Consider the following 57671-nt stretch of genomic DNA (forward strand, 5'->3'; position numbering starts at 1 on the left):
AGCTAAAAATCTTCAATTAATGTCATCAATTAAATGGTTATCAAGAGTTCCCTTATCTCTGGGCAAAGCTAAAGAATTAGTCAAAAATATCTTAGATAATCAACTAACTTCTAGTTCAATAGAAGGATATTCCTGGAAAGAAGAGGTAATAACTTATGGAGAAATTAAGCAAAGATGGTTGTTAGTTGAAAGTCAAAAAAGAAAGGAATCAGATTTGACAAAACTGTCTGAGAGGAGCGACAAGGAAAAACAAAAAGCGCATCAGGCTCTCAAGTCATTAATGAAAAAGAAATTCACTTCCTTTGAAGGAGCGACTGAGGCGGCTAATAATTTTTCTAAGAGGTTAAAATACCATCAACTTGCCGATATACAGATTCAAGAAATTCCAGAAAAGAATCAGAAAAAGAACCAAGAAATCGGGAAGAATTTATTCCAAATCACAGCAACTCTTGGAATTAATACCGATCAAGTTAATGAATTAGAAAAAAGAGCAGGACGATTTATCTTAGCCACAAATGAACTCGACGACAATAGATTAAGTTCTGACGATATCTTGATTAAATATAAAGAGCAACAAGCCCCAGAGAGAGGGTTTGGTTTTCTGAAAGATCCTTTATTTTTTGCCGATAGTGTTTTTCTTAAATCTCCTCAAAGAGTTGAAACAATGGCGATGTTAATGGGTTTATGCCTTCTGGTTTATTCTTTAGGACAAAGAGAATTACGTCGTCAACTAAAAGAAGCAAAAACAGGATTAAAAAATCAATTAGGTAAGTTAACTAAAACCCCAACCTTAAGATGGCTATTCCAGTGTTTTCAAGGAATTCACCTCCTCTTGCTATCAGGAGTTAAACAAATTGTTAATCTCACGGAAGAACGCCAGTTAATCTTAAGTTTTTTTCCGACCTCTTCCCAAAAGTATTATATCTTATCTGGGTAAAAAATAACCGTTTTTATCTCTCTTAATTCAGGTTAAAAAATGACCGACAAATTATGATAGATCATCAATAGTGGTGGGCTTTTATTCTCAATAAAATTCCCTTAATGCTAATAGGGAGCTTCAGCAAAAAGTTCTCTTATTTTAATAGAGAATATAACTGAAAAATAAGTATCTTTTTCGAGATTTCTTTGATGCTACATTTTGAAGTGCGAAATGTGGGATTTATAGTGACCATCTCCAACGGCAATTATACAACCTACAAAGACAAGATTCTGAGTTACTAGAAACCTTAGAAAAAGTGGTCTTTGCTCCAGAAGCAATTGAGCTAGATTTATTAACTGCTATCAAGTTACAGAGTTTTGGATTAGTCAATCTTAAGGGTAATGAAGTTATGCCCAGTTGTCGTTTATACCAGCAATATTTTCAGCAATATTTTCAGGGTGATAATGTGATTAATTCTTGATGGATATTGCCTAATGGCTGACTTTCTGTTGAGCAATCCACTGGCCATAACGGTTAGCCAGGGGGTTAGCGGTTAAACCATGAGCCAAAATACTCAAAATAATGGTCGTAGCGACGATTATGGCGATTTCTTGACTGTGGGGTAACTTTTCATCCAGGACAATGACCGCAAAAACAATGCTCGCTAAACCTCTAGGGCCAAACCACCCAATAAAGAGTTTAGTCCATAGGTCTAATTTCATACCGAATAGGGCAATAAATACAGGAAGCATACGAATCAGCGTCAGACTCAAAACCCCATAGAGAAAGGCTTGCCAGCTAGGGTGATTGAATACTAACACAACGACGGAAGACCCAAAGGCGACCCAAGTAATCAAAGAGAGGGTATCGCCAGTCGCTTCGGCGGCGATTAACAGTTCTTTCTTGCCTCTTTTGACGATTCCCCCAAAAACAAGTCCCCCCACAAAGCAAGAGATAAATCCACTGCCTCCCAAGTGTTGTGCAGTGGCAAAACACCCAACTGCTAAGGCGATCGCCTGCACTGGTTGCCAATCATGGGCAATCCAGTTCTGGTTAATACAGAATTGTCGTAATTGGGTACCGATGACGGAAAAACTAGCCCCGACTAAGACTCCAATCCCAATTTGTTCCAGAAATAAAGTTGTTAGTAAATTAACCGTGTTATTGTCTGAATTATTTCCCGTCGTGATTGCAAGTAAGGCCAACAAAAGGGGGACACAAATCCCATCATTCAGGCCACTCTCAACATTGAGGTCTTCTCTGATATTGTCAGGAACTTGGGGATTTGTCACCACAGCCTTTCCTAAGGCCGCATCTGTAGGGGCTAACATAACTGCTAATAAAGCCGCTTCTACTGTACTAAATTCGGGAAACAGAAGGGTACTCAAGCCAAACCCTAGCAAAATCGTCAGTGGTAGTCCTATGGCCAACAGTCGCCAAGGCAAACGCAAACTATTTTTTAATACCCCTAAATTGGCATTAGCAGCATCAGTAAAAAGAATGAGGGCAAGGGTTAACTCAACAATTGTTTTAAGATTTTCAGAGGTAACATTGAAGTGAAGAATTCCCAATCCAAAGGGGCCGAGTAATAATCCAGTAAACGAAAAAACGATAGCATCAGAAACCCAGGTACGTCCTAAAAGTCCAGCAATTAGGCTGTAAATAAAAATAAAAATTGCGATAATCGACCAATCTGTATAGGGTTCAAACATAATCTAAAAACTTTTGTACCATCATTTTTTCACAATCCAGTTAACTTAGCAATTAATTCCTAGACTAATTTAAGGTTTGAGGCTTCCCCCTCGAATTATCCAACCAATAGCACCACTAATAGTGGCTGTTATTGTAATGATTACGATCTGTCTCCAGTTCTTAAGTTCTCCCACTTTCTCCGCTAAATCACTAATTTTATGAATTGATGGTTTCCATTCATCTAGACGAGCATCAACAATTCCTATTTGCTTATCTATTCCATTAATATCTTCTTTAAGTTCAGTAATATCTTGTTTGACGTTACTAATATCTTGTCTTGTTTCAACAATGTCTTGTTTGACGTTACTAATATCTTGTCTTGTTTCAACAATGTCTTGTTTGACATTACTAATATCTTGTTTAACGTTACCAATATCTTGTCTGACCTCAACAATATCTTGCTTGATTTCTGTAAATCCGCTATTGATCAAGTCTTTGAGTTCTTGAAGGTCATTTGCTGTCACCTTGCTCATGGTTTTATTCCCCTAATTATTTTACAAATTTAGCCTTTGACTAACTACCAATTCCCAGGCTAATTTAGCTGCACCAATCATCCCTGCTTGATTACCTAATTTTGCCGTCAATAACTGTAAATCTTGTCGAGAACTGAGTAAAACTCTTCTTTCTATTTCCTCTAGGGTAGCAGGAAAAAAATAGGGTGTACTGCCACTGACTCCACCTCCAATAATAACGGCTTCTGGGGTTAAAACATAGATTAAACTCGCTAAACCTGCCCCTAATAAGCGACCATACCCTTGCCAAAATTCTAAGGCTTCTCGGTTGCCTTTTTGCGCTAATTGACCTAATTCTGCTGGTTCTTTGCCTGTCATGCGACGAATTGCTTGAATAGAGGCATACTGTTCTAATGACCCTTGGTTGCCACTATTACAGGGGGGGCCATCAAAATTTAAGGTAATTAACCCTAATTCCCCGGCTGCCCCCAAATGTCCGGTAAACAAATGACCATTGAGAATAATTGCCCCACCGACTCCCGTACCAAGAGTTAATAAAATGAGGTTTTTAAAGGATTTTCCCGCCCCTAACCAAGCTTCTCCTAACCCCGCACAGTTGGCATCATTAGCGATAGTGGTGGGCAGTCCGCTTGCTTCTTCTAACCAGTCAGCAAGGGGGACATCTTGCCATCCTGAGAGGTTAATGGCTACTTTCGCAATTCTTCCGGTTCCATCGGCTGGCCCTGGGGTTCCTACTCCTAAGGCGAGACAGTCTTGATCGTGATTAAGTTCCCGAATTGCCGTTATCATTGCCCCTAAAACGGCTTTTGGGGTGGCAGGTTGAGGAGTGGCAACTGTTAGGGAGTTTAAACAAGTACCATCTTCCAGAAAAAGTCCTAATTTAATCGCAGTTCCACCGAGATCCAAACCAATGACGGATGATTTTTTTTTCATATACTAAACGTACAATCTACTTAACCAGTAAAATAAGTCCGAAGAATAGGGGGATTTTAACACTAAAACCTATTCCCTATTCCCTATTACTAATTAATTGTTTTTGAGATAATAGTTCTGGGGAATAATTTGAATTTTTTCCCAAGCAGTAATGGCATGATAAAGGTTTTCAGCTAACCGAGTATTGGCCTTATCTGTAAGATGAACTGTATCAGCAAACATCGGAGTCGGAAAATTAGAATTACCGTTATAGAAATTCACAACTTTCACATTTTTAGGATAAGCTTTCGCTAACTGTTGTGTTGTCTTAACAAACTCTCCATAAGCTTTGGGGAATTTTTCAACATATTCGTTACCAATGCGATCGCGGATAGCTTTTTCATCAGCAGAAAGTTTCTCAACAGGGCGGCCAGTAATTTCAGGTTGAATTGCCAGAACCACCGGAATACCTAGGCGAGAAGACATCTGAATTAATCGTTGATGATTTACTCGATAACGTTCGACTCGTTGTTTTAATTCTTCTTGATTATTCGGTAAAAAATGTTTTAAAGCTTTGCCATCATTATTCACCACTAGACTTGTTTGGGCGACAGGTAAGGTAGTTTTAGCAGAACCTGTCCAGGAATTAATCAGTTTAACTAATCCAGTATTTTGTAACCATTGATCAAAGGAAAAGTTTAAAGAATTCTGAAAATGTCCCTTAGCATCAGCTAAAAATTCATCAATATGGGGAATATCAGTTTGAGGGGAATTACTGGATAACATTACATCCCCATAACCATCTAAAACCACAATTAAATCGGGTTGATAAGGTAGAATTTTTAGAGCTAATTGTGCTAATTCATTGCCAGAAGTATAACCAGGAACTGCCGCATTAATCACCCGATAATTCCCTTCTCGAATTTTCGGGGGCAATTTCATTAATTGTTGTCTAGTTGGTACAAAAAAGGGAAAAACATCAGGACGATATTTCGCCGGAGAACTTTTTTGTTGACTTACTCGCTGTTTAAGACGGGTTTCTAATCGATGACTAATGGTAGCATCATTATTGGGGTTTAATTGCCCAAAAGCAGTGGAACCCCCTAAGACAAAAATACGAATTTCATTCTTGGGTTTAGCTAAAGGGAGAGGATCATTATCCCGTAACCCTTGCTCATTAATTTTCAAGAATTCACTCTTTTGTTTACTGACTAATTCATAACCCGTCGTGGGGCTACGTTTGACCACTAATTTACCTTGATCGATCAAACCTTCGATGGGTTTTTCCGTTGCCGTTAAAAATTTTAGTTTATAGGCTTGTACTAAAGGCGATTTGCCATTAATATTGTTGCCTGTACCCGTAATCCCTAGATAAGCTTGTGCTAAGAGTTCTGATAGGATAATTAATACCGGAATAGAGATAATTAGCCATAATAAGGAAATTTTAGGCCGATTTTTCCCTTTATTATAGTAAGAGCTATTGTAATAAGAGCCGTAAGATCGGGTTTTTTTGGGTAATTTCAGCATTAAGTGGTTGCCTCTGTAAAAATAGGTTTACAAAATTAATGATTGAACCTTAGCATTGAATTGGGTTAGGAATCTAGGTATTTGCTTGGAGAGCTAACCCCAGAATTTTCCTATCATCTCTGATGTAAGCGTCATTTGTGAAGATTTATGGCTTATAAATTGTTGTTTGTCTGTCTCGGTAATATTTGTCGTTCTCCCTCAGCCGAGAATATTATGAACTATTTGCTCAAACAGCAAGGGTTAGAACATTTGATCGTTTGCGATTCGGCAGGGACATCAAGTTATCATGTTGGGGCTTCTCCTGATCGGCGAATGCGGGCAACAGCGGCCCGTCGAGGAATTGAACTTTTGGGCAGTGCCAGACAATTTGACGTATCTGACTTTGAAAAGTTTGACTTGATTTTAGCAATGGATCGACAAAATTATCAGGATATCTTAACCCTTGATGGACAAAATTGCTATCGGGACAAGGTGCGTTTGATGTGTGATTTTGCGACTCAATCTCCCGAAAAAGAAGTCCCTGATCCTTATTATGGAGGGCAAGAAGGGTTTGATCGGGTGATCGATTTATTGTTAGATGCTTGTGCCGGATTATTAGAGGAAATAAGGGGACGTGAGGATGTGAGGGGGTGATGGGTTGATGGGGTGAGAAGACAACTTGTTAAAACTTAAGAAAAAAATTGACGCACCAGGGAAAGTGATTGCAAAATGAAGTTGGTTGTGAGGAACATCTGCGCGCTGGTCTAAGTCCCTACCACATTTATTTTTGTGGGAAGTTTTGGAACCCTGTGTTAAACACCCATACCTGTACTGGGTATGTTATTCACGTTGTTCCTGTCTAAGTTTTAAACCAGGACAAAAGTGGTCAATTAACTAACCACTGACATAATTCCGGAATGTCTGGAAATCGAATCATTCTCTTGTATGAAAAAGAGTCACCTTTTCGGGTGAGTTTACCTCTTTTTGGTCTGGGTATGGTGGAGACATATCAACTGGCTGTCAAAATTTTTTAAGAGAAACACACACAATGTTATTTTGCAAATCGTTTTTACCCTCACTCACACATCTTTCTTTCTTATCCATTAGTTTTTTTCTCGGTTTAGGAACCCTTAACGGTTTGCCTGCTGTGGCCGCACAGAAAGGGGCCCCTAACCCACAAAACAGGGTAGCTCAATCACCCCTATTAGCACAAACATCTTCCTCTCATTTGCTCGCCAATGGGGTCTATCTTTATGGCCGCTCTCCCCATGCGGAAGAAATTGGACAAGAATACATGGTCTTTCGTATAGAAAAAGGGGAAATTAAAGGGGCGGTTTATCTGCCACAATCTGAGTTTAGCTGTTTTTCGGGGACACTTAACGGGGGTCAGATGAATTTGTCAATTGTTGACCCTTATGACGGCAGTAAGTATGCCTATTCTATTTCATTGCAAAGCTCTTCCCCTATGGCAAGCAATGCTCAAGTATCAGAAATGAATTTACAAGGCTATCATCGTCTTAACAAGATTAGTGACAATGATCATCGTATTCTCAGCACTTGTTTAAAAGAATAAGGGTTAGAATTCGATCCCTGCTTGAGCTTTCACTCCTTGCTCTTTAAAAGGATGTTTGATTAATTTCATTTCAGTCACTAAGTCAGCGACTTCAATTAATTCTGAGGGCGCACCACGTCCGGTTAAAATAACATGGGTATTTTCGGGTTTTTCTGACAGTCCAGTTAATAGGGTTTGGACATCGAGATAACCTAATTTGAGAGCGACATTAATTTCATCGAGTAGGACTAATTGATAGTCTGGGTTACGAATAAAGGATAATCCTTTTTCCCAAGCTTCACGAGCTTTTTGAATATCCCGTTCTCTATCTTGAGTTTCCCAGGTAAATCCTTCTCCCATGGCATAAAATTCTAGTTGTTTGTCCCAATGACTGAAAACAGCTTTTTCGGCCGGTTCCCAAGCTCCTTTGATAAACTGAATAATAGCGACTCGGAAACCGTGACCAAGTGATCGCATCACCATTCCTAATGCTGCGGTGGTTTTGCCTTTGCCGTTTCCTGTATTAACAATAATTAACCCTTTTTCAGTTGATGCTTCGGCGACTCGTTTTTCTTGAATTTCTTTGCGTCGCTGCATTTTTTTTTGATAGTCTTCGGTTGATAAACTTGTGTTATTATTCATGGTAATTAATTAAATTTTGCCTAAATTAACCTTTAAAAAAACGACGTTTTAGGAAGGGATGGAGTCAATAATTTGTGGGATTAAAATGATTATAACTCATTGACTCCACTTCCTACTATTTTTTTAATTAAGCTGTTTCTCCTTGCGGGACTGTTTCTGATGTTTGTTGGGCTGTTTGAACTTGACTTTTTGCTTAATTTAGATGAATATCATTTTGCCAAAAATCTTGGACATCATAACCCAATTTTTGTAACATTTTTCTTAACAAAGGCAGACTCAAACCGATAATATTACTATGACAGCCTTCGATTTTTTCAACAAATAAGCCTCCCTTTCCTTCTAAGGCAAAACATCCCGCACATTTGAGGGGTTCTCCAGTGTTAACATAGGCTTTAATCGTTCTATTATCGATGTCAGCAAAGTGGACTTTTGTTGTACCACAATCACTTAAATTTTTGTGTTGTTTGCCATCAAAAATGGCATGACCCGTGTACAATACTCCTTGATTATTTCGCATTTTTTGCCAACGAGCGATCGCTTCATCGGGAGAGTCTGGTTTACCATAAATTTCTCCTTCTACAACTAACAAAGAATCACACCCTAAAACGAGAGAGTCTGGATATTGTTGAGCGACAATTTTTGCTTTACAATTTGCTAAGATTTGGACTAATTCTTGAGGGTTATTTTCTTGAATTTGGGATTCATCAAAGTTACTATGACAGACAATAGGATTAATGCCAACTGTTTGTAGTAGTTTGAGACGGGCCGGGGAAGCAGAAGCAAGAACAAATGAGGGAAATAGTTGCATTTTTTTTAATAACAATAGCAAAATCTATTTTATCTATTTTGTGTTACTTAGGGGCATGGCATAGATAAAAGTTGGGGACTATAGACCAAGCGTATTAGTGCCATGGCCCTATAAAAAAAATTTTCCATACAGTCCCCAAGACGAATCTATCTTAACTTTAACCTAGATATAGTTATATTTTTAATGATTTTTGACTTCATTGCTCAGGGGTTTTCCTTCCTCAAATTCTGTTAGGCTGTTAATAGTAGTCGTGGTAATATCATTAAGGGCATTTTCGGTAAAATAACCTTGATGGGAGGTAATTACTACATTGGGGAAAGATTGGAGTAATTGAAATGTATCATCTTGAATAATTGTACCAGATAAATCTTTAAAAAAGATGTCATCTTCTTGCTCATAAACGTCAATTCCTAAGTAACCAATTTTTCCTGATTTAATGCCAGTTATCACAGCTTTTGTGTCAATTAATTGACCGCGACTGGTATTAATTAACATCATGCCATTTTTCATCTGCTCTATAGTTGTTTCATTAATCAAATGATAGTTTTCAGGGGTCAAAGGACAGTGTAAGGAAATAATATCTGAATTGGCTAATAATTCAGGTAAATCGACATAGTGAGTATTTTCAAAAGCTTTAAATTGAGGATTAGGATAGGGATCATATCCTAGTAAATGACAACCAAATCCTTGCATAATTTTGGCAAAAATTACGCCAATTTTACCCGTTCCAATAATACCCACTGTTCGACCATGAAGATCAAATCCTAATAATCCAGTTAAAGAAAAATTATCATCCCGAACACGATTATAAGCTTTATAAAGTTTACGATTTAACATTAAAATTAATCCTATAGCCAATTCTGCCACAGAATAAGGAGAATAAGCCGTAACCCGAACTACTTTTATTCCCAGTTCAGCAGCCGTTTTTAAGTCTACATTATTATATCCCGTACACCGTAAGGCAATTAATTTTATCCCATGAGATGCCAAATTTTTTAAAGTTTCCTGACCAAGATCATCATTAACAAAGGCACAAATAGCAGGAAAACCCTCAGCTAAAGAGGCCGTCTTGGGTTCTAAGCGAGTATCAAAATAAACTAATTCATGATTGGTATTCATAGACTGATTCGCTAGGTCAAGAAAATGACGATCATGGGGTTCGGTACTAAATACGGCGACTTTCATCGAGAGTTCCTGAATAATGTTAAATCCAACCCTTCTAGAGTAACTCAAATATTATATAATTGAATCATTGATGTATTGGAGATTACTTATTTTTGTTATTATTAGTTTATCATTCCTATTGACTCCTATCAATTTTATGAAATCTAGAATCATCAGACAAGGTTTAATTATTTTCGTTAACTGCTTTGGTTGGTTTATTCTATCAGCAAATGCCCAAATTAAAGTCAAACAAAATTATATTCATCCCATCATTATCGCTCATTATGATGTCGATGAATTGGAAGAAGTTGAGAAAACGATTCAAGAGAATCCAAATAGTGCAGAGGCTTATTTAAAACGGGGTTTAATTCGTAGTCACTCTCAAGAAGATTTTGCAGGAGCAATTGCAGATTTCACTCATGTTATTGACCTAGAACCTAGCGCAGAGGTTTATAATTATCGAGGAACTGCTTATTTTTGGTTACAACAATATCAAAACGCTTTAGAAGACTATCAACGAGCAATCGCCCTTGATCAAAACTTAGCGATCGCCTATTATAATCGAGCTTATGTTTACTTAGAATTAGGCAATAAAGCAGGAGCAATTGCTGATTTTCGTCAAGGGGCAATTCTATCTCAAGAACAAGGAGATTCTCTTTCTTATCAACAAGCTTTAGACTTAATTCAAGACTTAGAAATAGGCAAGAAAAAATCAGAAATCATGAATCAGCAAACTATGACTAATTAGAAGGAGATAAAATTGCAAGAAGACAGTGCTTACTGGTTAGCTTGGTCAAACATTTCTGGAGTGGGGCCAGTGTTACTTAAACGAATCTGGCAACAGTTTGGAACCTTAAAAACTGCTTGGGAAACCTCTCCAGAAAACCTAGGACAAGTTGAAGGCTTAGGACTCAAATTAATTAATACCATTAAACAACAGCGATCGCAATCAAATCCATCAGAATTATTAGAGAAACATCAACAAAAAAACCCGCAATTCTGGACACCTGCTGACCCAAATTATCCCCGTCTTTTATTAGAAACTCCTAGCCCACCCCCCCTATTATATTATCAAGGACAGCCAGATTTAGCCGAAAATCAAGGAAATACACCCTTAATTGGTATTGTTGGCACTCGTTACCCCACAGAACATGGTCGTCGGTGGACTCAGAAAATCACTGTGGCCCTTGTTAAACATGGCTTTACGGTGGTTTCGGGGATGGCTGCAGGAATTGATGGAGTAGCCCATCAAACTTGTTTAGACGCAGGAGGAAGAACTATTGCTGTGTTAGGAACGGGGGTAGATGTGGTTTATCCCAGTAGTCATCAACAACTACATAAAACTATTCAACAAAAAGGATTAATTGTGAGTGAATATCCCTCTGGAACTCCAGGTGATCGCCGTCATTTTCCTGCCAGAAATCGAATTATTGCGGGGTTAAGTCGGGCAGTTTTAGTAATGGAAGCACCGGAAAAATCTGGGGCATTAATTACTGCTCGTTATGCTAACGAATTTTGTCGAGATGTTTATACTTTGCCCAATTCTCCTGATGTTATCCAGGCAAAAGGTTGTTTAAGATTAATTCATCATGGGGCAGAAATGATTCTTACAGAAGAAGAATTATTAGAGATGTTGGGAGCGATTCCTAATCTTAATCAACCTCAACAATTATCACTATTTGAATCACCAAGTCCCCAATCTTTACCGAAGTTAGAACCCGATTTATTAAAGATATTTCAAGTCATTACCAATGAAGGGAAATCCTTTGATACAATTGTTCAAGAAACAGGTTTAAATACCCCACAAGTTTCTGGGGGATTGTTACAATTAGAACTAGAAGGATTAATTACTCAGTTGCCAGGAATGCGTTATCAAAAAAAGTCATAATAGTTTTATCTAGTCACTTTAAAACTAATTTTATCTGATCGTTTTATGGTTTGATACCAAATCCGGTTATCAAAATAGATTAACGTAGAGACGTTGCAGGCAACGTCTCTACTGGGTTTTGTTGGTTTTAATAACTCTACTTTTTAAAGCGGATTTGGTTTGATTAGGAGAAGTTCTGATAAAAATTTAATCTTTATATTATTTAAAACAACTGTGTTTCCATAAAAAAATGCGATTTATTTTAGAAGATTGATCCTTGGACTTAATCTTCTGGCTGAGATAATAAATTTTGAAGTTATTAAGTTGTTTATCTCCTTGATGTTTACTATTCCAGCGAAAACAAAGATATTTACCATAATAAAGACGATGTTTTTCATAATTTTTACTATTAAGACGGGTTAAATATTTACGCCACCGCATATTTTTAAATGCTGCGAAGTTGAGATCTGGTTTCTCCCAGATAATCGGTTTTCCATCTCGAAAAACATCAATTTTTGTGCCATCTTTAAGTTGACCAGGAATAACGTACCATTCTGCGGCACCAGTAGGTTCAGAAAACATATCCCATTTTTGGATTAAATTTAAACTATAGACAATTTCTTTGATGGTTTGTGGAAGTTTTACCTTTGAAGGATTAAGACTTCTGATATTCCAAAAAAAGATAATTAAGATTAAACATAAAGCAATAACATTGGTTGACCACGATGAATTTACTTTGAATTCATGAAACTTTAAATTCCTAGTTATTAGGGGATTAGTTAAAAGTTGATTGTTGAATATTTTTCTTCCTATCCATTGTAGGGGATAGCATTTTAGAAGAGAAGCTAAAATTTTTGATAAGGGAGAAAAGCGACTGAGATAAATAATTGCTTTAAACTGAAAATGTTGCTTTCCTTGATCATCAATAACGACCCAAGAATTTTCTGACTTTAATGATTTGAAAACTTCTGGATTATTCTGGGCTGGAATTAAGGGAATGTCTGATAAAAAGAGGAATGTACTAAATAAACACAATAATTTTTTACTACTTTTACATTTCTGATCATAGTAAATTTTTAATTGCTGATATTTGGAAGTTTTAAGTCTATTATTAATGCTTTCCCATAATTCACTTGGTAACAATGCTAACCAAGCTGTCGCACCAATTAAGGGAAATAGTCCTAACCTAAATACTATGCCAAAACTTAGGTGTAATGAGATGAACATAAAGGTTGCTAGGTAGCGAAAATAATTGTTTTTGATAGGAATAAATAATAGAAATGGCCCCAATAATTCTAACCAAATAGTAGCAAAAGTAAAAATCATTAATAAGGTTGGAAAATGACGCAGAAAAGCCCCGAAAGAGGTGACTATATAATCAGCATTTAAAGAATTATAAACAGCTAACCCTTTCTCCCATGATTCTGATTTCATCTTAAAAAAGGCAGCAAACCAATAAATAAAACAAATTTGTAATGTTAAAGCTATTGTTGCCCCAGAAAGAATTCTTTTAGGTAAATTTTTCGCGTATAAATTAAGGGCATTATCTACAGAGTAATAAGCTCCTAAAGGTAGAAACATACCCCAAAATAGTAGTAAAAGAAGTTCTGTATCTCCCGCACTCAAGATCATCTGATTGCGGTTCTGAAGCGAGATCAAAAATAACCATGATATAATTGTAACCAGTCGAGTTCGATAACCAATTAGTAAAAAAAAGGCAAATAATCCAGCAATTAAAAAGAGAATTCCTTGAAAAAAAACGGTGCCATTGATAAAATGTAAAGACCAAAACCAGCGACCAGAAAATTCATTAGTGAGTGCTGCTAAACGAAAAACGCCAGATTCTGTATAATGGGCTTTAATATCTTGAGCGCGATTAATTAAATCGATTATAATTAATAAGCCTAAAAAAAATCGGAACAAGGCAAGAGAACGTAAGTCAAGTCCGAGTAATTCCTTAAGTTTGAAAAAATTAAACCGTTTGAATAACCACAGAAAATTTTGATAATAATTGTGAATATTTAATCTTTGATTCATAGGATAATTTTAGGATTTTCGTATTAGCATTTGTGGCTTTAATATCGTTTCCGTTGTATTAGTATTAGAAATAATGACAATACAAGAAAATTTTACCAGCTATTAGTCATCTTGATGAATATTCAACATAAATCGTTACTTTTCATTGATTATTTAATCAAAAAATTGTTATTAATCTCTTGAATATTCGGACAACCGCTTAAGGCCATTGCTAAAATCAATTCATCTTTTAAGAGTTGTAAAATATGGTTAACCCCTGCTTCTCCATCAACCGCTAAACCCCATAAAATCGGACGACCAATTAATACAGCTTTTGCGCCTAATGCTAAGGATTTAAAAATATCAGTGCCTCGCCGAATTCCTCCATCCATTAGGATATCAATTTTATCACCCACTGCGGTAACAATGTGTGGTAAGGCATCTAAAGAGGCGATCGCACCGTCTAATTGTCGTCCTCCGTGATTAGAAATAATAATTGCTTTGACTCCATTTTCAACTGCTAAACGGGCATCATCTGCCCTTAAAATTCCTTTTAAAACAATAGGAAGTTTAGTGATAGATTGCAACCAATCTATATCTTTCCATGTGATACTAGGATCAATTTGTTGTTGAAAATAAGCAAATAATCCTGACTCACCAATGGTTGAGGGAATGGCTAAATTTGTCAGACTGACCAAGTTAGCTAATTGTAAATGTGGTGGTAAGGTAAATTGATTCCTAACATCTGCTTCTCTACGTCCCATCATGGGGGCATCTACCGTCACACATAAGGCAGTATAACCTGCTTTTTCTGCCCTTTCAACTAAAGCTTTGGTTAATCCTTTATCTCGATGAATATACAATTGAAACCATCTTAAATTATGAGATTGACAAGCGGCAACATCTTCTAAACTGGTGGTTGATAAAGTGCTGAGGATTAATAACGTTTTTAAATCAGAAAGCACTTTTGCTGTGGCTCTTTCACCTTGAGGATGAGCTAAACATTGAAAGGCCATAGGTGCAACCCCAATCGGCATTGATAAAGTTTGCCCTAAAATATTAGTTGATAAGTCAATATTGCTCACATCAACTAACATTTTAGGATAGAGTTGATATTGTTCAAAAACTGTTCTATTTTTTCTGAGGGTAATTTCATCTAATGCACCACTACGATAATAATCCCATGCCATTCCTGAAAGTTTTTGTTTGGCTAAGGATTCGTATTCAAACAGGTTAATGGGTTGAGTCATAAGAAGTAGATATGATCGGCTGGATTGATTGTTTAATTCATTCTAACTTCCTTCGGGTTTAGTAAAAGCATAATTAAGACAATTTTTCAAAATACCAGTTGTCAAAGTTAAGTAAGAAGCTATATTTTTTTAAAAAAGTCTTGAGTTTTACATCACAAATGTCATCAAAACTGGATATTATCCTGAATAAATAACAAGACACTTTACACATCTTAAAGTTTGACAAGCTGTCGTTAAAATGTTTGACAAGCTGTCTTTTGACACTTATAAAAACCTTAGGCACAATGGCGGATGTTATTGAACATTAAGAACACAACATGACTTTCTTAAAACCCGCTACTAACATTTTGTTAGGTTCTCCTTTAGTCGCATTATCTATTTTCTCTACTGCTGAAGTTACCTTGGCTCAGGCACATTTTGGTCATCATCATATGGTTGTGGGACGAGATAGTTTAGAAACCTTCGTTAGTGGGACATACGCAGGATTGGCAAACCCCAACTATAATCACCTGTCTTTGCTATTTCCCCATACCCATGAACCCCCAGAAAATAGTCACTTTCATGGTATTGGAATCTATAGTTATACTGGACCTTTTGATAGTCCTACCATCATTCCTACTAATACCAATAATCAGCTTCCAGAAATCAGTTTTAACTTACCTCCCTTACAGCTTGTTCAAGGGACAGGAGCGTTTAAAGGTCAAATGGTTAGTATCAAAACAGAGGACAATATTTTCTCTGATTTAACCACTAAACCAGTTAAGCATCTAGCTGATAGTTTAGATGACCCCTATATTGCGGGAGTTTATCATAGTGGTAGTGATCGTTGGAATACCTTACTGGGTGATAATGCAACCATTGCTTTTGAATTAGTATATATTACCCCAGGTTTAATATTTGCTGATAGTAATGGACAAACTTTATTGGATTCAATCGGTCAGCAAACTGAGATTGGTAAAGGGGATGATTTTGCATTTAAACCTTATGTTTATGCTCCACAACTTTCAGAAACTAAAAATTATTCAGCAACATTGAGATTGATTGATCTCAATCCTAATGAGGGAGAACGTTTGTTGCAATCCGGAGAGTTTACAATAAATTTTCAAGCGGTTGGTGTTCCTGAACCGTCTATCTTGTTAGGTTTAGGTGTTTTTGGGTTTGCTGGTTTATGTAGTAAAAAACGTCAATAATTCCTAAATTATGCTTGTTATCAAATTTTGGTGCGTTTTTTTAATCTATGAGTGAGCAACCAAAACAAAATAGTCCCCAATTATTGACTAAACCTGATCAGGGGCAAAAAGTGTCGTTTCCTCACCAGGGATCTCTTCGTCAATGGGTTTTATTCCATAAACGTTTGGGTACAATTGTGATTGCATTGCCAATAGTTTGGTATGCGCTTTCCGGGAGTCTGATTGCGATCGGGCGTGATTTTGAGCTAGAATGGCTGTACAGTTTTTTCCAGAGATGGCACAGCTTTCAACCAGTAAATGAGTTTACTTATCAAGTGATCAACGGCTTTGTTGCTTTCTCTATACTAGCCCTGTTTGTCACCGGAATAGGGATTTGGCGAAGCACTAGAGAAGGAAAATCACCGAAGCCTAACCAAAACGTCCGCAAGTATCATCACATAGTCTCTCCAGTCTTTGGATCAGTGGGTTTCATCTTTGCCATAACTGGCTGGACTAACGTTTTGCTACGTCAGGCACCTGAGTCAGTTTATCAGTTAAGTCGTGCCATTCATAATGGTAGTTGGCTAAACGCTACTTGGCTACATTGCTTTTATGACATTGTATGTGGACTAGGTATAAGCTTCTTGACGATCACGGGTTTGCTCTTGGCCAAACGTCGGACTTAGTAAACATGACTTTGTCGGTGGGCATTGCCCACCTTACTTTTATTTATACTAACTTAATAAACTTTTTCTTACCTACTTGTAAGACTTTATTTTTAAGTTGTTCAGGACTGTCAAAACTGAGATTAACATCTGTCACTTTTTCCCCATCTAAACGCACTGCACCTCCTTGTATTTGTCGTCTTCCTTCCCCACTACTACCACAGAGTCCACTAGCACTTAAAATGTAGAATAATTTGGCGGGAAATTCAATCTTTGATAATTCATATTCTGGAACTGCATCTGTTGACGCAGTGCTTTTATTTTTGACTAAATCTTCAGCAGTCTTTTGTGCCATTAATGCTGCTTCTTTCCCATGAAATTGAGACACAATTTCGATAGCTAATTGCTTTTGACATTCCCTCGGATTTTCCGGTAATGTTTCTAAAGATAAATTAGTCAATAGTTCAAAATAATCCTTGATCAAAGCATCAGGGGTTTTTTCTAATTTAGAATACATTGATAACTCATCTTCTCGTAAACCCACATAATTATTGAGGGATTTTGACATCTTTTGTGTGCCATCAGTGCCAATTAAAATCGGCAATAACAAACCAAATTGAGGCTTTTTATCAAAGTATCTTTGTAAGTCTCGACCAACAGCAATATTAAACTTTTGATCCGTTCCTCCCAACTCCACATCTGCATCGATCATCACTGAATCATAACCCTGCATCAAAGGATATAAAAATTCATGAAGAAAGATCGGATTTTCTTGTTTATAGCGTTCAGAAAATCCTTCTTTTGCTAACATTTGCCCCACAGTCATTGTGGCTAACAATTCTTGAATTTTAGCTAAATTTAAGTCAGTTAACCATTCAGAATTATAGCGAATTTCTAACCGTCCTGGGGTATCAAAATCTAAAATGGGACGGAGTTGATCAAGATAACTTTTTGCATTATCTTTAACTTGTTGGGAAGTTAATTGTTTACGGACTTCTGATTTTCCGGTCGGGTCGCCAATTTGTGCGGTAAAATCTCCAATAATGACCACGGCTGTATGGCCCGCATCTTGAAAAGCCCGTAACTTGCGAAAAGGGATACTATGGCCTAAGTGAATATCTGTCCCTGTGGGGTCAATTCCTAGTTTAACTCTTAAGGGGCGATCGCATTGCTCTAACAATTTTACTAGGTTTTCTTCAGGGTGATTTGAGTCTGGTTGATTAGGAAAAATTTCCCTAGTTCCTCGATACAACCAATTAAGGGATTTAGAAATAGTTACAGGGGACATTTGCCGTTAATAATTGTTGACATTATTGATGATCTCTGATCTATTTTACCAGTATCAAGGAACGATATAATATTTCAATCTAATAAACAGCGATCACCTATCAGAAATACTCCCACTCAACAACCAATTAATCTTAGACAGTCCTCAGAATAAGTAAAATTCTCTTACAACCAAACTCCTTATCACAATAAATCAGGATTAACTGTAATTAACATAACAATTAATCCCTGAAAAAACTTAAGCTTTATTTTAGAAAAACCCAAAACCAATAATTAAACTGCTTTAGATAAAGTTAGATTTAATTAACTCCCATTAGTCTCTAAAAAGATAGATGTAATATGCTTTAGAATAGAAGGGTATGCTCTTGACGATATAAAGTAATTATCCTGAACAGGGATTAAGTTGAAAATATTGTCATTAAACATGAATCTTTCTCTTCAGCAAGGACAAAAATGAGAGAACTCGAACGCGAAAAAACCATTGAAATTCTCAACACCATCATGGAATATGAATTAGCTGGTGTTGTGCGCTACACTCATTATTCCTTAATGGTAACAGGCCCCAATCGTATTCCTATTGTACAATTTTTCCAACAACAAGCCACAGAATCCCTGCTTCATGCTCAACAAGTCGGAGAAATTCTCACAGGATTAGAAGGACATCCTAGCTTAAAAATTGCTCCGATGGAAGAAAGTCATGAGCATAGCTTGCACACAATTTTAACCGAAAGTCTTAACCATGAAGGGAAAGCTTTAGAATTGTATAAATTGCTTTTAACAGCAGTACAAGATGCGAGTATCTACATCGAAGAATTTGCACGGGGAATGATTGGTCAAGAAGAAGTTCATAACATTGAACTCAAGAAAATGTTACGAGATTATGTATAATTTAGAAGTAATCAAGTAAGCCCATAAAATCATGGATTTAAGTGCTGCTTTACCTACTTTTGTTGTGACCTTAAGAGAGGGATTTGAAGCCTCATTAGTGGTAGGAATTGTCCTAGCTTGCTTAAAAAAAGTCCAACAAACCAAACTTAATCGCTGGGTATATCAAGGCATTAGCGGCGGTATTGTTGCTAGTGTTATGGTGGGTTTTTTATTAGGAGGAATTCTCCAAGGTGTTAACACCTATCAGAGTCCCTATACCCCAGTCATTAAAGAATGTTTAGCCGCATCGTTTGGTTTAGTTGCCATCTTGATGTTAAGTTGGATGTTGATTTGGATGACTCAACAAGGCAAGTCTTTAAAAGCAGAAGTAGAACAAGGTATTCAAGCAGCCTTAATCCAAAAAAATGGAGCCGGAAAGGGAATATTTTTGTTAGTGTTTATCGCGGTTTTAAGAGAAGGATTTGAAACTGTTTTATTTGTTGTTGCTAAATTTCAAGCAGGATGGCAAACTTCCACTATTGGAGCAGTAACTGGATTAACAACGGCTGCAATTTTAGGATTTCTCTTATTTCAACTCGGTATTAAAATTAATATTCGTCTCTTTTTTAAAGTGATGGGAATTTTCTTACTCTTAGTAGTAGGAGGATTAGTGATTGGGGTATTAAAACATCTTAACCTGACAATTATTTTTCTCTCTCAACTTGATCCCAGTTTTGCTACTTGGTGTATTTTTCCTGGAGATTCTTGTATTTTGGGGCCGTTAATTTGGGACGGGACAGAAATTTTACCAGACAAACAATTTCCAGGTATTATTTTAAAATCCTTGTTTGGCTATCGACAAAACTTGTATTTAGGACAAATTATTATTTATATTTTATTTTTAATCAGCGTTGGAACCTTATATTTTAGAAGCCTATCCCCATCATCAACTCTCAAAACAATTCCTCAGAAATCTGTGGAGAATCTTAATTAAGGGAAGTTCAGTTAAACTTCTTAACATCTACTGGTACAGACAATCTGAAAAAAAATTGTTAAGCTTACCTTATAACGAAAAAATCACAGAAAGTTACAGCTTTCCCCGAAAAAATCGTTACTAATTGATGAGATGGTGATTAGGAGAAAAATAGCAGATGAGTTCATGGACTTGTGATGGAGTCCCCAAAGACGGGAAGCAATATCCTGGGGCATCTCCCCACACTCCCCAACAAAACACCGGCCCTGACTGCATTATCTGCGGCTTACCCCAAGAAGCAATGCAGCCAGGAAAGACAGGCAATAAACCCGCTAAAACCGTTGTAGCAGGAAGTTCCAGTAACGGGACTCCAGCCTGGTTAGTGCCTGTTATGATTGTCGTGGCTCTCCTCTTGATAGGGGGTGGTGTCGGTTCATATCTACTGTTAAAACCCAAAAATCAACCCTTAGAATCTATTTCCTCCCCATCTCCTACCGATACCACCGTTAATCCCACCCAAGGGGAAAATGTCAGTCGGGGAGAACAAATCTTATTAAAACCAACTCCTAATAAAGAAGCAGGGGCCAAGGCCTTTGAACAAAAAAACTGGCCAGAAGCGATCGCCAGTTATCAAACCGCAGTCAAGGAAGATCCCAATGATCCTGAAGGACTGATGTATCTCAATAATTCTAAGGCCCAAAAAGCCGGAAATCCTATCACCATTGCGGTTGCTGTACCTACTACCATTAGTGCAGATTCTGCTGCGGAGATTTTGCGGGGAGTCGCCAAATATCAAACCGAATATAATCAGTCTTCACCCCCTTCAGGAAGGCTTTTAGAAGTGGCAATTATTGATAGTAGCGATCCCATGAAAGCCCCCAATATTGCTCAAGAAATTATTAATACAGCCGATATTTTAGGCATTGTTGGTTATGGCATTGATCCAGGTAGTCAAGCCGCTTTAAAACAGTATGAACAGGCAGGAATCGCCGTATTATCTCCATTAACAAGTAGTTTTAATAAGACTGGGGGAAAGCCAACGCTGAGAACCATTTCTGTGGAACAAAAAGGCGATGAGTTATTGGTGAATTATTTACAAGCAGTTGGCAAAACCTTGACCCAATATGCTAGTAAACAGCAACCCTCACCAGCCATTGTTCTTTTTTCTAATCCTGATAGTTCTTATAGTCAACAACTACAACAAGAAATTATTAATAGTTTACCCGCAGTTAAAGGTACTGTAATCGAACAAATTGATATTAATTCTCCTAATTTTAACCCTGGTGATGCCATAAGTAGCGCACAACAAAAGGGTGCAAAAATTGCTATTCTAGCCCTCAGTAAAAATCAAGTAACCAAAGCTGTAGAAATTGCCAAGGCAAATCAAAATAGTGCTTCTCCCTTAATATTAATGGGGGGAGATGAACTTTATAATGCTGATATTTTAGTTAAAGGAGGAGACGCGATCGCAGGGATGGTATTAGCTGTTCCTTGGAGTTTTAGTCCTAATGATCCCTTTGCCAAAGATGCCATTAATAGTTGGAAAGGTCGAGTAAGTTGGCGCACTGCCACCGCTTATGATGCCACAAAAGCCTTGATAGATACAGTTAGTAAAACCCCAGATCGAGCCGCAATTGCTCAAGCATTTAATCAAGGTGTTATCCTAACAGATAGTACCACAAATTTTAATCTATTTGATGAAGTTCCCCTAGTAAAAGCAGTTAAAGGAAATCAAGGGCCAAAAGGGTCAAATTATCAATTTGACCCCCTTAAATAGCCGTTTTCATTTTTTTTAGGGGCGGGTTTTTTCAAAATTATATGATTCTCACAAATAGGTTAAATAAATCCGCCCTGCTTTGTCAATTATCCTATTAGACTCAGATAAAAACCCACCCTGCCTTGTAACTACTACAATTCAATTAACATTAAGGAGAAACTTCATTGTTAAAGTACCGACGCAAAGTAATAGAAAACCCGCTATTTTATACCCCTTTAATATTGGTAGGTATCTTTTTAGCACTAGCCTTATTATTTGGGTTACTGCGTTTAGGAAAACCCCCCGTTGCTGTGGCGATCGCCCTGGATTTAAGTAGTAGCACTTATCAACCCCAACCTTTTAATTCTCCCAATTCTATCATGGATCAAGAGGTTAAAGCCGTTAATGCTTATCTCGAAGAAAATTCTAAATTAGCTGTGCCGAATAAGGTGCAAATTTTTGGTATTGGAGGCGGAAAAGCCCCAAAATTAACCTCAACAATGGAATCACAACAAGGGGTTGTTACTGATGAATTGAGTAGAAGGTTAAGCGATCCCAATTTACCCTATCAATTAATTCCTGAACCCTCACAAGATGACCTAGATATTGTTATTAAGGAAACGACAGAAGTTTTACGAGAGCAAGCAAATCATTGTCGTGAATTGTTAATAGTAACTGATACAGGTGTCACTTTAACTCAATCTGCTGTTACTCAAGCAACCGGCCAAAAGATTAAGATTAATTCTCTAGTTTTTGGGGATGGAGATGTCCCTAATTTAAGGTCTGCTGCTCGGCAAACTGGTGGGATTTATCGTGATAATATTAGTTTATCTAATACCGGAGGAACCTATCTTGAAGAATTATTTTTGAGAGACTTTTTTAGTCATTTTAATGGTAACTGGAAATGGATCAATTTTTGGTTAGGATGTGCGGTTATTGCTTTCCTTTGGTTGTTGGTTTTACCTCTAGATCGTTGGGTGTTTCAAGGACTTTTTAAAATGTCTATGGACGCATCAGGTAAAATTTCTTTAGGAACGGCATTTATTGGTACAATTATTGTAACAGCATTGATGATAGCAGCAGGTTTACCGTTTATATCCCCTTGTTAATAATAAATTACCCACAATTTGTAGGGGTGGGTTTTGCTCAAATTCTATGCTTCTCTCAAATATGTTACATAAACCCGCCCTGACTGATCATTAAAATAGTATCAATAATTGGAATAAGGAGGAAAAAATGGCAGCAGTTGAAGAAAAAAGCATGGTTCCCACTATCTTAGTGGGAGTGGGAGGAACCGGAGCAGAAATTTTATCGAGAATTAGAAGATTAGTAGAAGAAACCTATGGCAGTTTAGAAAAATTTCCGATCCTAAGTTTTTTAGTTGTTGATACAGATAAAGATTATAAAATTAATAACCCCGAAGCAGGGGGAAGTCCTTTTAAAGATCATGAAAAACATTGGGCCAGTGTTAGTGGTAAACAAGTGAGTTCCATGGTTTCTAGTATGGAACAATATCCTTGGATTGATAGTTGGTTTCCCAGGGAATTAGAAAGAAATATTACCTCCTTAGAAGCAGGGGCCGGACAAATTCGCGCTTGTGGAAGATTTGCCTTATTTTGTAATTATCATGATATTCGAGATAAGTTTTTAGCCGCGACAAACCGAGTTAAAGGCCGTGAAAATTTCATGTTAAATAACTATGGTATTAAAGTTAGTACCAATGCCATTAATGTGTTTATTACCGGGTCACTTTCTGGGGGAACAGGTAGCGGAATGCTCATCGATATGGGCTATTGTGTGCGTAAATGGTTAGAAGGGGAAGGTAGTCCTTTAATAACCGCAATTGTTCCTATGCCTCAAGCATTTGCAGGAATAAAAGTAGGTGATCGCGTCTTAGCAAATGGCTATGGGGCCATGATGGAATTAAGTTACTTTTCTGACTATCGGACAGAATATCATAGTCAATTTAGTAAGAATTTAGCTGATGAAGTTCGCAGCAATCGCGCCCCCTTTGATTTTACTTATTTAGTGGGAACAAAAAATGGGGAAAGTGACTTTAAACTTGAACAAATTCGAGAAATGATTGCTCAAAATATTTTCTTAGATTTGACCTCAGATTTTTCACCCCATAAGCGATCTATCCGAGATAATATTAAATCAGCTTGGGCCCAGGCAGATCCTGGCGGTAGAGGTTATCCCAAGAATTTCATGAGTTTTGGTCTATCTACCATAGAAATCCCAATTTCTCAGATTCGCAGTTCTTTATGTTATCGACTTGCTAAAGATTTAGTTAATTGGTGGTTAAATGAAAATGCAAAACTACCAGCAGATTCGATGGAATTAATCAAAAACGATATTCTTAAAAGGATGCGTTTAACTGATGTTGAATTATTAACGGACTTAGGGGCAGCACAAGATAAATCTTATTTAGAAGAAGTGTCCCAATGGATTAATAAACTGCGGCAAACTATTAATCAAGAAAATTATTTACAATGTACAGCCAAAGGAATTAATTTTTTGGGCAAAGAACAGGGTAAAATTAAAGATTTAGATCAATTTATTAGGCAAGAAGTTAATACTTTTCGCCAAGATCATTTTCGAGAATTAAGTCCTGATGAACGATTACATGGGGACTATTTTCAACGTATTTATGATAACCGCGATCGCATCATTACTCAAGGAAGAAGTAGCCTAGAAACGGAACTTTATCGAATTTTAGAAGATCGTAATTATGGGACTAAATTTGCCCAGACATTTATCACAATTGTGCGACAAATCTTTGATGATATTAGACAAAGATTTAGTCAGCAACAAGAACAAATTTGGGGACTAAGAGAAACCGAAAGACAGAAACAATATGAACAAGCTTTAGAGGAATTCACCCAAATCAAATCACGGTATGGCATTACAAAACAGGATAGAATGGAAGTCTGTTGTGATAATATTTTAACTAATCTTGAAGGAAGTTTAGTGGCAACAATTCAACGAAAAACCCGCGCTGCTTCCTTAATTGTCATTGATAGATTAAAAGAAGAATTAGACAAATTAGAACGACGTTTAAACCGTTTTCAACAGCGTTTAATACAGACAAGAGATCAGTTTGCACAAGAAGCAGATCATCAAGCAGAAAGTGCTGACGCTTTAAGCATTAATGGTATTAAACTATATGAACGGGATAAACTTAATGAACTCTATCAAGACTTAATTGAACAATTAGGGGCCGATACTCAAGGAAGCAAAAGTCGGTTTGAGATCGGGTTAGATAGAGTATGTAGTACCCTCTCAGAAGATATTCTTAAAGAAGCGAGTCCTTTCTGGAAGAAAAACCGTCGCGCTGATGAATATATGCGCTTATTTGATATTACCCAAATTCCCGATGTTCAAGAAGATGACTTAGGAGATATTATCTATAAGTATAGTAAAATTATCGTTGTGGAGAGAACCCCGAAAAATAGTCATCTTTATACCGAGATGGCCGCTTGCGATCGCCTCTTTAAACTGTTCAATGATGAGACAGAAATTGTCAATAATATTCGCATTGCTTACAATAAATCTAAACCATTAATCTTGATGGATAAAGCAGTTTTATCTGGAAAAGATGCCGGATTTACTCCCGCTACCAATATTAATGTTGCCCTTTTAGGAGGAAGGAATACTGCCGATCCTGCGGCCCAAAAACTTCTTCCCCTGCTACAACAATTTAATGATATTGGAGAAAACGCCATTAAACCTTTAGGCGATCCAGAACGTCATCGTATCGTCTTTGTACAAGAAACAGGGGGATTTTCTTTACGATGTATTGATGGTATGAAAGAATTAAGACAATCCTATCAAGACTGGAAAGGGGACAGTATTGAAGCAAAACGCGCCCAATTACGAGGAGAACCCAGGGACTTACCTATTCCTGTACACATTCAAAAAGAACCCCCATTTTGGGATATCTTTCCCGAAGATCCTAAAATCTTTCAATTAGTGATTCAAGCAAGAGCATTAAACGTATTATATCTATCAGAAAATCAGGCAACTAGAGAAAATACCATCCGTTATACTCGTCCAACTAATATAGGTTCACAAAACGTTGATATTGCCTCAAGTTGGGAAGAAGCATCACAAATCTTAGAAGTGCGGGCCTGTCGTCCTGATCAAGAAGAAATTAAACGACAAATTACCCAAAAATTGACCGCAGCAGAAACCCCCCAACAAAAACAACAACTTTATCAACAATTCACAACTTATCTAGAAAATCGCGCCCAAGAATTACAAAAACAAGGGGGGAAAGATAGCCCAGAATATAAACGAGAAGCTGAAATTATTAAGCAAGTTATTAATGATTATCAACTCTATGCAGCCACAGATATTTATCATAATGAGAAACCATTACAAACCACTTCTACTCAACAAAATACAGTAGAAAATCAAGTAGTTGAAACAGCACCCCAAGCCCCAACTCAAAGAAAATGGTATCTTTATAAAGATAATCAACAAACTGGGCCTTTTTCCGCCGAACAACTCTTAAATCAGGGCATAACCCCTCAAACTTATGTTTGGTGTGCGGGAATGGAGGGTTGGAAAAGCGCGTCAGATATCTCAGAGTTAAGCCATCTTTTCTAACTCAGAGTTTTGAGCGTTGATTTTTCCCCATTACGGCCGTTTGCGAGTTGATACATTACACAGTAGAGGTAATTGATGAATTGCCCCTACATCAATGATTTACCGCATCCCATAACCCCATCATGATGCCATAGGGGTTTATCATTAAAATAGATTTTTTTACAATCAGGAACTGATGAAACCTTATCTCGCTGCTGCCATTCAAATGACAAGCAAGCCTGACCTCGAAAAAAATTTGGTTGAGGCTGAGGAACTGATCGAACTAGCTGTCCGTCGTGGGGCTGAGTTAATTGGTCTGCCAGAAAACTTTGCTTTTCTCGGTAAAGAAGAAGATAAACTAGGAAAAGCCCAAGAAATTGCTCAAAAAGCAGAAAAGTTCCTGAAAAAAATGGCGCAACGCTTCCAGATTACTATCCTAGGGGGTGGCTTTCCTGTTCCCGTTGAAGGTGATGGGACTAAAGCCTATAATACCGCCATTTTAGTTGATCCAACTGGCATAGAAGTCGCCCGTTATCAAAAAGTGCATCTGTTCGATGTGGATGTGCCTGACGGTAATACTTATCGGGAGTCTAGCACAGTGATGGCTGGACAACGGTTGCCTGATATTTATGCCTCTGGGGACTTGGGAAATTTGGGCCTCTCGATTTGTTATGATGTGCGCTTTCCTGAGTTGTACCGTCATTTATCCCGTCAAGGAGTTGATGTTTTGTTTGTTCCTGCGGCGTTTACAGCATTTACAGGTAAGGATCACTGGCAGGTTTTGTTACAAGCTAGAGCCATTGAAAATACCTGTTATGTCATTGCTCCTGCTCAAACGGGAAATCACTATGCTAGGCGTTTTACCCATGGTCACGCGATGATTATTGACCCTTGGGGGATGATTTTAGATGACGCTGGCCAACAACCAGGCATGGCGATCGCAGAAATTAACCCGACTCGTATTAAACGGGTGCGTCAACAAATGCCTTCTTTACAACATCGGGTATTTCTGTAAGTTTGATTTTTGGCTTATCCAATATTATTGGTTAGGCCACATAAACCCCCATAGGCAATGGCGATCGCATCTACACTATCATCAATCGGTAAGGAGTCTAAATCAAAGAGATTTCCTATCATTTGTGCTACTTCTTTTTTATCTGCTCTACCATCCCCTAAATGACATTTCCAACTGGCTTGATGTAAAAAAATTGGCTCGATTTTAGTATTCCGATAACACACTAAATTAATTACTCCTAATGCTTGTAAAACACCTCCGGCAGCTTTAATAGTTCGGCTAAAAAAGGGCATTTCAATGGCGATCCGATCAGGCTTGAATTCTTGGACTAATTCTTCTAAGTCTTGCTCAATTTCTAACAATCTTTGGGGAGTTGATAGGTTTTTTTCAGTTTTGATGATTCCATAGTCGATGATTAAGGGAAGTGGTGAATCTGTTTCTTGTAAAATTGCCCACCCAATAATAGCGAGTCCCGGATCAATTCCTAGCCAAGTTTTATGAGACATTTTATCATGATTTTGGTAAAATACTGTAGGGGTAATTCATGAATTGCCCCTACTATTGTTTCCCTCAAGCTTCAAGTTTATGAATATAACATATTTAGGCAAATATTTGACCTTAGAAGTTTTTTGTACCTGTACTAAAACCTATCATAAATATTCGGAAAAAATTGCTCCCTATCCTAAAAATGAAGAAACTATTACTGCCCTTAAACAGTTAAATCAAAGCATTATCGACCCCATAATTGATTACTTTGGTATTGATAGATTTAAACTAACTTATGGGTTTTGTTCCCCCGATCTCAAACGCTACTTAAATCAAAAAGATCCCGTTACAGGTCTTAAAAATGGTCGCATTGATCCAGCAAGAGATCAACATATGGCCCATGAAACTAATAGCAAAGGCAACTATTATTGTAATCGATTAGGAGCCGCTTGTGACTGTTTTATTATTAATCTTAATAGTGATGAATTAGTTGACTGGATATTAGCCAACAAATTGCCCTTTGATTCTCTTTATTTTTATGGTAAAAATAGACCTATTCATATTAGTTATGGGGGACAACATAAACGAGATATTTGGACATTTACTCCTACCAGACAACCCACAAAAACAGGAATTCATCATTGGGTAGAATTAGCTAAACAAATCTAACATACTAATTAGATCATTTAACTTAATGGTATTTTTTTATGAATTCTAATCCCATAAAAATTGTGGCAATAGTTCCTGCAACACAAATTTCACCGGACATAATTTTATCAATTACATCTTTAATTGGCACTAAAACCACTTCAATTTCTTCAGTAATATCTAAATTAATTTGTCCGGTTTTTTGCACATTTAAACCCAGAAAGATATGAATTTTATTATCATCTTTTACCGGATTATCATAAATTGTTTTCATCAAGATTAATTCTTGGGCAATATAACCAGTTTCTTCTTCTAATTCTCGCTTAGCTGCCGTTATACTTGTCTCTTTTTGTGGTTCAAATGCTCCAGCAGGAAGTTCTAATAAAATCTCTTTTACTCCATGACGATATTGACGGACAAAAACTACTTCATTATTGGGTGTAATGGGCATAACTAAAGCAATTTCAGGACGGATATTGACAAAGTAATCATCAATAATCGCCCCATTCGGTAATTCAACCTTATCTTGTCGAACTATACACCATTGGTTATTAATAACAAACTCTGAGTTCAGAATTTTCCATTTTTTAAGACTCATTAGTATCCTTTAATTTTTAATCTATCTAAAACTAATTTAAGACTTACTCTGCGTTTAACTTGTTGACTTGTTTTCACAGACATCTTGCCATGTCATCATTGCCCTAACTCCCTAACGACTGTCAGACTAATACTTTAACTTATCTCCTCAAACTTTCGAGATATCCTCACCTTCTTTGCCCAACTTTCCACACCTCACCCTTCCCTTGAGAAAAATCACCCCATTTTTTGACCTCAAAGATTAGCACTCACACCACAAGAGTGCTAAATTAACATAAGTAGGGTGACATCAGCCCGAAACGCAAGCATTTTTCCTAATCATTGGAGAATGTCTGATTGCAAAGAGTCACAGGAGTAAAGAGACGAATATGGCAAAAATTGTATCATTCGGCGATGAATCAAGACGCTCATTAGAACAAGGGGTCAATGCCCTTGCTGATGCTGTAAAAATAACCCTCGGCCCCAGAGGACGGAATGTATTATTAGAAAAGAAATTTGGGGCCCCCCAAATTGTTAACGACGGGATCACCGTTGCTAAAGAAATTGAATTAGAAAATCCCTTGGAAAATACTGGGGCCAGACTGATGCAAGAAATTGCCTCCAAAACCAAAGAAGTGGCTGGAGACGGAACCACAACCGCCACCATCATTGGTCAAGCCTTAATTCGGGAAGGCTTAAAAAATGTGATCGCTGGGGCCAACCCGGTGTCCCTGCGTCGTGGCATCGAAAAAACCATCGCTTACCTTGTCGAAGAAATTGCAGCTATTGCTAAACCTGTTGAGGGAGATGCGATCGCCCAAGTGGCTACTGTATCATCAGGGAACGATCAAGAAGTCGGTGATATGATCTCCCTAGCCATGGATAAAGTGACCACAGACGGGGTTATTACCGTTGAAGAGTCCAAATCTCTCACCACGGAGTTAGAAGTGGTAGAAGGGATGCAAATTGATCGGGGTTATCTTTCTCCCTACTTCATCACAGATCAAGAAAGACAACAAGTCGAATTTGATAACGCCTTCTTATTGATCACCGACAAAAAAGTCAGTACGATCGCGGATTTAGTTCCCATCCTCGAAAGTGTAGCCCGGGCCGGTAGACCCCTCTTAATCATTGCAGAAGATGTAGATGGAGAAGCCTTAGCCACCTTAGTCGTCAACAAAGCCAGAGGGGTGTTAAATGTAGCGGCGATCAAGTCTCCTGGTTTTGGGGAAAGACGCAAAGCTGTTTTACAGGATATTGCCATTCTTACCGGAGGCAGTGTCATTTCTGAAGAAGTGGGCTTAACCTTAGATTCTGTTTCCCTGGATATGCTAGGACAAGCCACCAAAGTTACTATCGTTAAAGACAATACCACCATTGTCGCTACCACTGATGACAGAACCAAGGCGGCTGTACAAAAACGCATTGAACAACTCCGCAAACAACTGGCCGAAACCGACTTGAGCTATGACATTGAAAAATTGCAAGAACGGATCGCTAAATTAGCCGGAGGTGTGGCTGTCATTAAAGTTGGGGCCGCAACTGAAACCGAATTAAAAGATCGCAAACTTCGCATTGAAGATGCCCTTAACGCCACCAAAGCAGCCATAGAAGAAGGTATCGTCCCTGGTGGGGGAACAACCCTAATTCACTTAGCGACTAAAATTGCTGAATTCAAACATACCCTCACCAACCCCGAAGAACAAGTGGCCGCCGATATCGTGGCTAAAGCCTTAGAAGCTCCTCTGCGTCAGTTAGCTAATAATGCCGGGGTTGAAGGCTCTGTTATTGTGGAACGGGTACGAGAAACCGCGTTTAATATCGGTTATAACGCCATCACAGGGCAATTAGAAGATATGATCGCCGCAGGAATTATTGATCCAGCGAAAGTAGTGCGCTCTGCTCTGCAAAATGCTGGGTCGATCGCTGGTATGGTCTTAACCACAGAAGCCTTAGTGGTAGAAAAACCAGAACCCGAACCCCCCGCAGCCCCCGATATGGGCGGCATGGGCGGTATGGGCGGCATGGGCGGCATGGGCGGCATGGGTATGGGCGGCATGGGCTTCTAAGTCGTCGTTTTCATATTTCCATACTTGATATTAGGAGAGACGTTAAGAATAGCGTCTCTCTCGCTTTTTGTTACCTGAGTTCGACATAAGGCAATTTGTGAAAAATTCGCCACAATTTTGCTAATATCGATATTAATATAATTGTTTTAATGCCGCTAAATTATTACTACAAAGTATCCCAATATTTTGAGTGATTTTTTCAATTGGCCAATCCCACCATTGGAGTTTTAATAATAAATTAATTACCTCATCTTCAAACCGCTTTCTAATTAATTTAGCTGGATTTCCACCTACAATGGTATAAGGTTCTACGTCTTTTGTTACCACTGAACTAGCTGCAATAATTGCCCCGTCTCCGACTTTAATCCCTGGCATAATTAAAGCATTATAGCCAAACCAAACATCATTACCAATAATGGTATCTCCTTTGGAAGTATTAGCAACAGACATGGTATTTTCCCAAGCATGGCCAAAAATCGTAAAGGGATAAGTCGTAAAATAATTTAGGGGATGATTTCCCCCATTCATCATAAATTTAACATCACTCGCAATGGCACAAAACTTGCCAATAATTAACTTATCACCAATAAAATCAAAGTGATAGAGAACATTATTTTCAAAATTATGGGGATTTTCAAAATCATCATAATAAGTAAAATCTCCCACAATAATATTAGGGTTCGTGATAATATTTTTGAGGAAACATAATTGCTTATAGTTCTCTAACGGATAGGGATTATTGGGATCAGGATAAATTGTCATTCCCTTCTTTTAAGACTTATTTAAAATGACAATATGAGGCAAAGAACAGGGGGCATTATCAGAGGATTCCTTGAGGGTTTGAGCAACTTCAGCAATATTTTCAGGGTCAGTTTGTTGGAGATAAAGCAGTAATGCTTGACTTTCTGCTAACAACTTTGTGACATCAATGGTTTCATACTCTGGTTGATAGTCAACGAGTCGTCTTACACCTTCCCCCAATAAAATCACTGCCCCACGCCAATTATGGTTTTCGAGATGATAACAACCCACCGCTACCTGTAAAACACCTTGATAAAACCGTTTATCCGACTCTGCTGAATCGATCCAAATAGCTTCTAATGTATCATGACAGGCGTAAAATTCCCCCTGATTAAACTCTTTAATCCCTTGCAAAAATGCCTCTGATGCCATGATTTTTCTTACGCAGACATAGTTTCTCTGATTTCTTTGATAAACTCTAGATCAATTTCCTGTTCTTTGCCCGCAAATTCATTGTCTGGGGTGATGAATAACATACAATGACAGTCTTTGCGTTCTCTCATGGGGACACAAGGACAGTTCCAATAGGTATTTTTCACTTCCGCTTCTTTGTCTTCGTAATGACGACAGGGACACAAGGGAGAGCCTAATTCTTCTTTATGTTTAGCTAACCCTTCAATCACTACTGCGGTGACAGAGGGTTCACTACAAAAATAAGTATCTGTGCGCTTAGCGTACTGTTCGGCAAAATTTTTCATTGCCTCTAGAACTTTATCCTGCTGATTAATATTGGTGTTTGCTGAAGTCATAGATTTAATCTAATGGGTCGTTTACATCAATTTGATTTAGGTTAACATTGTTACATATTCTCGGCTGTTTCGGCCAATCCACTTCCGTTAGGCTATTGGGCTGAGTTGGTTTTTTCAGACAAAATAGGGATAAGTCCATGAAGGCTTACCCCTAAACTGAATCCTAGCTTTTGGCTAGAAACTAAAGATATTTTTCGAGAGTGTTAGCTAGGGTTGTTTTGGGAACGGCTCCCACAACCATGTCTACCCGTTGGCCTCCCTTGAAAATCATGAGGGTGGGGATACTGCGAATTCCGTACTGGCTTGCTGTCGCCGGATTTTCATCCGTATTCAGTTTCAGCACTTTGACTTGGCCTGCGTATTGTTCAGCAATTTCGTCCACAACTGGAGCTACCATACGACAGGGGCCACACCAAGGCGCCCAAAAATCCACCAGAACAGGAATGTCGCTCTCTAAAACCTCTTGTTTAAATTTATCGTCTGTAACTTGGGGTGTAGCTGACATACCGAGAATTCCTTTGATTGCTCACGTTTCTCTAGAATACTCTAGAATTCTACCATAAGGAAAAGTTTCTCGATTTTAACCTATTTTCGTCACAACTTCACCAATCACTGAAGTTATCGCTGGATAACCTCCCTCTTCGTTGAGCTTAAGGCAAGTTTAACTTTTATTAACCTTGAATAAGAAACCGCCCGAACATGAAAATGCCCAGGCGGAGTGTGGTGTGAGGAGTGAACGGAAACATTTGTCTCCGCTATCTCCATTGTAAGGGAGAATTTCAATTTTGATGAACTTATTGTGTCATGATTAGAAAATTTTTTTTTCCTTAATGTGTTAAGCTAGGTAGCTTTACCTGAAGTAAGAAACGGCGATCGCCTTTGAGTTCAGCGATTAACGATACAATCAAGGGTGACGATATGCTACCCTAACTTTGAATCTCTATGACCATTTCCTCTGATTTTCTTTCTCAACTCAATCCTTCCCAACGTATTGCCGTTGAGCATTTTTGTGGCCCTTTATTAGTGGTGGCGGGGGCGGGATCTGGCAAAACTAGGGCCCTCACCTATCGTATTGCTCACCTGATTAGTCATCATCAGGTTGATCCTGAATCGATTTTAGCGGTGACGTTTACCAATAAAGCAGCTAAGGAAATGAAGGAAAGAATTGAGCGACTTTTTGCTCAAGAAATGGCTCTTAAAAATCATGGAAAACCTTTTAATTCTTTGGCTGAATACGAACAGAAAAAATTACTTTCCCAGGTTTATAGAAAAACGACTAAACGACTTTGGATCGGGACTTTTCATAGTTTATGTGCCAGGATTTTACGGTATGATATTAATAAATACCAGGACAAAAGAAATCGGCAATGGGAACGTAATTTTTCGATTTTTGATGAATCTGATGCCCAAAGTTTAGTTAAAAATATTACAACTAAACAACTTAATTTAGATGAAAAAAAGTTTAATCCCCGTTCCGTCCGTTATGAAATTAGTAATGCAAAAAATTTAGGATTTTCCCCTGAAGAATATTTGCAAGAAAATCCCAATTATAAAGGTCGGGTAATTTCAGAAGTTTATAATGAGTATCAAACCCAATTAGCAGCTAATAATGCTTTAGATTTTGATGATTTAATTTTAGTCCCTGTGCAGCTTTTTCAACAAAATGAATCTGTTTTAGGCTATTGGCATCATCAATTTCAACATATTTTAGTCGATGAATATCAAGATACTAATCGCATTCAATATGATTTAATTCGCTTACTTTCCACCAATGGAGAAAACACAAAAAGTGAATGGAATTGGCAAAATCGCTCTGTTTTTGTGGTAGGTGATGCGGATCAATCTATTTATAGTTTTCGCATGGCTGACTTTACCATTTTGTTGAATTTTCAATCAGACTTTGGGGACGGTTTACCCGATGAAGATACCCGAACAATGGTTAAATTAGAAGAAAATTATCGCTCTAGAGAAAATATTTTACTAGCGGCTAATAGCTTAATTGAAAATAATAGCCAACGGATTGATAAAATTCTTAAACCCACTAGAGGCGAAGGGGAACAAATTTATTGTTATAAAGCTGATGATGAACGAATAGAGGCTGATTTTGTTATTCATAAAATTCGAGAGTTAATTAATATAAACCCTGAATTAAATTGGGGAGACTTTGCCATTCTTTATCGTATAAATGCCCAATCTCGACCCTTTGAAGATATCCTAATCCAGAGTAATATTCCTTATACCATTGTCGGTGGATTCAAATTTTATGATCGCCAAGAAATTAAAGATTCTCTTGCTTATTTACGTTTAATTGTTAACCCTGCAGATACCGTTAGCTTACTCAGAATTATTAATTCTCCCCGTCGTGGGATTGGTAAAACTTCGATGGATTCCCTATTAAAAGCTTCCCAAGAATTAGAGATTCCTCTCTGGGAAATTATTAGTGATGAAACCTCAGTTAATACCTTGGCAGGAAGGGCAGCAAAAGCCGTTAATAAATTTGCTAAAATGATTCAATCTTTCCAAAGTCAATTAACCCAACTTTCAGCTACAGAAATTTTAGATCAAGTCATGGAACAATCGGGTTATATTGATGATTTAAAACAAAAAGGAACAGAAGAATCAGATAATCGAGTCGAAAATATCTATGAATTATATAGTGCGATCGCTCAATATCAAGAAGATAATGAAGACAAAAGCTTACAAGGCTATTTAACCAATGCGTCCCTTGCTTCTGATTTAGATAACCTACAAGAAGACCAGAAAAAAGTATCATTAATGACCCTCCATTCCGCGAAAGGACTAGAATTTCCCATTGTCTTTTTAGTGGGATTAGAACAAGGAATTTTGCCCCATGTTCGGAGTTTAAGCGATCCCTTATCCTTAGAAGAAGAACGAAGATTATGTTATGTCGGAATTACCCGCGCCCAAGAACAATTATTTATTACCTATGCTAGAGAAAGATTTGTCTGGGGTTCCAAAGAATCTAAACTAGCCTCACAGTTTTTAAAAGAAATTCCCCCAGATTTAATTAATAGTAATGTCAGACCAACTGCGAGAAAAGTCACCCACAAAAAAACTTCAATATCCCAGGTCAATAATCATCAATGGTCAGTGGGCGATCGCATTATTCATCATAGCTTTGGTGAAGGAGAAATTACCCATATTTTAGGGTCAGGTCAAAAAACAAATTTAGCCATTCAATTTGCTGGGTTAGGCCGTAAAATTATTGACCCTAAAACCAACTCAATTACAAAACTAGATTAATCTAGGATTTTTGAACATCTACAGGATAAAATTGTTGAGAGTTCTACTGATCACCTGAGTTAACAAAGTTGTCTTCATCACCAGAGTCTCCCCAACTTCCCCCAACCACAGCGATCACCGCAAAAACTGGACTAAAAGCGACTACTGAAAAATGGTTTGAGTATTCCGTCAGGGTACAACCCCATCATACTGACTATGCAGGGGCCGTTTGGCACGGAACCTATCTGACTTGGATGGAAACCGCTAGGGTTGAATATTTACGGTCAATTGGCATAGATTTTGCAGAATTAGTGAAATTAGGCTGTGATTTACCCGTTGTCGAATTATCCATCCGTTATCATCGCGCTCTCCGACTTGGAGAAATGGCGATCATCAAAACCCGTATGGACGAAATGACAGGGGTAAAAATGTATTGGGACTGTCGGATTGAATCATCAGAAAAACAAGAACTCTCTGTGACGGCAAAAATTACCATTGTGGCCGTTGACCCCGAAAAAGGAAAAATTATGCGGCAACTTCCCCCTGCGGTTCAAGATGCCTTAGTCAAATCATTATAGAAATTTCTCCAATTATTGGAGGGATTAAATAGTTTATTATTTAAACTATGAACATTAAAACCTTGTTTATTACCAGAGAAGCTCCCTATCCGATTTTTGGGGGGGTTCGTATTCGTAACTGGCAAAATATCAATATTATGATGAAGTTGGGGCCAGTGGGGATCTTTTCCGCCGCAAATTGGAGTCTTACTCCTAATGTTTTGTCAGGAATTACTCTTTGGGAACATTATAATGTGGAAGAACAACGCTCTCGTTGGGAACAATGGGAAAGACGGTTATGGTGGTTACGGCCTTCGGGTCATCCTGATGCTGATTGGCCTTATTCTAAATTAGCGGCTCAAAAATTAGCAGATTTAATGACTAAATTTCAGCCAGATATTGTTATCTTTGAACAAGTTTGGTTATCTCGTTATTTACCAATCATTAAAAATTATCCTTGTCATATTATTTTTGATAATCATAATGTTGAAGCCCATTTATTTGCTCAACCTGATCGCTCACAAGAACCTCTCACAGCGCAACTCAAAGCAAATTTACGATTAGCCCATCTCAAACAAATAGAAGGTGAATTAACCCGTCAAAGTGATCAAGTTTGGGTCTGTAGTCAAGAAGATGCTCATTTATTAGGGGAAATGTATGGAAAAGAAACTCCTATTTATGTTGTTCCCAATGGCGTTAATATCGATAATTATCAAACTATCAGATTAGGTCAATGTTCCCCGCCTCAAGATTTAGAAAAAACCGATCATATTATTTTCTATTCAGGGTATTTATCTTATTATCCTAATACGGTTGCTGCTGAATTACTCATTGATGAAATTTATCCTAAAGTTAAACAAAAGTATTCAGATTGTCAACTATTATTAGTCGGTCAGTTTCCGACAAAAAAAATGTTGAAATCAGCACAAAAAGATCCTGATATTATTGTTACTGGAACTGTTCCTGATGTACAACCGTATTTATCTTTAGCGAGTGTTATGGTTGTTCCTTTATTACATGGTAGTGGCACCAGATTAAAAATTATAGAAGCTTTTGCTGCGGGTTGTCCAGTAATTAGTACCGCTAAAGGATCAGAGGGAATTAAGGCTAAAGATGGACAAGAGTTATTAATTAGAAATACAATAGGTGAAATAGTTGAAGCAATAGAAAAAATTTGGTCACAACCTTCCTTAAGGACTAAATTAACTGATAATGCCTACAAACTTGTGCAAAAAGAGTATTCATGGGAAGGGAATTGTCAGCGAATAGAGAAAGCATTGGCAACATTTTTTGCTTAACTTAATTATAGCAATTTTTGTATTAATTTTAAGACTAATCTAAATTTTTTAAGACTTCAACTAATCTCTGACGAAAAAATGTATCATTATCTAAATACCAATTTCTAGCATTTTCACCTAACTGTTTTTTCGTCTCATAACTCATCCCTAAAACTTCCTCTATTTTTTCTTCTAAAGCTTGAGGATATACAGAATATCTTGTACCTAATTTTTGACTTTTTGTTTGAAAATAATTAGCTAAAAGTCCTCTTTCAGAAGTAATTAATTCATTCATTGGTGGTGCATTAGTGGTAATAATAACCGCTTTTGTACTCATTCCTTCTACAATATAATGACCGAATCCTTCTACTTCAGATGGACAAAGATGAATACCAAAAGTATTCTGATACTGATGCAATATTTCATCAGACAAAAAATTGGTAATGTATTCTATATTAGGAGCACAAATATGAAAAGGTTGCTTCTTTTGGCGAACAATAATAGACGGCCATTCAGGATGGCGACTCCAAACTTCTATCAAAGTTTTAGTTCCTTTTTGTGACGCATTACTACCCGCAAGATGAAAAAATTTATCGTAATTTTTAGAAATTTTTTGTTCATATTGATCAAGACTCGTAAAACTAATATATTCTGTTTTACAACCTAATTTATGAAAAATCTCTTGGGTTAATTTTGTACAACACAAAATACAATCAAAATTAGTTAACAAAGAAACTCCATCATCCCTAAACCATTCTGGCATAGGAAGCAAGCAATTAAACCGCGCATAAGGCAACCAAGAAGGAACAATATCTTGTATGAAGATGTTGATATCGTAAGGGGGTTTACCTCTAAATGTATTACTAACAAAATTGTCTATGTAGGTAGTCAGCCGATGAATTTTATGTTTTATAGATGCTTTACCAACTGTAAAAACTGATACCTGAAAACCAGCGTTTTTTAACACTTCAGAGAGAATTATGCTACATCTTGTTAATCCGTGTTGATTGTCTACCGTGATTATATTTATAGATTTCATCGTTCTTTTACTTAACTTTTAGTTTGCCGATATTATAATTTATTTTTGTTATGACTACAAGGGTTTCAGAAATCATCTTATCTTCAAGTTTACCCTTTTGATCCTAAATATTACAATTACCAATATTTGGGGAACCCCCATCAACAATAATATGTTCAACATCTAGACAATTTTGTTCAATAACAACCTTGAGACAAGATTCAATAAACTGTTCCCCGTTATAAACAGGTATAATCACACGGATCATGTTTCATCAATCAATAATTGAGTGTATAGCTTATTATAATCCATTAGTTTAACGTAATCACAGTTATTTCGGGAGGGCAAAAGAATCGGCCAGGGAAATAGGTTCCTAAACCACGATTGACATAAAGTTGGTTATGATGAACTTGATGCCATCCTTGGGCCCATTGCCAATGTTTCACCACTCTAGAACATTCGTTAACAAAAGGAATCCAAGGGTGTAATATTTTGGGGGTATAGTGATGAATCTGTTGAATAATCAAAGCTGCGGCCCCTAACCCTGGAATAATAACTTGTCCCCCATGAGTATGACCTGATAATTGTAAATCAACACGCCATTGTTGTAAAATCTCTGCCGTATCAGGATTATGAGATAAAACTAAACGAGGAATATGAGGAGAAAGCTGAGTCATTACCGCAGCAGGATTAAATTCTGATGACCAAAAATCTGCTAATCCAACAATGGGAAAATCTGAGCCAAATGGGGTCGCAATTTCATTCCACAAAACCTTAATTCCAATGCTATTTAAGGCATTAATTACTCTAACTTTAGCATCATGATAACCATAATCATGATTGCCTAAAACCGCATAAATTCCCAGACGACTTTTTAAATCTTGTAACCGCATGACTAACTCATCAATGGGATCAGGTTGATGGGTAATATAGTCCCCCGTGAGTAAAATTAGATCGGGATTTTCCAGATTACTAACTGCGATCGCTTGGGTTAATAATTCTTCAGATAATCGTAAACCATCATAATGAAGATCGGACAGTTGGATCAATTTTGTCCCCATTAAATCGGGTGGTAAATCCGCGATCGCTACGGTAATTCGTTCTACCTTCAAGGGTTCAAGTCGAATTGATACCATAATCACCTCAGCAGTTTTTTTATCCCATCAATTTTTAAGATAGCGGAGGATCTGAGACTATATAAGAATTTATGGGATTGTTATAATATTTGGCTAAAATTAACCTACATTTAACCTAGATTAAGGATTGATAATTCATAATCATTTGTTGAGCAATAGCTGACCAACTATATTGATTTAACACCAATTTACGGGCATTTTCTCCCCGTTTTTGTCGTTCTGAGGGATCGGCGATCGCCTTCTCTAAAGCATGGGTTAACCCTTCTATCTCTAAAGCTGTCACCCAACCTGCTGAAGCTTGTTGAACATCAGGCCAAATATAAACCCCCTCAGAAATCACCACAGGAGTTCCCACGGCCATTGCTTCGGCCACCGCTATACCAAAATTTTCATAATAAGAAGGCAACACGAATAAATCTGCATCTTGTAATAATCCTAATTTGACCTCACCTTGAACAAATCCGGTAATGGTTGTCTGAGAGGCTAAACTAGAATCGGCAATTTGTTGCTTAATTTGGGCTTCATAAACTGGATCTTGAGGATTTGATCCTGCAATAACTAAATGAAATTTTATCCCTTGATTGATTAAATTTTCCCCTGCTGCCAATAAAAAATTTAAGCCTTTTTTGGGATCAATTCTGGACATAAATAAGACCAAAGGCAAATTATCAGGAATACCTAATGCTTTTCTGGTTTGTCCCAAAGGTGGTAACTTATCCGGTAGATTTACCCCTAAAGGAATCACCAAATCATGGGTTTTTACTCCATAACGATGAGAAATTTTCGCCTCTTGATCTGTTGTAAAATGAACCCCCGCGGCCCCTGCTAAATTGGGACGTTCTAATAAATTGCCATAAAGTTGTTTTAAAACCCGTTTTTTTTGTAAATCTGCGGGATCTAGGGTTCCTAATGGACGGAGAATATAAGGTAAATTTCGATAACGGGCCACTGTTGCAGCAGCCGTACTAATAGGGGAAAATAGGGCATGAATATGGGCCAGACCGTAATCAGGGCCGTGAGATCCTAACCACTGTAATAAGCTTAAAGAGAATTTATAACGACGAAAGGGCGAACAAGCAAAATAAATAATGTGATAGCCTTGTTGGGGAATGGGAACCCCCAAAGGAACATCTAAAGGCGGTTGTCCCGCATCTCCATTGGTATTCGTTGTCAGGATGGTTACTTCAATTCCCTGTTGGGCCAAAGCAGCAGATAATCCCAACACCATTTGACTGGGGCCTCCATAAACCAGGGATATTGACGGCACAATTTGGAGAATTTTCATAAATTAACTCGAATGACGTTGAGATGTCTCACAAACCCATTTCCAGAGAGGATGGCCCGGCCCAGACTGGCGAATCTGTCTGACTTGATTTTCGAGACGCATTTTTTCCCTTGGGGATAAACCATTGAGAATATGAAGACTTTGCCAAACTAAAACCGCCCCTGTGACACCAATACAGAAAAATAAACTAAAAGCAGGGATGAGATTAAAAGCTAGTCCATAGCGTACTGCTACCCAAGTAAAATGTTCTCGCCAGAGGGTGAATTCTCCCCGTAATTGCCATAAAGCAAACTGACCAAGGGTTAGCCAGCAGATCATCACAAATAACCAACGACGATAGAGATTAAATTCATATAATCGTTCAATTTGACGGGTGAGACTAGGATCGCGATCGCTCATGAGTTTGGTTGATTCAATATTTTAGTCACTTCTGATTGGTTTTATTGTATGAGGTTATGGCAAATATGGGAGTTCTCATATTAAGGAGAGTTTCAATTGGCAGAAGGACTTAAATGACCATGAATTGCTAACCAAATACAGGGAGGATTAGAAGAAGTATAATCTACCCGATGCCTTTGATGGGCGGGAATTAGCAGATAACCCCCAGGGATCAGTTTATAGGTTGCCCCTGTTTCATAGGTTAATTGGGCTTCTCCTTGTAACAAAATTACCCATTCATCTCTCTCTTGGTCATACCATTCTCCTGATGGGGTGGTTTGTCCAGTAGAAATAATTCGCTCTATCAACAAATCTTTTGTTGATAGCAGGGGTTCAAATAATTCTTCAAAAGGTAATTGAAAAGGTAGCTCAAAAATATTGGCGATCGCTTTTGATTGCTTAATATTCATTCATTCTAGATAAAATTAACCGGATCTTGATCCCGTCGATGCTTCAAGGGAATGGCTGGCCCCTGGCGATCGCCGTCTAACCCCGCAGTCGCTTCTAAGGCTTCTCGTAAGCGTTTTGCGGCATAAATTGACATATCCCTCGGTACATTAATTCTATCTCGTAAATAGCGTAAAGCCTGATCAGATCCTGCTGGTGGCTTACAGGTTTCCCCTGTCATCATCAACGTCAACGCACAACGCAACGCTTCATCAAATAACTGGTCATCTGCTGGATTAACCTGAATAATGTTCTGATGGTGTTTAATCACCCGTTGTAGGGCTTCTGCGCGGGAGGTTTCGGGTTCCAAATAAGTGACATCAGGCAACCCAAACCAAGGGCCATTATCTACCCGATTTTGATTAATTTTAGCTTGGTCTGTTTTGTTTGAATAGCAACCGCCCATTTGTGGGGGTAAGTCATGGGAATGGGTGTGAAAATCGCTTTGTGTCCCTCTATAGGTTGGACGGCTTTCCATTGCGTCAAACCAAGCCCCAAAACGGGGATTTTCTTCCCGTAAAGAGTACCCTTTGTAATAGTATAGGCTGGCATTCATGCGCTCTACATAAGGGGTAAAAATGACATCAACTATGCCAAATTCCTCTAAAAAGTAAGGGCCAGACTCACGACTTAAGGCATCTTCTACCATAGCTACGACTGTGGTAAATTTGTCCCTGTTTTGTTGGTCTTGTTTGGGGGAACGGGTGGGATAGCATAACCAGGAACACCAAGCGCGAAATAGTAACCTTTCTAGTTGTCTGAGGGGCATAACTTCGGGGTCTTTCATGCTTTGGGTTAAGGGGCCAAAAACGCTTTCTAAGGCGATTAAAATGTCGTCACTTTCGGTAATAATGCGTCCATCTAATTCCAGGGCGGGCAGCATTCCTGATGGTACAATGCCCTTATACCAACTCTCTTTTTGTCCATAACAGAACATGGTGACTTTTTTGATGCGGTAAGGAATTTGTTTTTCTTCTAACCACAGCCAGACTTTTTGGCAATAGGGACACCAAGCATGGTTATCACGGTAGAGGGTGACACGAATATCTGATTCTTTTGATCCAAAAAGGCGTAAACAGGCTTGGGCGTTGGTGGGGCCGTTAATGGTATCTTTGTGAAAATCGGTTAATTTTTCGAGTTCTGTCCAACTGAGAGGAGAGGTGATCATAAGGGTGGTTATGGTTAGGATTTCAATGTTAATATTTTATCGGTTTTAGACATGAAGGATCTTTAATGAGATCAAAATCAAAGAATATTAACTTTTTTGCTAATTTACCCTTTTAAAATGAGAATTGCTGCCCTAAATAAGCTATTAATCAATCGAAGGTTATCAGTAAATCATCTAGGGTATAAGAACAATCTTGAGGGATAGAAAGTTTAGGATATTGTTTAAGTAAATCCCTTTTACTTCGGGAGTAAATTTTAGGTAAATCTATCTTATTTCTTAAGGTCGCAGTTAATCTATCTTCTATCTGATCGACAAACCCATTTATCTCAGTTTCCCAATGATTTTTATTCAAGTTATCGTTGAGATAATCTAACTTAAGACGATGTATAATAACTTGTTTTAATAGACTATTAACGGCGTTTAATTGCTCTTTCCCCAAACTCTCTATCTCCTCTTTTAAATTATCCCAGTCAAGGAAGTCTGGATTACGATCTTTTAGAGCTTGAACTTGGGTAAAAACCCATCCTACAAAGTCTGTGTCATATAGGCTATTTTTCATAAAATTATTACTTAAAGCTTGATATCTATTATAGCAGATTGCGAGTCAGTATGATATATAAAAGGTGAGGGCATGGCATTAGTAAGCTTACTCTTAAGACCATCAACTTATTATTGCCATGCCCCTACAAATTAACGGTGTACTCCAAAAAGTTGCAAACTGCTGTAATTCTCTGCAGGGGTAATTCATGAATTACCTCTACGTTAAACATTAAACCCCTAATTTTTCAATCAATAATGTCACCCTTTCCTTAATTTCATCCCTTACCCGATGAAAAGTTTCTAACGGTTGTCCGTCGGGATCATCTAATTGCCAATCTTCAAAAATATCTCTTAATACCCAATCTTGAGGTAAGTTAACGCCACACCCACATAAAGAGATTACAGCATCATAATCTTCAGCTTTAAAATCACTTAAGGGATCAGATGTTTGGTCAGTAATATTAATACCAATTTCCTCCATTACTTGTATTGCTGTAGGATGAACGCGACTTGCTTCTAACCCAGAACTGGTGACTTCAATTTTGTCCTTTCCTAATGTTTTGGCAAACCCTTCTGCCATTTGGGAACGGCAGGAATTACGCTTACAAACAAACATTACTTTTTTCATGATGTTTCCCCTGATTTTAGTTGTTTTTCTTTCCGTTCGCTGTGTCTATCTGTCAAATAATCAACCTTATCCCGTAGCAACAAAGTGAACTTATAAAGTTCTTCCATAACATCAACTACTCTGTCACGATAAGCAGATTCTTTCATAGTTCCATCTTCATGAAATTCTTGATAAGCTTTAGCTACAGAAGATTGATTAGGGATAGTAAACATTCGCATCCATCGACCTAAAAGTCGCAGGGTATTCACCGCATTAAAAGATTGAGAACCCCCACTAACTTGCATCACTGCTAGGGTTTTTCCTTGGGTGGGACGAACCGAACCAATGTTTAATGGTATCCAGTCAATTTGGTTCTTTAAAATACCTGTAACATTGCCGTGCATTTCAGGAGATGACCAAACTTGTCCTTCTGACCATTGACTTAATTGTCTCAGTTCTTGTACTTTTGGATGAGACTCGTCCACTTGTCCCCGTAAAGGTAATTCATGGGGATGAAAAAATTTGACTTCTGCCCCCATTTCTTCAATAATTCTCGCCGCTTCTTCTGCTAACAAACGACTATAGGAACGCTCTCTTAATGACCCATAAAGGAATAAAATACGGGGAGGATGATCAAAATTGGTCATAGTATTATTCGTTTATTCCTATTTCAAAGAATTGACACAACGGGGATCTAATAAGGTTGCTTTTTCTGGATTTCTAGGAAACCAAAAAGCCGTCTTTTTACAGACTTCTACTAACATTAACATTACCGGAACTTCGATTAATACCCCGACAACTGTTGCTAATGCTGCCCCAGAATTTAAGCCAAATAACATGACTGCGGTGGCGATCGCAACTTCAAAATGATTACTGGCCCCAATTAAAGCAGCGGGGGCCGCATCTTCGTAGGTTAAGTTTAACTTTAATCCAATTACATAGGTAATTAAAAAGATAAAGTTAGTTTGAATGAATAAAGGAATAGCAATTAGGAGAATGTGGAGTGGATTATTAACAATTAATTCTCCTTTGAAGGCAAAGAGTAAAATCAATGTTAACAATAAAGCAGAGATGGCAATGGGACTCAGATAATGTAAAAATTGCCTTTCAAACCAGTCTTTGCCTTTATGTTTAAATATCCAATAACGGCTATAAATTCCTGCGGCTAAAGGTAAACCAACATAAATCAACACTGACAAGACAATGGTTTGCCAAGGAACGGCTAAACTATTAGCAGAAAGTAGCCATTTTCCTAAGGGCGCATAAAGAAATAACATGGCTAAGGAATTAACAGCAACCATGACTAAAGTATGACCTTGATTACTATAGGAAAGATAGCCCCACATCAATACCATCGCGGTACAAGGGGCAATTCCCAATAAAATACAACCCGCAATATAAGAATTAGCCAGAGTAACTTCTGTTCCCCGAATAACTTCAGTTGAACTTAGTAAGGGAAGAAATAACCACCCTAGAAAAAATTGAGAAAAACCCACCATTGTAAAAGGTTTAATTAACCAATTAACCACCAAAGTTAAGATCACTGGTTTTGGAGCTTTTGCCGCTTGCACTGCTTGAGAAAAATCTATTTTTACCATGATGGGATACATCATAAAAAATAAGCAAATAGCAATAGGAATCGAAACATTATAGATACTCATTGAATCTAAAGTTTCTGCCACACTAGGAAAGCTTCGCCCTAGAGAAATACCGACTAAAATACACAACAATACCCAAATAGTTAGGTATTTTTCAAAAATGCTGAGACTTCCCCCTGCTTTAACAGCTTTGGGGTTCATACGAGTGTTCATAGCACATATCAATTTTTTTTGATATGTCAAATATACATCAATTAAATTTTATATGTCAAGTCATGTCAGCAACCTGTAAAGGGTTGTTTATTGCTCAATGGAAAATAGAAACTTGATAAGTCAATAAATTGGTCTAAAAACTTTTGATTTCAAGAGTAAAAAATCAAAATTATGTATTTATTTCCCGTTTTTTCTTTCTTAATCCTATTTAATCATCCATGTTATCTTATACATTATTAATTGTGTAAGTCCGACTTCTTACTTACGGAATAACACTGAAAATAGCTCTTGCCAAAATTAGGAACTACGTGCATATTAGTAGGGTAACTTTGTCACACAAATCAAACCAATCATGAACACTAAAGCCATCGTTTATAGCTCCATTGTCGCCGTATTACTCTCTGGAACCGCAGCACAAGCTAAACTCGACGTTAAAGACGTTAAAGACATTAAAGACATTAAAGATAAAGATAAAGAGAAAATACACATACCCGGTGATCGGCCCAGTGACATCGATGTAAAAAATTCTGTAAACGGTAAAGACATCGGGTTTAACTTAAAGCTTACCGGAATTGTAGAGATACCCAGCAGTGGTACCGCATCTGAAGGTGGCGGCAGTGGCACCAAATATGATTATATTTATGAACTAGGGGATATCTTCTATATCAACCTTGAGACTGGAGAACAGTCTCTGGGAGTTGCTCCTGAAGATGCTGAATTTGACTATATACAGTACGATATGTTCTCCACTGTTCTAGATCCATCGGGTGGATTTAGCGTTCGTTTCAACGATTTTGGAACTCCAAGCACCTTCAGTCAAACACTTAATTTTCCAGCCTTCAACCCAGATATCTTCGGTAACGAAGTCTACTTTCGTGCTAATCTATCAGGATCTCTGTTTGATTTAACCGGTGATGGTGTCGGTATTACACCTACAGGATCATCCACAATTGTCGCTAGGCTCTTCGACAACGATAACGCGGAAATAGGAAACATACCCCTTGGTGATGCCTTCACTGGTAATGGGGGGCCGGCAGCATCTTATACCTATGGCACCTTCAGTAGCGAGCTTTATGACCAAGACTGTGGAACCACGGTGGGTTGTGGAGTTGTGAAAATGAACCTCTCCTTCACTGGTACTGGTAATGGCGATCGCTATAATTTTCTTGGGGGTTGGTTTGTCAGTGACGTACCTCCTTCCTCATCTGCTTCCTCACCTACTTCCCTATCTGTTGCGAGTGTACCTGAACCCTCTACCACAGGTGGTCTAGTCGGTATTGGTGTGTTAGGCTTGGCTTTTACAAGAGGTAAGCGTGCTTTAAAAACTTTACTATCAAAGTCTGGAATTTAGAAACGGGAGAATTATTACTAAAAAAACTGAAACCTTTTACTGTTGTATTTTGCACCCGCTCCGTTTCCTCTATTCACACTTGACTTTAATTTTGTATTTTGCACCCGCTCTGTTTCCTCTATTCACACTTGGCTTTAATTTTATCCGACTACTGAAAACATTAGATTGTGATCGCCAGTTATTGGCAATATTTAGCCGGTAAAATCTCACTCAATTGTCGATAATTAGATAAATATTCTTCTAAAACGATAAATTGAGATAAATTTAAACGATAATAAATCCATCGGCCTTCTTGACGCGATCGCACTAATTCAGCATCTTTAAGAGTTTTCAGATGAAAAGACAGTTTAGACTGACTGATATCGAGTTTTTCACAGAGTTCACAGACACATAATTCTTGAGTTTGCAATAACTCCAAAACTTGTAGACGAATGGGATCAGATAAAGCCCGAAACCCAGATAGAATAGTAGATAAATTAGTAGGAGTCGTCGTTACCATAAAAACTGAAATTGTAATATCTTTATTTATGATATACGATTTCTGTGGGGACAAACGACCGTTTACTCCTACAGTTATCTCCAAACTGAAACCATGGCCCGTCAACCTTCAAAATCTGATTTACCAACAAAAATATGTGTTGTTTGTGGCCTTTCCTTTACATGGCGAAAAAAGTGGGCCAAATGTTGGGATGATGTAAAATATTGCTCCGAACGTTGTCGTAAAAGACGTTCCCAAACACAGGATAAAGGATAATAATTCATGACCACCCGACAACCCAAACTGATCATTCATGGAGGGGCCAGTTCCCTAGACGATAAAGGGGGTTTGCAAAAAGTTCGCCTATCCCTGCATAACATTGTCAACGAAGTTTATCAATTATTAACCCATGGAGGAACTGCCATAGATGCAGTGGTAAAAGGCTGTCAACTGCTAGAAAATGACCCCAGTTTCAACGCAGGGACGGGTTCTGTTTTACAATCAGATGGACAGATTCGCATGAGTGCGTCTTTGATGGAAGGGTTAACTCAAACCTTTAGCGGGGTGATTAATGTTTCCCGTGTCAAAAACCCCATTGAGTTAGCCAAATATTTGCAAACCGAAAGCGATCGCATTTTATCCGATCTCGGTGCAGCAGAATTAGCCAGAGAACTGCAAATCCCCATTTATGACCCCTTAACCGAATTTCGGGCCCAAGAATGGATTGCTGAGTGGAAAGATGATTTTCAGCGAAAAATGGGGCGTTTATTTGCCAATACAGAGTCTTCTGAAGCGCGACGGGGAACGATTGGGGTTGTGGCTTTAGATAGTCAGGGAAAAATCGCCGCCGGAACTTCTACAGGTGGAAAAGGCTTAGAAAGAATTGGCCGAGTTAGTGATTCAGCGATGCCCGCAGGTAACTATGCTAGTGCTGATGCAGGGGTTAGTTGTACAGGAATAGGGGAAGATATCGTTAATGAATGTTTTGCTGCGCGGGTAGTGATTCGAGTGGGTGATGGCTTATCTTTGCCTGCTGCGATGCAAAAATCCATGGAAGAATGCCAGAAACGAGAACGAGATTTAGGGGCGATCGCCCTTGATCACAGTGGGGTGATTAGTTGGGGCAAAACCAGCGAGATCTTACTGGCAGCTTATCATAATGGGTCTACCATTGGAGACACCTTAGAATGGCAAACTGAGGAATTAATGGGCTTTTGCTAGAATTTGTAGGGTGGGCAATGCCCACCAAATTTCACACTGAAGCCTACAAAACTGGAGCAATGTGATAATAAACCTAAAAATATAAAAAATTTGAAAAAGATTTTCTTGAAGTTTTCTATTGATTTGTGCTAGATTTATAGAGTAAAAAAATATTAAAAAATTTGAAAAAATGCTTAAAAATCTAAAAATTTTAGTGAGATATTTTTCGTAGTTATGTATCTTGGCTTTGGTGTAATGACTGCCGTAAAGCGTGATCCTTATATGCTTGAAGCTTTTAAATCGATGAGTCCCGTCATGATGGTTATTGCGAAGAATAACTCAGCGAATAATTCAATAGAGGGTACTAATAATATCAAAAAGTAATTAACTCAACCTTAATAGAGGAATTCTGCCGTCAGGATTCCCTCTCCTAACAATTATAAATAGTAATATATAATATTTTAATAAAAATTGAAAAAAATGGTAATCAGGATCAAAGCCATCAAAGCCGAATTTAAAGCTTCTTGTACTAATGGTTGTGTTTATGGTGAAATGAGAGGTAAACGAGGTCTATATGTTTATGCTGAATTAGGACAAGAAAAAAGTTATATCCCTAGTCCAAACGATGATCCCAAAACTGAATACAGACTTTTTACCGGATGTAGTGTTTTCTTCGCCAAAACTCAAGAAAAACTTAATCAAGGAGAGTTTGAAGCGGAAGATTTGCCTAACGTAACAGTCATTATTTATTGCTAACAGACATAACAGAAGTATCTACAGGTGGTCTGCGTAGTTTTCGAGGACGGGTTTCTATTTGATCCTGATTATCATACAGATAGTCCTCTAAGTCTTCTAGACGAACTTGTACCGTTGTTCCGTCTTTGAGATAAACAGTAGGCATTTATATAACCTCAAGTGTTTCTCTATCCATGTTATAACAATTATCCGAAGATTAGCAAACTGACGATAAAAGTCGTCTGGCATCCGCTAGATTAAGACAATTGAAAAAGCGTAATCAAAAGCTTAAGGAACAACTGAAAAAGTCTTAACCGAGATTAATTATTAGAACAGAAGAAAAGATTAGACTTTAATAAATAATCTAATTTTATTACTCAACTAAATTTTTAACTAATAATTTAATTTCGGGAAAAGCCAAAGGTGAAATCTCTACTTTAGTATAAATTTGCTCTTGTTGATAATTGTATTTTGCTAGATCTTTAAATACTCTTAACTGTTTTTTCTCAACCTCAATGACCCAATATTCCCTAATTCCAGCTTTAGCATAGATAAGACGTTTTTCTTCTAAATCCTTGGTTAAAGTTGTATCAGAAATTTCGATTAACCAATAAATATCTTCTGGATAAGGATGACGGGTATCATATAAAGAAACAGGTAATCTAACAATAGCAATATCTGGTTCTGGTTCAGAGTTTGAAAGTGTTACTGGATGAGCTTCATAAACTTTAGCATAACCTTTGAGTTTTTCCCGTAAATATTCAGCAACAGTATCACATTTCTTTCGATGTAATGGCCCTTCTGGAGACATTTCAATAATAGTTCCTTCTAATAATTCTACAGGACGATCATTAAGAATTCCTGTTTCAATCATTTTATGATAATCTTCAACTGACCATTTAGCAATTGTGAGCATAATAATTTCCCTAATTATACAAACTTTCAGTTATGGGTTAATTTTTAAAATCTACCAAGTTAACCATTGATTCATAATCTCCTTTAAGTCATTAGCATAAGATTCAATAGAATATAAAGAAAAATTGTTAATTAGAGGCTTGTTAATCTCTTGTTCATCAGCAAAAATGGATAGTTGTTGAGGCTGTAGATTTTGAATTTTAGGATCGCCTTGATTAACAAAATCTCCCATTGGTTCACATCCTTGAGCAAAACGTTTTAATGTTGTAAGTATAGCTTCACAACTACTATCAATACCTATCCATCTACGTCCCAGATCTGAAGCAACAGATAAAGTTGTACCTGATCCTGAAAAACCATCAAGCACCAAGTCATCTTTATTAGATGATGCTTGAATTATTCGAGTTAATAGATCAGGATTTTTTTCAGTGGGATATCCAGTAATTTTTATGTTTTGATTATGGGCATCTCTATAATCAAGCCAAATATCTTGTATCGGTATTCCATTACTTTTATCTAAATAAATTTTTCGTCTAGGATTACCATTTTTTGACCAATAGATTTCTCCTCTTTTATCCATTTCATCAAGCTTTTTAGGGGGAAATTGCCAATGCTTACCAGGGGGAGGATTCATATTACGCCAAGGTTTTCCTGTTTCTCCGTTGCGAGTTCCTGGTGCATGAATTGGAACTTTTTTATAACGACGACCTGTTTTTGCTTCAATATATGGATATTCTTTTATAGCTTTTTCCTCTGTCCATTCCTCATAAGGCCTATTCCAGATATAATTGTTTGATTTCGTATAAAATAAGATAAAATCAGAAATGTTACCGTAGGTTTTTCGGGTATAATTTTTTGGGTTACATTTTTTACGAGTAATCCAATTCTTAAAATTTTTCTGACCAAATACTTCATCTAAAATTAATTTAACGTGAAAAGCCATATTTTCATCCAGATGAACGTAAATAGAGCCATCATCTGCTAAAAGTTCTCTAAGTATTATTAATCTCTTACGAATGAACTCTAAATAATGACTTCCTTCTAATAAATCACAATAAGCATCAGTTTGGGATCGTGATTGAAAAATACTTTTAGTGGCAAATGGTGGATCAATATAAATTAGTTTTACTTTCCCTTGAATATTAGCATCTCGTAAAAAAGATAATAGTATTGGTAAGTTATCACCATAATAAAGTCTATTAATTTCTTTTCCTACTTGTCCAAGCCTTATACAGTAGGCAAAGGGTAAAGTTAATATATCTTGTTCCGAAGTTTTTCCTGCATAAGTAATACCAACTTCTGTGTTAACTTGTTCAACTAAATCTTCTTGTCCAACAAGGTTATAATTCTTCAATTTACTCTTAGGAATGCCAGTTGCCAATTTTTTTCCTCTCTAGGTAGACTTTAGCCAGTCTATGGTTAATCTATAGGGAATCATTCTTAGAGTTAGTACCATAATTTTATGTTCCCAACTTCTTTCAATCGTAGCATAATCATTCCACATTGAACCTAGCAGTAAGCCAGGGCCATCATTGATAAAAATAACCTTAGTGTTTAAATTATGATTTTTGGCATATTGCAAAATTTCGTCTGCACAGTTACGATATCCTCCTATACGATCATCTTCTTGTGCGCCCCCTCGATCTGAATCATATCTTGCTAAACCAATCGCTAATACATCTTTTTTATTTTGATCATAAACAACAAAATCAACTGGACGTTTAGGATTAGGATAGTTTTTGAATACTGTTCCTAAAAATATATCTTTTCCTGCTCTTTCTGGCCCTTTAATTACTAAGTCTGGGAAATTAGAACGAAATAAATCGAATAATCTCTCAGTTAGATCGTAACCTTTTTTACCTCTATCTTTATATTCCCACAATAAAGCACATAAGGCTTCATCAGGAATAGGACGAGTAGAAAAAGCAGCTTGAACTTCCTGTATATTTCTAAACTCTTTGCCAAACTGTTCACAAATTTCTTTGACTTTGGTTTTTCTTTTTAACATTTCAACAGGTGTTGATGGACTAACATATTTACGGAAGACTCTTGCTAATTGAATTCTCATCCATTGACTAGGAATTCCTGAAATTTGTATTAATAATCGTTCCGATGATTCGGAGGTAGTTAGCAATTGATGAAATAAAATTAATACTGGTTTATATAACTCACAGGCATCCTTAAGAATATCAGGATAGTATTCTCCACTTGCTAGGGTAATCCAATTATGACCTTCTGATTTATAGTCAGCAAAATATTTATCGAAATTTGACATTTTTGTTGTGCCAAACATTTATTTATATCTTTTTCAAATTCAAGTTTTGTGACGATGTATAAGGTGGGCATTGCCCACCCTAGGATTAATTGGGTTGAATTCCTGCACCGACAGGGGCGATCGCATCTAACCCTAAATCGGGATGATCGGATTTGATTTGTTGTAAATTCCACTCATTTTTTAACAGTAAAACGGGACGACCCCAATTATCTTTAACCGTAATAGTGTTAAAAATTCGCCCTGCTTTTTCTACGGCGTTCCACCCTCCTGTCACCCAACGCGCTAAACTATAAGGAAGGGGTTCTAAAGTGGTTTCAACTCCATATTCACTTAACATCCGAAACTGTACCACTTCAAATTGTAATTGTCCCACCGCCGCTAAAATTGGGTCACGTTTAAAATCATCGGTAGAGTACATAATTTGAATGGCCCCTTCTTCTCTTAATTCTTGAATTCCTTTTTGAAATTGCTTAAATTTAGAAGGATTGGGATTCTTTAAATAAGAAAACATCTCAGGGGAAAAGCAGGGAATGCCTTCATATTCTAATTTTTTCCCATTATAAATGGTATCGCCGATCGCAAAAACCCCAGGATTATTTAACCCGATCACATCGCCTCCATAAGCTTCTTCAATAGAAGCCCGATCTTGGGCAAATAATTTTTGAGGACGGGATAAACGGACAATTTTGCCTGTTCTTGCATGATTAACCGTCATGTCTTTTTCAAATTTGCCCGTACACACCCGCACAAAGGCCACGCGATCGCGGTGTTTGGGGTCCATATTCGCTTGTAATTTGAAGACAAATCCCGTAAATTCAGGATAGGTCGGCTCAACAACCCCGACAGAAGAATTGCGTCCTTCAGGTTTTAAGGCGTAGTCTAGAAACGCTTCTAAGAATAATTCCACCCCAAAATTAGTCATAGCAGATCCAAAGAAAATAGGGGTTAATTGTCCCGCGTGAATGGCTTCTAAGTCGAGATCTCCCCCTAATTCTTCGAGAATTTCCAGGTCTTCTTTAAATTGATAATAAAGCTCTTTTTCGAGATATTCCTCAATTTTGGGGTCCCCTAGCTTAATGGTCTGTTCCTGGGCTTGCTGACTACCATGGGCGCGACGTTCAAACAGGTGTATAGACTTTTGACGACGACTATAGACTCCTTTAAAGCGATCGCCCATACCAATGGGCCAGTTTACAGCATAAGTTTTCAGACCTAATTCCTGTTCAATTTCATCTAATAATTCTAAGGGTTCCCGACCCGGACGATCCATTTTATTGATGAAGGTAAAAATAGGTAGTCCCCGCATTCGACACACTTCAAAAAGTTTCCTAGTTTGGGGTTCTAAACCTTTCGCAGCATCGATCAACATCACCGCATTATCAGCAGCAGCTAGGGTTCGATAGGTATCTTCACTAAAGTCTTGGTGTCCAGGGGTATCTAAGAGGTTAATTTGAAAGTCTCTATACTCAAATTGTAGAACGGTGGAAGTAATGGAAATGCCCCTCTGTTTTTCCATTTCCATCCAGTCAGAGGTAGCTTTACGCTGATCTCGTCGGGCTTTGACTGCCCCTGCTTGGTGGATTGCTCCTCCATAGAGTAACAGTTTTTCGGTGAGGGTGGTTTTTCCCGCGTCGGGGTGGGAAATAATGGCAAAATTACGTCGTCTTTGGACTGCTTCTTGAATTTCTCTTTCTATTTCGTTGGTCATACTGGGGAGGAATTAAGCGTTTCTCTATCATGCTAACTGCTTCTTCCATAGTAACGTAAATCATTGGTCAATTTTTATTAAAAATTTCTAGGGGTAATTCATGAATTATCCCTACAGAGTTGCTCAAATTCAAAAAGCTTTATCGGTATTAGAAAAGCAAGGTGAACAGTTCGCCCAACAAAAGAGATATGATGTAAATAAAATCATCAGGTAAAAATATCTAGAAAACCTATGACACAAGCTAATGAACCTAGTGATTATGATCGTCAGTTAAGACATTTAAATCGTAGATTAGAACGGTTGGAAGACACCCAAATCTCCCCCCAAGAATTTGGCAGAGGATTAGATCGAGTATATTCAGAAATTGACGCACTGCGATCGGAGATGGGAGAAATGAAACTTTTGATGATGGAAATGAATAATAAATTTAATGTCATTATGCAGTACATCACGGGAAGTGATCGCAGCTAAAATTTATGGTAAAGAGTAGTAAAATACCACCCTAACCCTTGGTTATTATTTACTTTTCGGTTGATTTTTTGCCTGTTCTAAAGCAATTTCTTTCATCGCTTCAAAAGAATTTCGGTTAGAGGTTCCTTCAATCGCTTTAACAGCTAAATCTTGCACTTGTTTGAGGGATGATTCTAGTTGTTGACTCAAACTTTGATGGCGAATTTCTTGATTTTTGATGGCTTCTTCTAAGGCAGTAATTCTCAGTAAATAATTTTGTTTTTCTCCTTCTATTTCTTTAATGCGTAAATCAGATTTGATTTTTGCTTGATAGTGACCAATTCCTTTACCTTCTTCTTTCCCTTGCTTGATTTTCTGTTCTAATTCTTGTTCTAATTGTTCAACTTTAGCTTTGGCATCTGCTTGATCTTTTTCCTGTGTAGCAATAGCATCCTCCCGTTCTTTCCATTGTTTTTCCTGTACTTCTTTTGTCTCTTTTAATTCTTGATATAAGGCCTGTTTTTGCGCTTCATATTGTTCTTCATCAATTTTCCTTTCTAAGTCTAAATTATAGACATATTGTTCCTCATCTCGTTGTTTAGTGGTTGAATATATTTGATCCCTTTCTCGAATTTCTCGGTTATGATTTTGCTTTTCTTTGTGCCAATTTTTTTGCAGTTCTTCGAGTTCTTTGGCAACAGTTTCTTGTTGTTGAGTTAATTCTTCTTGATAAGTCTTGGCATTATCTTGATAACTTTGAATTAAGTTAGATAATGTGTCATCTTCAATGGTTTCTATTTCGTGTAATTCCTCCAGTTGTTCTAATTCTTCTGTGGCAATTTTATTTAAGTCAGCTAATAAAGAAGCTTCGGTTATTAGGTGTTCTGATAAATGACTGACAGCACTCCCAAAATTGTTTTGCAGTTTCTCAAGATTTTGAATGGTAAGGATAATATTATTGTTAGTCATTTCAGTTGTCTGTTTAGTAATAAGTTCAGTAGTCGGTTTCATTAGTTCACTAAGATTTTGTTGAGGTGGGTTCGTTTTTTGAGAAGACTCTGGTTGAACTTTGGGAGTTTGATTGAGTTTTTTGACCTGATTCTCTAAAGTTTCTTTTTCTTGCAAAAGTTCTTCATAAGCTTCCATTATTTGAGCTTTTGTATTTTTAGAATTAATCTTTTGAGTCATGTTTTTTCCCTCTTAACTGTTTATTGTTACCTTAATTATTGTTGCCTTGAAAAGCTCTTAAAGCTAAGTTTTGCGCTTGATTGGTTGTATTCTGTAATTGAGTAATTAATTCGGTAATTTGTTCATTATTCCGGTTGATAGTTGCTTCTAAAGATTCAATTCTTAACTCATATCCTTGTTTAGTTAGCTCCCATTCTTTTTCAATTAAATCGACTCTGACTTTGGCTTCTCTTTCTGCATCTTTAATGGCTTCTCCCTTCGCTTTATTGTATTCTTGCTTAATGCTTTCCTGTAATTCCTCTATTTTTTTCTGGTTTTCTTGATACTCTGTTGTTTGTTGAGTTAAGAGGGTTTCTCGTTCTTTCCAGGCTTTTTCTTTTTCCAAATTACTCAAGCTTAACTCTCTTTCCTGTTGACGTTTTTTCTCTTGATAATCGTCTTGTTCCATCGTTCTCAACCGTTCTATATCATACTGATAATTAGCGGCTTCTTGTTCCCTTTGTTTAGTGACAATCTCCGATTCTTCCTCTATTATACTGTCAAATTCCTGTTGTTCTTTCTGCCATATTTCTCTAGTTTTTTCTTGCTCTTTTTCTAATGCTTCTCTCTGTTGGTTTGTCTTTTCTTCTAACTGTCTTAGTTTCTCTTGATGTTCTTGCCTTAAAATGTAAAGTGCATCCGCAACTAATCGCACTTGACGCAGTTGTTTTAGTTGTTCTTGCTTAACAGTAATGGCTTTCTTAAGTTCGTCTAATTTAGTTGATTCTGTGGTCAGATTCTGGGATAAACCCTGAATAATTCTCCCAAAATCTAATTGGAGAGAAGCCATATTATTAACAATGTTATCCACCGTATATTCGGCAGCTTTTTCTAATAATTGCTTATTTTTTTCCTTTTCTAATTCTTCTTCTTTACTCAAAATTCTCGATTCTTCTCGATCATATTGGGTTAAAAAGTGGGCAAAGTTAGACATGATTTGCCCTTTACTTTCTGTCAATGTTCCTTCACTCATAATCCTAATCTTTCCTTGATATATTGTGATAAAATACTGAGGATATGGGGAACCTTACTGATAGGATTTCCCTTGAGTTGATTTTTTAGTCAACACTGCTATAATAATCCTATGTTGATTTTTTCGTCAAGTCATCGTTACAAAAAATTTACCCAAGGAGAAACCGTGCAAAGTTTTGGTCAATTAATTCGTAAAGCGCGAAAGAAGAAGGGATATAGCCAAAGAGAGTTAGCGAACGAGTTAGGGATAGATTTCACCTATTTATCCAAGCTAGAAAACGATAGAGCCGATTATTCCCCTAAAGAAGAGAAAATTAGGCA

Annotated in this window: 60 protein-coding genes (1 of these 60 running past the window's edge); 25 read left to right on the forward strand and 35 right to left on the reverse strand. The window is 37.4% G+C overall.

The genetic code is table 11. The features are described from left to right. The coding region (locus VB715_RS11495; RefSeq protein ID WP_323301352.1) for an IS1634 family transposase at nt 1-937 on the forward strand (937 nt) is incomplete at its 5' end. Between the two features lie 220 nt (nt 938-1157). Continuing rightward, nucleotides 1158-1400, forward strand: a complete 243-nt coding sequence (locus VB715_RS11500) for an AAA-like domain-containing protein (protein WP_323301544.1) — start codon at nt 1158-1160, stop codon at nt 1398-1400. 10 nt (nt 1401-1410) lie between these two features. On the opposite strand, the gene VB715_RS11505 is transcribed toward VB715_RS11500, so the two are convergent. From VB715_RS11505 to VB715_RS11520, 4 genes are all read right to left on the reverse strand, one after another. Then, entirely contained in the window at nt 1411-2631 is a 1221-nt protein-coding gene (locus tag VB715_RS11505; protein WP_323301353.1) for a cation:proton antiporter, read from the reverse strand. A 69-nt stretch (nt 2632-2700) separates the two neighbouring features. Further along, nucleotides 2701-3144 (reverse strand): hypothetical protein, encoded by a 444-nt coding sequence (locus VB715_RS11510; protein WP_323301354.1) that lies wholly within the window; start codon nt 3142-3144, stop codon nt 2701-2703. A 21-nt stretch (nt 3145-3165) separates the two neighbouring features. Beyond that, nucleotides 3166-4077, reverse strand: a complete 912-nt coding sequence (locus VB715_RS11515) for an ROK family protein (protein WP_323301355.1) — start codon at nt 4075-4077, stop codon at nt 3166-3168. Nucleotides 4078-4170: 93 nt separating this feature from the next. Next, a complete protein-coding gene (locus VB715_RS11520) occupies nt 4171-5583 on the reverse strand; it encodes an SGNH/GDSL hydrolase family protein (protein WP_323301356.1) in 1413 nt (470 codons plus the stop codon). A gap of 147 nt (nt 5584-5730) precedes the next feature. Here VB715_RS11520 and VB715_RS11525 point away from each other — a divergent pair, with 147 nt between their 5' ends. After that, a complete protein-coding gene (locus VB715_RS11525) occupies nt 5731-6216 on the forward strand; it encodes a low molecular weight protein-tyrosine-phosphatase (protein WP_323301357.1) in 486 nt (161 codons plus the stop codon). 394 nt (nt 6217-6610) lie between these two features. After that, nucleotides 6611-7135 carry a hypothetical protein gene (locus VB715_RS11530; RefSeq protein ID WP_323301358.1) on the forward strand — a complete coding sequence of 175 codons (525 nt, stop codon included), beginning with the start codon at nt 6611-6613 and terminating at the stop codon, nt 7133-7135. Between the two features lie 3 nt (nt 7136-7138). Here the strand turns inward: VB715_RS11530 and cobO are convergent, their stop codons facing one another. From cobO to VB715_RS11545, 3 genes are all read right to left on the reverse strand, one after another. Then, complete coding sequence (cobO, locus tag VB715_RS11535; RefSeq protein ID WP_323301359.1) at nt 7139-7756, reverse strand: cob(I)yrinic acid a,c-diamide adenosyltransferase; 618 nt, start codon at nt 7754-7756, stop codon at nt 7139-7141. A gap of 193 nt (nt 7757-7949) precedes the next feature. Continuing rightward, entirely contained in the window at nt 7950-8564 is a 615-nt protein-coding gene (locus VB715_RS11540) for a nucleoside triphosphate pyrophosphatase (protein WP_323301360.1), read from the reverse strand. A gap of 180 nt (nt 8565-8744) precedes the next feature. Then, nucleotides 8745-9749, reverse strand: a complete 1005-nt coding sequence (locus VB715_RS11545; RefSeq protein WP_323301361.1) for a 2-hydroxyacid dehydrogenase — start codon at nt 9747-9749, stop codon at nt 8745-8747. A 136-nt stretch (nt 9750-9885) separates the two neighbouring features. Between VB715_RS11545 and VB715_RS11550 the strand changes: the two genes are divergently transcribed. Together VB715_RS11550 and dprA are read left to right on the forward strand one after the other, a co-directional pair. After that, on the forward strand, nt 9886-10476 hold the full coding sequence (locus VB715_RS11550; RefSeq protein ID WP_323301362.1) for a tetratricopeptide repeat protein: 591 nt from the start codon (nt 9886-9888) through the stop codon (nt 10474-10476). Between the two features lie 12 nt (nt 10477-10488). Then, on the forward strand, nt 10489-11616 hold the full coding sequence (gene dprA, locus VB715_RS11555; RefSeq protein ID WP_323301363.1) for a DNA-processing protein DprA: 1128 nt from the start codon (nt 10489-10491) through the stop codon (nt 11614-11616). 198 nt (nt 11617-11814) lie between these two features. Here dprA and VB715_RS11560 read toward each other — a convergent pair whose 3' ends face one another. Both VB715_RS11560 and VB715_RS11565 read right to left on the reverse strand, forming a co-directional pair. Then, nucleotides 11815-13632 (reverse strand): HTTM domain-containing protein, encoded by a 1818-nt coding sequence (locus VB715_RS11560; RefSeq protein WP_323301364.1) that lies wholly within the window; start codon nt 13630-13632, stop codon nt 11815-11817. A 149-nt stretch (nt 13633-13781) separates the two neighbouring features. Then, entirely contained in the window at nt 13782-14861 is a 1080-nt protein-coding gene (locus tag VB715_RS11565) for an alpha-hydroxy acid oxidase (RefSeq protein ID WP_323301365.1), read from the reverse strand. Between the two features lie 317 nt (nt 14862-15178). Here VB715_RS11565 and VB715_RS11570 point away from each other — a divergent pair, with 317 nt between their 5' ends. Continuing rightward, a complete protein-coding gene (locus tag VB715_RS11570; protein ID WP_323301366.1) occupies nt 15179-16051 on the forward strand; it encodes an all3515 family Zur-repressed PEP-CTERM protein in 873 nt (290 codons plus the stop codon). 47 nt (nt 16052-16098) lie between these two features. Then, nucleotides 16099-16716 carry a hypothetical protein gene (locus tag VB715_RS11575; RefSeq protein WP_323301367.1) on the forward strand — a complete coding sequence of 206 codons (618 nt, stop codon included), beginning with the start codon at nt 16099-16101 and terminating at the stop codon, nt 16714-16716. 43 nt (nt 16717-16759) lie between these two features. Here VB715_RS11575 and tyrS read toward each other — a convergent pair whose 3' ends face one another. Beyond that, the gene (gene tyrS, locus VB715_RS11580) at nt 16760-17983 is read right to left on the reverse strand and encodes a tyrosine--tRNA ligase (protein ID WP_323301368.1); all 1224 of its coding nucleotides are present in this window, start codon (nt 17981-17983) and stop codon (nt 16760-16762) included. 452 nt (nt 17984-18435) lie between these two features. Between tyrS and VB715_RS11585 the strand changes: the two genes are divergently transcribed. From VB715_RS11585 to VB715_RS11610, 6 genes are all read left to right on the forward strand, one after another. Next, nucleotides 18436-18870 carry a ferritin-like domain-containing protein gene (locus tag VB715_RS11585; protein ID WP_323301369.1) on the forward strand — a complete coding sequence of 145 codons (435 nt, stop codon included), beginning with the start codon at nt 18436-18438 and terminating at the stop codon, nt 18868-18870. Between the two features lie 31 nt (nt 18871-18901). Further along, the gene (locus VB715_RS11590) at nt 18902-19843 is read left to right on the forward strand and encodes an FTR1 family iron permease (protein ID WP_323301370.1); all 942 of its coding nucleotides are present in this window, start codon (nt 18902-18904) and stop codon (nt 19841-19843) included. Between the two features lie 157 nt (nt 19844-20000). Then, on the forward strand, nt 20001-21599 hold the full coding sequence (locus tag VB715_RS11595; RefSeq protein WP_323301371.1) for an ABC transporter substrate-binding protein: 1599 nt from the start codon (nt 20001-20003) through the stop codon (nt 21597-21599). Nucleotides 21600-21763: 164 nt separating this feature from the next. Further along, on the forward strand, nt 21764-22687 hold the full coding sequence (locus VB715_RS11600; RefSeq protein WP_323301372.1) for a VWA domain-containing protein: 924 nt from the start codon (nt 21764-21766) through the stop codon (nt 22685-22687). A 127-nt stretch (nt 22688-22814) separates the two neighbouring features. Continuing rightward, complete coding sequence (locus tag VB715_RS11605; protein WP_323301373.1) at nt 22815-26189, forward strand: tubulin-like doman-containing protein; 3375 nt, start codon at nt 22815-22817, stop codon at nt 26187-26189. 175 nt (nt 26190-26364) lie between these two features. Continuing rightward, on the forward strand, nt 26365-27183 hold the full coding sequence (locus tag VB715_RS11610; protein WP_323301374.1) for a carbon-nitrogen hydrolase family protein: 819 nt from the start codon (nt 26365-26367) through the stop codon (nt 27181-27183). Nucleotides 27184-27197: 14 nt separating this feature from the next. Here VB715_RS11610 and VB715_RS11615 read toward each other — a convergent pair whose 3' ends face one another. Then, nucleotides 27198-27689 (reverse strand): crossover junction endodeoxyribonuclease RuvC, encoded by a 492-nt coding sequence (locus VB715_RS11615; RefSeq protein ID WP_323301375.1) that lies wholly within the window; start codon nt 27687-27689, stop codon nt 27198-27200. Nucleotides 27690-27768: 79 nt separating this feature from the next. Between VB715_RS11615 and VB715_RS11620 the strand changes: the two genes are divergently transcribed. Beyond that, nucleotides 27769-28338, forward strand: a complete 570-nt coding sequence (locus tag VB715_RS11620; protein WP_323301376.1) for a hypothetical protein — start codon at nt 27769-27771, stop codon at nt 28336-28338. 22 nt (nt 28339-28360) lie between these two features. Here VB715_RS11620 and VB715_RS11625 read toward each other — a convergent pair whose 3' ends face one another. Beyond that, nucleotides 28361-28915, reverse strand: a complete 555-nt coding sequence (locus VB715_RS11625; protein WP_323301377.1) for an NUDIX hydrolase — start codon at nt 28913-28915, stop codon at nt 28361-28363. Between the two features lie 367 nt (nt 28916-29282). Here VB715_RS11625 and groL point away from each other — a divergent pair, with 367 nt between their 5' ends. Beyond that, nucleotides 29283-30962, forward strand: coding sequence for a chaperonin GroEL (gene groL, locus VB715_RS11630; protein WP_323301378.1), 1680 nt, complete (start codon nt 29283-29285; stop codon nt 30960-30962). A 132-nt stretch (nt 30963-31094) separates the two neighbouring features. Here the strand turns inward: groL and VB715_RS11635 are convergent, their stop codons facing one another. The 4 genes from VB715_RS11635 to trxA form a co-directional block, all read right to left on the reverse strand. Beyond that, nucleotides 31095-31724 (reverse strand): CatB-related O-acetyltransferase, encoded by a 630-nt coding sequence (locus VB715_RS11635; protein ID WP_323301379.1) that lies wholly within the window; start codon nt 31722-31724, stop codon nt 31095-31097. Between the two features lie 9 nt (nt 31725-31733). Beyond that, nucleotides 31734-32135 carry a DUF309 domain-containing protein gene (locus tag VB715_RS11640; RefSeq protein WP_323301380.1) on the reverse strand — a complete coding sequence of 134 codons (402 nt, stop codon included), beginning with the start codon at nt 32133-32135 and terminating at the stop codon, nt 31734-31736. An 8-nt stretch (nt 32136-32143) separates the two neighbouring features. Further along, nucleotides 32144-32512 (reverse strand): ferredoxin-thioredoxin reductase catalytic domain-containing protein, encoded by a 369-nt coding sequence (locus VB715_RS11645; RefSeq protein ID WP_323301381.1) that lies wholly within the window; start codon nt 32510-32512, stop codon nt 32144-32146. Between the two features lie 181 nt (nt 32513-32693). Then, nucleotides 32694-33017, reverse strand: a complete 324-nt coding sequence (trxA, locus tag VB715_RS11650; protein ID WP_323301382.1) for a thioredoxin — start codon at nt 33015-33017, stop codon at nt 32694-32696. Between the two features lie 437 nt (nt 33018-33454). Between trxA and pcrA the strand changes: the two genes are divergently transcribed. From pcrA to VB715_RS11665, 3 genes are all read left to right on the forward strand, one after another. Then, the gene (gene pcrA, locus VB715_RS11655) at nt 33455-35776 is read left to right on the forward strand and encodes a DNA helicase PcrA (protein ID WP_323301383.1); all 2322 of its coding nucleotides are present in this window, start codon (nt 33455-33457) and stop codon (nt 35774-35776) included. Nucleotides 35777-35844: 68 nt separating this feature from the next. Next, the gene (locus VB715_RS11660) at nt 35845-36333 is read left to right on the forward strand and encodes a thioesterase family protein (RefSeq protein WP_323301384.1); all 489 of its coding nucleotides are present in this window, start codon (nt 35845-35847) and stop codon (nt 36331-36333) included. Between the two features lie 47 nt (nt 36334-36380). After that, nucleotides 36381-37610, forward strand: a complete 1230-nt coding sequence (locus VB715_RS11665) for a glycosyltransferase (protein WP_323301385.1) — start codon at nt 36381-36383, stop codon at nt 37608-37610. Between the two features lie 34 nt (nt 37611-37644). Here VB715_RS11665 and VB715_RS11670 read toward each other — a convergent pair whose 3' ends face one another. From VB715_RS11670 to arsB, 11 genes are all read right to left on the reverse strand, one after another. After that, entirely contained in the window at nt 37645-38628 is a 984-nt protein-coding gene (locus VB715_RS11670; RefSeq protein WP_323301386.1) for a glycosyltransferase, read from the reverse strand. A 103-nt stretch (nt 38629-38731) separates the two neighbouring features. Next, nucleotides 38732-38875 carry a glycosyltransferase gene (locus tag VB715_RS11675; RefSeq protein WP_323301387.1) on the reverse strand — a complete coding sequence of 48 codons (144 nt, stop codon included), beginning with the start codon at nt 38873-38875 and terminating at the stop codon, nt 38732-38734. Nucleotides 38876-38918: 43 nt separating this feature from the next. Beyond that, nucleotides 38919-39743, reverse strand: coding sequence for a metallophosphoesterase (locus VB715_RS11680; RefSeq protein ID WP_323301388.1), 825 nt, complete (start codon nt 39741-39743; stop codon nt 38919-38921). 115 nt (nt 39744-39858) lie between these two features. Then, nucleotides 39859-41028, reverse strand: coding sequence for a hormogonium polysaccharide biosynthesis glycosyltransferase HpsP (gene hpsP, locus VB715_RS11685; protein ID WP_323301389.1), 1170 nt, complete (start codon nt 41026-41028; stop codon nt 39859-39861). A gap of 3 nt (nt 41029-41031) precedes the next feature. Continuing rightward, nucleotides 41032-41427, reverse strand: coding sequence for a hypothetical protein (locus tag VB715_RS11690; protein ID WP_323301390.1), 396 nt, complete (start codon nt 41425-41427; stop codon nt 41032-41034). 92 nt (nt 41428-41519) lie between these two features. Then, the gene (locus tag VB715_RS11695) at nt 41520-41876 is read right to left on the reverse strand and encodes a cupin domain-containing protein (RefSeq protein WP_323301391.1); all 357 of its coding nucleotides are present in this window, start codon (nt 41874-41876) and stop codon (nt 41520-41522) included. A 5-nt stretch (nt 41877-41881) separates the two neighbouring features. Next, the gene (locus tag VB715_RS11700; RefSeq protein ID WP_323301392.1) at nt 41882-43081 is read right to left on the reverse strand and encodes a glutathione S-transferase family protein; all 1200 of its coding nucleotides are present in this window, start codon (nt 43079-43081) and stop codon (nt 41882-41884) included. A gap of 148 nt (nt 43082-43229) precedes the next feature. Further along, entirely contained in the window at nt 43230-43640 is a 411-nt protein-coding gene (locus VB715_RS11705; protein WP_323301393.1) for a DUF29 domain-containing protein, read from the reverse strand. Between the two features lie 210 nt (nt 43641-43850). Beyond that, the gene (gene arsC / locus VB715_RS11710) at nt 43851-44249 is read right to left on the reverse strand and encodes an arsenate reductase, glutathione/glutaredoxin type (protein ID WP_323301394.1); all 399 of its coding nucleotides are present in this window, start codon (nt 44247-44249) and stop codon (nt 43851-43853) included. Then, nucleotides 44246-44875 (reverse strand): arsenical resistance protein ArsH, encoded by a 630-nt coding sequence (arsH, locus tag VB715_RS11715; protein ID WP_323301395.1) that lies wholly within the window; start codon nt 44873-44875, stop codon nt 44246-44248. The genes arsC and arsH overlap by 4 nt, the downstream gene beginning before the upstream one ends. A gap of 18 nt (nt 44876-44893) precedes the next feature. After that, a complete protein-coding gene (gene arsB / locus VB715_RS11720) occupies nt 44894-46039 on the reverse strand; it encodes an ACR3 family arsenite efflux transporter (protein ID WP_323301396.1) in 1146 nt (381 codons plus the stop codon). A 352-nt stretch (nt 46040-46391) separates the two neighbouring features. On the opposite strand from arsB, the gene VB715_RS11725 reads away from it, so the two are divergent. Next, nucleotides 46392-47390 (forward strand): PEP-CTERM sorting domain-containing protein, encoded by a 999-nt coding sequence (locus tag VB715_RS11725; protein ID WP_323301397.1) that lies wholly within the window; start codon nt 46392-46394, stop codon nt 47388-47390. Nucleotides 47391-47568: 178 nt separating this feature from the next. Here VB715_RS11725 and VB715_RS11730 read toward each other — a convergent pair whose 3' ends face one another. Beyond that, on the reverse strand, nt 47569-47889 hold the full coding sequence (locus tag VB715_RS11730) for a metalloregulator ArsR/SmtB family transcription factor (RefSeq protein WP_323301398.1): 321 nt from the start codon (nt 47887-47889) through the stop codon (nt 47569-47571). A gap of 93 nt (nt 47890-47982) precedes the next feature. Between VB715_RS11730 and VB715_RS11735 the strand changes: the two genes are divergently transcribed. The 3 genes from VB715_RS11735 to VB715_RS11745 all read left to right on the forward strand — a co-directional run bounded on the left by VB715_RS11735 (nt 47983) and on the right by VB715_RS11745 (nt 49824). Then, nucleotides 47983-48144, forward strand: coding sequence for a DUF2256 domain-containing protein (locus VB715_RS11735; RefSeq protein ID WP_323301399.1), 162 nt, complete (start codon nt 47983-47985; stop codon nt 48142-48144). Nucleotides 48145-48150: 6 nt separating this feature from the next. Then, complete coding sequence (locus VB715_RS11740; protein WP_323301400.1) at nt 48151-49089, forward strand: isoaspartyl peptidase/L-asparaginase; 939 nt, start codon at nt 48151-48153, stop codon at nt 49087-49089. A 459-nt stretch (nt 49090-49548) separates the two neighbouring features. Further along, nucleotides 49549-49824, forward strand: coding sequence for a hypothetical protein (locus VB715_RS11745; protein WP_323301401.1), 276 nt, complete (start codon nt 49549-49551; stop codon nt 49822-49824). Here VB715_RS11745 and VB715_RS11750 read toward each other — a convergent pair. The 5 genes from VB715_RS11750 to VB715_RS11770 all read right to left on the reverse strand — a co-directional run bounded on the left by VB715_RS11750 (nt 49811) and on the right by VB715_RS11770 (nt 54701). Then, the gene (locus VB715_RS11750) at nt 49811-49969 is read right to left on the reverse strand and encodes a hypothetical protein (protein ID WP_323301402.1); all 159 of its coding nucleotides are present in this window, start codon (nt 49967-49969) and stop codon (nt 49811-49813) included. The two genes, VB715_RS11745 and VB715_RS11750, sit on opposite strands and share 14 nt — an antisense overlap. Nucleotides 49970-50176: 207 nt before the next feature. Beyond that, a complete protein-coding gene (locus tag VB715_RS11755; protein WP_323301403.1) occupies nt 50177-50719 on the reverse strand; it encodes a Uma2 family endonuclease in 543 nt (180 codons plus the stop codon). Nucleotides 50720-50770: 51 nt separating this feature from the next. Beyond that, a complete protein-coding gene (locus tag VB715_RS11760) occupies nt 50771-52099 on the reverse strand; it encodes a site-specific DNA-methyltransferase (protein WP_323301404.1) in 1329 nt (442 codons plus the stop codon). Between the two features lie 12 nt (nt 52100-52111). Continuing rightward, complete coding sequence (locus VB715_RS11765; protein ID WP_323301405.1) at nt 52112-52993, reverse strand: bstEII; 882 nt, start codon at nt 52991-52993, stop codon at nt 52112-52114. An 85-nt stretch (nt 52994-53078) separates the two neighbouring features. Next, a complete protein-coding gene (locus VB715_RS11770) occupies nt 53079-54701 on the reverse strand; it encodes a peptide chain release factor 3 (RefSeq protein WP_323301406.1) in 1623 nt (540 codons plus the stop codon). Nucleotides 54702-54932: 231 nt separating this feature from the next. Here VB715_RS11770 and VB715_RS11775 point away from each other — a divergent pair, with 231 nt between their 5' ends. Beyond that, on the forward strand, nt 54933-55172 hold the full coding sequence (locus tag VB715_RS11775) for a hypothetical protein (protein WP_323301407.1): 240 nt from the start codon (nt 54933-54935) through the stop codon (nt 55170-55172). A gap of 45 nt (nt 55173-55217) precedes the next feature. Here VB715_RS11775 and VB715_RS11780 read toward each other — a convergent pair whose 3' ends face one another. Beyond that, on the reverse strand, nt 55218-56339 hold the full coding sequence (locus VB715_RS11780) for a hypothetical protein (RefSeq protein WP_323301408.1): 1122 nt from the start codon (nt 56337-56339) through the stop codon (nt 55218-55220). A gap of 31 nt (nt 56340-56370) precedes the next feature. After that, nucleotides 56371-57351: a hypothetical protein gene (locus VB715_RS11785; protein WP_323301409.1), complete on the reverse strand. Its 981-nt coding sequence runs from the start codon at nt 57349-57351 to the stop codon at nt 56371-56373. A gap of 111 nt (nt 57352-57462) precedes the next feature. Here VB715_RS11785 and VB715_RS11790 point away from each other — a divergent pair, with 111 nt between their 5' ends. Next, nucleotides 57463-57671, forward strand: the 5' portion of a protein-coding gene (locus VB715_RS11790) for a helix-turn-helix transcriptional regulator (RefSeq protein ID WP_323301410.1). The gene runs 205 nt beyond the window's last position; only the first 209 of its 414 coding nucleotides appear in the window; it begins with the start codon at nt 57463-57465; its stop codon lies off the right edge, out of view.

Origin of the sequence: Crocosphaera sp. UHCC 0190 (assembly GCF_034932065.1) — a bacterium.
Lineage (GTDB): Bacteria > Cyanobacteriota > Cyanobacteriia > Cyanobacteriales > Microcystaceae > UHCC-0190.

Excerpts from the sequence above, each read along its gene's own strand:
- VB715_RS11620 (WP_323301376.1), top strand. The coding sequence starts at position 27,769 with ATGAATATAACATATTTAGGCAAATATTTGACCTTAGAAGTTTTTTGT.
- VB715_RS11695 (WP_323301391.1), bottom strand. The coding sequence starts at position 41,876 with ATGAATATTAAGCAATCAAAAGCGATCGCCAATATTTTTGAGCTACCT.
- VB715_RS11645 (WP_323301381.1), bottom strand. The coding sequence starts at position 32,512 with ATGACTTCAGCAAACACCAATATTAATCAGCAGGATAAAGTTCTAGAG.
- arsH (WP_323301395.1), bottom strand. The coding sequence starts at position 44,875 with ATGACCAATTTTGATCATCCTCCCCGTATTTTATTCCTTTATGGGTCA.
- pcrA (WP_323301383.1), top strand. The coding sequence starts at position 33,455 with ATGACCATTTCCTCTGATTTTCTTTCTCAACTCAATCCTTCCCAACGT.
- trxA (WP_323301382.1), bottom strand. The coding sequence starts at position 33,017 with ATGTCAGCTACACCCCAAGTTACAGACGATAAATTTAAACAAGAGGTT.
- VB715_RS11675 (WP_323301387.1), bottom strand. The coding sequence starts at position 38,875 with ATGATCCGTGTGATTATACCTGTTTATAACGGGGAACAGTTTATTGAA.
- arsC (WP_323301394.1), bottom strand. The coding sequence starts at position 44,249 with ATGAAAAAAGTAATGTTTGTTTGTAAGCGTAATTCCTGCCGTTCCCAA.
- VB715_RS11785 (WP_323301409.1), bottom strand. The coding sequence starts at position 57,351 with ATGAGTGAAGGAACATTGACAGAAAGTAAAGGGCAAATCATGTCTAAC.
- VB715_RS11755 (WP_323301403.1), bottom strand. The coding sequence starts at position 50,719 with ATGCTCACAATTGCTAAATGGTCAGTTGAAGATTATCATAAAATGATT.
- VB715_RS11595 (WP_323301371.1), top strand. The coding sequence starts at position 20,001 with ATGAGTTCATGGACTTGTGATGGAGTCCCCAAAGACGGGAAGCAATAT.
- VB715_RS11585 (WP_323301369.1), top strand. The coding sequence starts at position 18,436 with ATGAGAGAACTCGAACGCGAAAAAACCATTGAAATTCTCAACACCATC.
- VB715_RS11505 (WP_323301353.1), bottom strand. The coding sequence starts at position 2,631 with ATGTTTGAACCCTATACAGATTGGTCGATTATCGCAATTTTTATTTTT.
- VB715_RS11670 (WP_323301386.1), bottom strand. The coding sequence starts at position 38,628 with ATGAAATCTATAAATATAATCACGGTAGACAATCAACACGGATTAACA.
- tyrS (WP_323301368.1), bottom strand. The coding sequence starts at position 17,983 with ATGTCCCCTGTAACTATTTCTAAATCCCTTAATTGGTTGTATCGAGGA.
- VB715_RS11740 (WP_323301400.1), top strand. The coding sequence starts at position 48,151 with ATGACCACCCGACAACCCAAACTGATCATTCATGGAGGGGCCAGTTCC.
- arsB (WP_323301396.1), bottom strand. The coding sequence starts at position 46,039 with ATGAACACTCGTATGAACCCCAAAGCTGTTAAAGCAGGGGGAAGTCTC.
- VB715_RS11725 (WP_323301397.1), top strand. The coding sequence starts at position 46,392 with ATGAACACTAAAGCCATCGTTTATAGCTCCATTGTCGCCGTATTACTC.
- VB715_RS11525 (WP_323301357.1), top strand. The coding sequence starts at position 5,731 with ATGGCTTATAAATTGTTGTTTGTCTGTCTCGGTAATATTTGTCGTTCT.
- VB715_RS11520 (WP_323301356.1), bottom strand. The coding sequence starts at position 5,583 with ATGCTGAAATTACCCAAAAAAACCCGATCTTACGGCTCTTATTACAAT.
- groL (WP_323301378.1), top strand. The coding sequence starts at position 29,283 with ATGGCAAAAATTGTATCATTCGGCGATGAATCAAGACGCTCATTAGAA.
- VB715_RS11730 (WP_323301398.1), bottom strand. The coding sequence starts at position 47,889 with ATGGTAACGACGACTCCTACTAATTTATCTACTATTCTATCTGGGTTT.
- VB715_RS11690 (WP_323301390.1), bottom strand. The coding sequence starts at position 41,427 with ATGAGCGATCGCGATCCTAGTCTCACCCGTCAAATTGAACGATTATAT.
- VB715_RS11540 (WP_323301360.1), bottom strand. The coding sequence starts at position 8,564 with ATGCAACTATTTCCCTCATTTGTTCTTGCTTCTGCTTCCCCGGCCCGT.
- VB715_RS11780 (WP_323301408.1), bottom strand. The coding sequence starts at position 56,339 with ATGACTCAAAAGATTAATTCTAAAAATACAAAAGCTCAAATAATGGAA.
- VB715_RS11665 (WP_323301385.1), top strand. The coding sequence starts at position 36,381 with ATGAACATTAAAACCTTGTTTATTACCAGAGAAGCTCCCTATCCGATT.
- VB715_RS11750 (WP_323301402.1), bottom strand. The coding sequence starts at position 49,969 with ATGCCTACTGTTTATCTCAAAGACGGAACAACGGTACAAGTTCGTCTA.
- VB715_RS11705 (WP_323301393.1), bottom strand. The coding sequence starts at position 43,640 with ATGAAAAATAGCCTATATGACACAGACTTTGTAGGATGGGTTTTTACC.
- VB715_RS11565 (WP_323301365.1), bottom strand. The coding sequence starts at position 14,861 with ATGACTCAACCCATTAACCTGTTTGAATACGAATCCTTAGCCAAACAA.
- VB715_RS11605 (WP_323301373.1), top strand. The coding sequence starts at position 22,815 with ATGGCAGCAGTTGAAGAAAAAAGCATGGTTCCCACTATCTTAGTGGGA.
- VB715_RS11625 (WP_323301377.1), bottom strand. The coding sequence starts at position 28,915 with ATGAGTCTTAAAAAATGGAAAATTCTGAACTCAGAGTTTGTTATTAAT.
- VB715_RS11560 (WP_323301364.1), bottom strand. The coding sequence starts at position 13,632 with ATGAATCAAAGATTAAATATTCACAATTATTATCAAAATTTTCTGTGG.
- VB715_RS11635 (WP_323301379.1), bottom strand. The coding sequence starts at position 31,724 with ATGACAATTTATCCTGATCCCAATAATCCCTATCCGTTAGAGAACTAT.
- VB715_RS11640 (WP_323301380.1), bottom strand. The coding sequence starts at position 32,135 with ATGGCATCAGAGGCATTTTTGCAAGGGATTAAAGAGTTTAATCAGGGG.
- VB715_RS11680 (WP_323301388.1), bottom strand. The coding sequence starts at position 39,743 with ATGGTATCAATTCGACTTGAACCCTTGAAGGTAGAACGAATTACCGTA.
- VB715_RS11745 (WP_323301401.1), top strand. The coding sequence starts at position 49,549 with ATGGTAATCAGGATCAAAGCCATCAAAGCCGAATTTAAAGCTTCTTGT.
- VB715_RS11575 (WP_323301367.1), top strand. The coding sequence starts at position 16,099 with ATGAGTGAGCAACCAAAACAAAATAGTCCCCAATTATTGACTAAACCT.
- VB715_RS11765 (WP_323301405.1), bottom strand. The coding sequence starts at position 52,993 with ATGTCAAATTTCGATAAATATTTTGCTGACTATAAATCAGAAGGTCAT.
- VB715_RS11590 (WP_323301370.1), top strand. The coding sequence starts at position 18,902 with ATGGATTTAAGTGCTGCTTTACCTACTTTTGTTGTGACCTTAAGAGAG.
- VB715_RS11700 (WP_323301392.1), bottom strand. The coding sequence starts at position 43,081 with ATGATCACCTCTCCTCTCAGTTGGACAGAACTCGAAAAATTAACCGAT.
- VB715_RS11775 (WP_323301407.1), top strand. The coding sequence starts at position 54,933 with ATGACACAAGCTAATGAACCTAGTGATTATGATCGTCAGTTAAGACAT.
- VB715_RS11610 (WP_323301374.1), top strand. The coding sequence starts at position 26,365 with ATGAAACCTTATCTCGCTGCTGCCATTCAAATGACAAGCAAGCCTGAC.
- VB715_RS11735 (WP_323301399.1), top strand. The coding sequence starts at position 47,983 with ATGGCCCGTCAACCTTCAAAATCTGATTTACCAACAAAAATATGTGTT.
- VB715_RS11510 (WP_323301354.1), bottom strand. The coding sequence starts at position 3,144 with ATGAGCAAGGTGACAGCAAATGACCTTCAAGAACTCAAAGACTTGATC.
- VB715_RS11515 (WP_323301355.1), bottom strand. The coding sequence starts at position 4,077 with ATGAAAAAAAAATCATCCGTCATTGGTTTGGATCTCGGTGGAACTGCG.
- cobO (WP_323301359.1), bottom strand. The coding sequence starts at position 7,756 with ATGAATAATAACACAAGTTTATCAACCGAAGACTATCAAAAAAAAATG.
- hpsP (WP_323301389.1), bottom strand. The coding sequence starts at position 41,028 with ATGAAAATTCTCCAAATTGTGCCGTCAATATCCCTGGTTTATGGAGGC.
- VB715_RS11550 (WP_323301362.1), top strand. The coding sequence starts at position 9,886 with ATGAAATCTAGAATCATCAGACAAGGTTTAATTATTTTCGTTAACTGC.
- VB715_RS11570 (WP_323301366.1), top strand. The coding sequence starts at position 15,179 with ATGACTTTCTTAAAACCCGCTACTAACATTTTGTTAGGTTCTCCTTTA.
- VB715_RS11530 (WP_323301358.1), top strand. The coding sequence starts at position 6,611 with ATGTTATTTTGCAAATCGTTTTTACCCTCACTCACACATCTTTCTTTC.
- VB715_RS11615 (WP_323301375.1), bottom strand. The coding sequence starts at position 27,689 with ATGTCTCATAAAACTTGGCTAGGAATTGATCCGGGACTCGCTATTATT.
- VB715_RS11770 (WP_323301406.1), bottom strand. The coding sequence starts at position 54,701 with ATGACCAACGAAATAGAAAGAGAAATTCAAGAAGCAGTCCAAAGACGA.
- VB715_RS11545 (WP_323301361.1), bottom strand. The coding sequence starts at position 9,749 with ATGAAAGTCGCCGTATTTAGTACCGAACCCCATGATCGTCATTTTCTT.